Here is a 56,139-nt window from a genome sequence, read left to right as displayed (position 1 = left end):
TCGCTGCTTGGTTACCGGGAGAGTCTGTCGATTTCGTTCACGATTTCGTGACGGCACCGGAAGCCGATTTGATTGCTCCGATTGAAGGAGACGCATTACGGACGAAAGACAATTTTGAATTCTTCATGCGTAAGAAACAGACACGGAAAAAACTGGGTGAACTGTTGACGCTTTGGAAGTCGGCACGTACGACAGAGACGTTGAGTCAAATCGATGCGATCGGATTGAAAAAATGGCTCGCTCGTAATGAATTCCGTTCGGAAGACAAGCCGTGGGATTATTTGAACCGTCTGCATGTTCTCTTGTTCCTTGATTTGATGACGACGATCATCGATGATCATCGATTGACGAGTCTGCATGAGCAACTTGTCGGTACGACACCAGTCCCGACGAGCTTCGTACGTCGTCAAGGGGATGTCCGTCAAGTCATCGAAACATTCGCGGAAGAGACGAACTTCACACAAGTGGATGTCGTTAAGGCATCGCTTGTCCGTTATCTCTGATCAATAAGATACACGAACAAAAGCCGTCGAGCCCTGTGCCCGACGGCTTTTGTCGTATCTTCTTACTTCGCCTGATAGAACACAATCGTTTGTTGCTCTGAATCGTAAAGACACCATTCTCGTTCGAACATGACGGGACCTAGATTGACGGCATACCGTCCTCCTTTGATGGATAAAGTTTGACCTAGTGGGCTCGGTTTGGCGATACCATTTCGAAACAAACCTCTGATATGACTATGACCAAAAAAGAGTAACGGTTCGCGTTGTTGTGACAGGTCGGGTAGAAAATCCCGCGACCAACTGAGTTGATCTCCATGAATCAATAACGCCCCCTCGATCCGTTGTTTTCGAGGGCAATCGCGTAATGCATCGATGACAGGAGATAGATGTGGTGGAACGAGCGACAGGATGCGCTCTTCTTGATTACCAAGTAACGTCTTAAAATCAATCAGCTTTAAAAAATCATCATCGAGCGTCACGACGAGGGAGAGCGATTCGAAAGAATAGCGCTTCGCTCGCTTTTTACCGACATGGCATTCATGAACATCACCGAGACAAAACAAATGCGCATCGGGAGCGAGCCGCCGTATGTCAGCTAGGACAGCCGCTGTGTCGGCTAATGAGCTATGAAGATCCGCAAAAAGGGCATAACGCATGATCGACCACTCCTTTGTTAAGGAGATACCCGAAAATGCGTCATGCCCATCTTTTTTCAATTAAGTCGTACGGATCTTATTCTGTTTCGACTGTGACGCCACGTTCTGCAAAGACGACTTTTGCGACTTCAAGTGCGTTCAAGACACGTGGGAATCCAGTGTAAGGAACAAGATGCATGATAGCTTCGACGATTTCGTTTCCTGTTAAACCAGCTGTCAATCCAGTATTGATGTGGAGAGCAAGCTGTGGTTCTGTACCTTGTGTGACGAGAGAAGCAATCGTAACGATTGCGCGGTCACGGTTGACGAGACCATCGCGGCTGTAAACTTCACCGTATGCGAAATCCGTGATCCACTCACCGACTGCTGGAGCGATATCTTTCAGGGATTCAGAGATTTTGTCATGCGTCGATTGTGCAGCGTTTGCGTCTGTGAATTCGCTGAGTTTTTTAACGCCTGTTTCGTGACGTGATTCAAAATGAGTTGCCATGGTAAAGGACTTCCTTTCTTTTTTAACGATGTTCTTATCGTAAAGGAAGAAATACCATGCTACAAATACATGGTTTTTATGAAAGGTATGCTTATTTGGAATACATATCGCTAACGAATTGAATCCACTTCCGCGTCACATACGATTGGTAGCGACCGGTCGGAACGGCGATTCCTAAGTGCCACGGGACACGTGTTTCAAGCGGAATCGTTTTGACGCCACGAATCGAAAAGCGATCCGCGATCGAACGCGGAAGGACGGTCACGGCATTTCCTTCTGCGACAAGTAAACATAAGAAGTCCCACTGCGAGCTCACCCGAGACACGTTAGGCATAAATCCGGCATCTTGGCAGGCGTTCAAGACAACATCGTGTAGCGAGAACGTTTCGTTGAACAAGACGAACGGCATGTCGGAAACTTCTTCTAACGCAATCATCGACCGATCAGCGAGTGGATGATCACTCGGTAAGAATAAATGGAGTTCTTCTTCAATGAAGGGGTGTGTCGTTAAATGCTCATCCGAAGGCAGCACCGTTGCGATCAAATCGACTTCACCGGCGACGACCGCTTTTTCTAACGCATGTCCACCGGCTTCGATTAATTCGATTTGAATCATCGGATACATCTCTTCGAAGCGACGCAGTAGACCCGGGAAAAACAGCGAACCAATTAGTGGGGGTACGCCGAGACGAATCGTTCCCTTCGTCAGATGCATGACATCATAGAGATGAGAAGGCAGATCAGATAACTGTCGCAGAATCTTTTCACCTTCAATCAATAAGGTCTCGCCGGCATCCGTCAGGACGATTTGTCGTTTGCTCCGGTCGAACAAATCCACTTCAAGTTCTTCTTCTAAGTGACGGACCATTTTACTAAGCGTCGGTTGCGTGACGTGGAGATGTTCAGCGGCACGAGTGAAGCTTTTGAAGCGTGCCACTTCCGTAAAGTATTCCAGTTGGCGGAAATCCATCAGTATTCTCCTATTCTTTTGAGTTATAGATGTCATAACAAGTATTCATTTTTATTATTCTTTCAATCAGCGTACAGTAAAGAGACCGAACACGTAAAGATAAAGAAAGAAGGAATCCATCATGATGAAACAACTCGAAGGAAAAGTCGCGTTAATTACAGGAGCAGCAAGCGGAATCGGTCTTGAGATCGCTGAAGAATTCGCTCAAGAAGGTGCGAAGGTCGTCATCGTCGATCTTCAGGAAGAAGCTGCAAAACGCTCTGCTGAAACACTTCGTGAAAAAGGCTTCGATGCGTTTGCCGTCGCAGGTGACGTGACGAATGAAGAGGCAATCAAATCAAGTATCGAACAGACTGTCGCACACTACGGAACGATTGATATCGTCATCAACAACGCGGGAATGCAACACGTCTCACCAATCGAAGAGTTCTCGACTGAGAAATTCGACTTGCTTCAAAGCATCATGCTTCGTGCACCATTCCTTTATACGAAATATGTCTTCCCGATCATGAAAAAACAAGGCTCTGGACGAATCTTGAACATGTCATCGATCAACGGATTGATTGGTTTTGCAGGGAAAGCTGCTTATAACAGTGCGAAACACGGCGTCATCGGTTTAACGAAAGTCGCAGCATTAGAAGGAGCAACTTCAGGTATCACGGTCAACGCGATTTGCCCAGGATATGTCGATACACCACTCGTCCAAAACCAATTGTCTTCGCTCGCTGAAACACGGAATGTACCACTCGAACGTGTATTAGAAGAAGTCATCTACCCACTTGTCCCGCAACAACGGTTACTCCAAGTCAAAGAAATCGCGGATTACGCTATTTTCCTTGCAAGTGACAAAGCAGCAGGTGTCACGGGTCAAGCTGTCGTTCTCGATGGTGGTTACACAGCGCAATAAGCAACACTATAAATGAAGGGAGGTGCTTCTTGGATACGATCCAGAAAGCACCTCCCTTTTTTGTTTGATGGACTGAACAAGAACGTTCAGCCGATTTGACGCGAGTAGATTAACGGAAGTTAATGAATTGAACGTCGACCGATAACGGAAGCTCACGAACGATTTGCATGACTTGTTGCAAGTCGTCACGTGATTTACCTGTGACGCGGATTTGATCATCTTGGATCTGTGTCTTCACTTTTAATTTCGATTCCTTGACGGCATTGTTGATCTTTTTCGCATCGTCACGATCAATCCCGCTCTTAAGGATGACGCGTTGGCGAACCGTATTGCCAGCAGCCTGTTCGACTTTTTCGTACTGCAGGTTTTTGGTCGGGACTTCGCGCTTGATCAATTTTGCTGTTAAGACATCTTTGACTTGATCGAGTTTGAAATCGTCATCTGAAATTAGAATCAAATCCTCTTTTTCGAGCTTCATGTCGCTCTTTGAACCTTTGAAGTCGAAGCGGTTCGTGATTTCCTTCAGTGCGATCTGAACTGCATTCTTGACTTCCTCGATGTTGATTTGTGACACGATATCAAATGAATTATCTTTTGCTGCCATGTTAATCTCCCCTTTCATTCCACTCTCTATTTTAGAGAGGAATACCGGAAGCGTCCACTGCTTTGAAATTTTGTTATAATAAAAACCATGAAATGAAAGGGGTGCTTAGCTTTGAAACAAACAGCAGACATGTTGACGCTCACACCGCAAGAACTGGATGAGCGATTTGCCTATAGTGGAAATGATTTAGGAGCGACCTTCTCAGAGACAGCAATTCGCGTGCGCTTGTGGGCGCCGACGGCAGAACGTGTCGTGATTCGTCTCTACAAGACACTACGCGCACGAAAAGTCGAAGAGGTCGAGATGGTGGCAGGCGAACGGGGAACGTACGTCGTTGAACTCGATCGAGCGGCATATGAAGGTTATTTCTATACGTTTCAAGCGAGCATCAACGGACAAAAGGTCGAGGCGGTCGATCCGTATGCGAAAGCCGTCGGAACGAACGGGAAACGCGGTGCGTTGATTGACCCGACAAGTGTGACACCCGAACGATGGATCGAAGAACGCCCACTGTTCCATTCTTCGCAAGACGCAGTTGTGTATGAATTACATGTACGCGATGCAACGAGTCATCCGGCTAGTGGTGTCGTCGCACGTGGTACGTTCGCTGGGCTGACGGAAGCAGGGACACGGACACCAAATGGCGGATTAACAGGACTTGATTATTTAGCGAATCTCGGTGTGACACATGTCCAGTTGCTGCCGATCTATGATTTTGGCTCAGTCAATGAGACAGCGCCGAACGACCCGGATAACTATAACTGGGGGTATGACCCGGTGAACTACTTTGCGCCGGAAGGTTCATACTCGTCGAATCCAGATGATCCACGAACGCGGATCCTTGAGTTAAAGCAATTAGTACAAGCGTTACATGACCGCGGGATTCGTGTCATCATGGACGTCGTCTTCAATCATACGTATGATGCAGCAACGGTTCCGCTCGGTCAATTCGTTCCTGGCTACTTCTATCGTCAAGAGGCGGATGGTAGCTTGTCAAACGGTAGTTTCTGTGGGAATGATACCGCATCTGAACGTCTGATGATGCGGAAGTTCATTCTCGATTGTGTGACGTACTGGGCGAAAGAGTACCATCTGGATGGTTTCCGATTCGATTTGATGGGACTGCATGATGTCGAGACGATGAATCAGGTACGTCATGCACTTGATCGGATCGATCCATCGATTCTGATCATCGGTGAAGGCTGGGATCTCGATACGCCACTTGATCCGGAAGAAAAAGCGAACTATTTCAACGCACCGAAGATGCCAGGAATCGCTCATTTCAATAACGGTTTACGGGACGGGGTCAAAGGCGACGTCCAAACGCCGGAAGACCGCGGTTTCATCAGTGGCGCATTCGACCGGACGAGTGAAGTCAAACGGGGAATCGCCGGCAACGTCTCTTCGCAAGGATTTGCTGATGAGCCGAATCAGGTCGTCTCGTATGTCGAAGCTCACGATGATTTGACGATTTGGGATAAATTAACGGTGTCTCGCCCAGAGGATACGGAAGAGACTCGTCGGAAACGGCAAATGCTCGCGAATGCGATCATCTTGACGGGACAAGGGATTCCGTTCCTTCATGCCGGACAAGAGTTTTTCCGGACGAAGGACGGTATTCGTGACAGCTTCAATGCCGGAGAGGTCGTCAATCGTCTCGATTATGAACGGGCAGAAACAGAGCGTCCGGCCGTCGAGTACGTCAAAGGATTGATTGCCCTTCGTCGTCAGTATCCGATGTTCCGTCTCGCAAACGCAGCGATGATCAAAAAACATCTGCGTTTCCTTGAAGAAGGGGAAGGTGTCATTGCCTTTGAACTGAAGCGCACCTATGAAGGATACGTCGAACGGCAGCGTGTCTATCATAATGCGACGGAAGAGGATATCACGATTGAATTGCCAAACGGTGAATTCGAGGTGTTAGTGGAGTCGGGTGCCGTTAAGTTGCACGCACCACGACTGCACGAAGAGAAACAGTTAGTCGTTCCAGCATTGACGACGACGGTCATCGCCGAACGAAAAGCGGACTACAAGAAGTATGCGGTGGCAGGTGGTGCAGCATTGACGATTATCGGATTGTTGTACGCAGCGAACAAACGTCGTAAGAAAACCGATTAAATCAAGAAGGACGGAGCGCAAGATGGCTTCGTCCTTTTTTACGTGGATGACAGTCCGATGTCAGTCTGTCATGCAATTGACTTGCGAAAATCATCGAAACATTGTTTGAAGATACATCTTTCGGGAAAATTCATATGTAGTATTTAAGATGTTGTTTTGAAGTGAGAGGGTGTACGTTGTATGTTCGGTTTCGGTGATTTATGGAAATTCTTTTTATCGTTCTTTTTGCTGCTGCCTGTCGTGACATTGATTCATGAGATGGGGCATTACTTTTTCGCCCGATTATTCGGTGGAAACATGGAAATCAATATTGGTTCAGGCAAATCATTGCTTCGTGTTGGTCCGATTCGACTGAATCGTGTTTATTTTTGGGATGGATGGTGTCAGTATGAGGCACTACGTCACGAAACGAAGTTTGCTAATATCATGGTCTACGCTGGTGGATCGATCGCGAACTTAGTGAGTATCTTAGTCGTAAATAGTCTCATTTATGCCGGTGTGTTCGAGGCATCGATCTTTACGTATCAATTTGCGTATTTCTCGTTTTATTTCGTCTTTTTCTCACTCTTCCCGATCGATCATCCAAACGGTTATCCGAGTGATGGGAAAGCAATCATCAATGTCTTCCGTTACGGTAAATCAGACTATCATCCACAATCTTAAGCGAAGATTAAAGCCTCCTTCCATCATTGGAAAAGAGGCTTTTTACTCAAGATTCCGATTCGCTAGACGAATCAGATTCCGTTTTCGTTTGTTCCTGCTCGAGTTCGACGAGCTTTTGAATCAAGATATGGCGCGGCATATGCATCAGTTGTTCAAGTGGTACGTTCAGACGTTTTGCGAGTTCGACAGCCGTCTCTGCTGATAATTGTAAAGGTTTCATGGTGTTCGTCCTCCTTTTCCATGAAGTTAGTATAACAGGAGGTGCAAGTCGAGCGCATCAATAGTAGCGAGAAACTGAGAAGGTTGATACCGTATGAAGTAGGAAGTGATGCATATGTATAAACCTGCTGCAGAGCTGTTACTCCATGAATCCGTCTCACTGTTCGATCGAATCGGGGAGGATTTGCTTCTTTTTCGAGATCGCCACGGATTTATGAAATGTGATGCGGATTTAAGACCACTATGGGAAACAGCATGTGCGTATGTTCCATTCTCCTGGTACATTGAGCCAGGCGGTGGGCGATTGTTCATCGTATTTGAAGAGTCAGCTTATTTTGGTTTATTGGATTTAGAGCAAGGGCATTTAGAGTATATCAAGCGACCCGCTGCTTTTTCCGAAGCGTGGTTCAGTAATTTATTCTTGTGGCAAGACGATGAGATCTTCCTATATACGGCAGAAACGGATGTTGTCTGCGTGAACGTTCAAACAGGGGACTGGCGGTACTCAAACTATGAAGAGGCACCGTTGTTCGGACGCTTGATTGAGCGAGGATATGATACACGTTTGACGTTCGAACGTTTCATCGCACCTACGACGATCATCTCCTATGATGATCTAAAAGAACGGTATGTGATTTGGGACGCTGCGACGAATCAGGAATCGATCATTCCTTTTTCAGATTACGCGGAGTATTCGCTCGTTGATCACCGGCACCAATTGTTTTCGATCACCGATTCATCTCGTTTTTACTTGTATGAGAAGAGTCAGCTGAAATATAAGTTCGAGGGATGTCATTCCTCCGTTTTACTCAAAAGTGTGTTACTCGATGAAGAGGCGCGACGTCTTGCGATCGTATCGACATCGGCGACATTCGGCAACACATGGGTTCAAATTTTTCAAAAGACGTAATGAAACATCCTTTTCGCTTTTCGGCAAGAAGGATGTTTTTTGTACGTTTATACAGAAAGGGGACGCATCATGCAACGGCTTGGTCATCTGATGAGTACGTATTTTCGAGGAGTGTTGATTGTTTGGGCAATCCTGCTCGTCGTGCTTGGATATTTCGCTTATCAACTACCCGATCGGCTAGAAGGAAACGGATTTACGCGTGACGGTGATTTTCAACGCGTCGAGACAGTACTCGATCAAGACTTCGGTCAGGATCCGCATACGATCATCGTTCTATTTGAAAATCAAGAGAATCTACAACAAACGATGGTGGAACATGTCGAGCGCTTCCGTGATATCAAAGGTGTCGGGAACGTCACTGGTCCTGTTGAAAATCCGCGAGCGATTCGGGACGATAAGGGATACGTGACGGTCGGGGTACCGACACTTGATGCGAAATGGGCAGCTGCGGTCACACGTCAACTGGATGATACCGGAACGATTCGACTAACGGGTGAACCAGTCGTCGTCGATGATTTGAATACAGCGTCGAAAAATGATCTCATCCGGGCTGAGTTGATTGGAATTCCAGCAGCGTTGATCGTCTTGCTACTCGTTTTCGGTACTCCGGTTGCCGCCATCCTACCGTTGATCATGGGACTCGTCACTTTTGTCTTTGGTGCCGGTGTTCTTTATTTTGTCGCCGGACAACAAGAGTTATCGATCTTCGTCTTGAATGCGGTCGCGATGATTTCGCTGGCGCTCGGAATTGATTTTTCGCTGTTATACGTCAATCGATTTCGCGAAGAACGGCAGGACGGACAAGATATTCGGAAGGCGGCGATCCGTTCGGTCGAGACGGCAGGGCGTTCAATTTTATTTTCCGGAATCTGTGTATTCGTCGGACTTGCCGGGCTATTGCTGATTGATGTGGATGTCTTCCGCGCTGTTGCGATCGGGACGCTCGTTTCGGTCCTAGGGGCAGTCGTCAGTGCATTAACGTTACTACCGGCACTATTGATCGTTTTCGGGAAGGTGTTAGAGAAAGGACGACTCTTCCGGCAGCGAGCAGGTCGTAGTGAAGATCGTTGGCGTCGCCTCGCTCGTTTCGTCATGAAGCGCCCGGTCGCAGTCACGATTTTGTCCTTATTGCTGTTGTTACCTTGTTTATTGCCGTTACGTGATTTGACGTTGAACATTCCGCAAGCGACCGCTTTACCGGAATCGTATCCGTCGCGTCTCGCCTTTGAGTCGTGGGAAAAAACATTCGGAAACGATGGAACGGACGCCGTCCTCATTTTATCTGCTGATGCTTCCTCAGAGGTGGGACGAGAAAAAATCGAAGACGTGACGATTCGACTCGAGTCGGATCCCGATGTACGTTCCGTCGTATCCGCCGCAACGATTGCCGAACAGCAACAAGTGCCGCTCGAGCAGTTAGTCGCTGTTCCGGCCGGGCGCGAAGCTTTGACGGCATTTCTATCAGAGAACGACCAAGCACGAATTGATGTTAACTTAAAAGGAGATCCCGGCGATGCTGCTTCGCAAGACTGGGTGCGAAAGATGCAAGCGGACGGTTATCTTGTCGGGGGACCGGCAGCCTTCAATCAGGAAATTTATGATGCCATTGAATCGAAACTCCCACTGGCAGTCGGTGTCGTCGTCTTGGCAACATTCATCATTCTGCTGATTGCGTTCCGGTCCATCTTGATCCCAATCAAGGCGATTTTGATGAATTTGCTTAGTCTAGGAGCGACATTCGGATTACTCGTCATCTTGTTCGAGTCCGGCGCAGTTCTTCCGCAGGAGACGATCGGCATTCTGACACCGGTCTTCATCTTCTCACTCGTCTTTGGTTTATCGATGGATTATGAAGTGTTCCTCGTCTCGCGAATGGAAGAATATTATGACGAGACAGGCGATAACGATTACGCGACCGAGATGGGGCTTGCGAAGACGAGTAAAATCATTACGTCTGCTGCCTTGATCATGATCGTCGTCACTGGAGCGTTTGCCTTCACGGGCGTCAGTCCAATTAAACAACTTGGCGTCGGTATCGCGCTTGCGATATTTATTGATGCTACGATCGTCCGGATGTTACTCGTCCCCGCACTGATGAAACTATTTGGTCACTGGAACTGGTGGTGGCCGGGTGGTCGTCGTAAAGCGATCCGCAAGTGACACATCACGTAAGCACATCAGTAGCTATTCAGAGGAAGACGAGCGTATACTGTCGATATTCAATTCAAGAAATTAGAGGAGGCACTTCACTCATGGCAACTCAAGCAATGTTTGAACCATTTACATTACCAAACGGTGTGACGCTGAAAAACCGCGTCTTGATGGCACCGATGACGAACTATGCGGCACAAGAGAACGGCGAAGTATCGGATGCGGAACTCGCGTACTATGCAGAACGTTCAGGTGGCGTCAGTGCGGTCATTACAGCATGTGCGAACGTCACAGCAGACGGTCAAGGATTCCCGAATGAGTTCGGTGCGCATCGTGACGATCTCGTTCCAAGTCTGAAGCGACTCGCAAAAACGATTCAAGATAAAGGCGCAAAAGCGATCTTACAAATCTTCCACGCTGGTCGTATGGCACCACCAGAACTCGTCGGTGGGCAAACAGTCAGTGCAAGTGCTGTCGCACCCGTACGTGAAGGGGCAATGACACCTCGTGCGCTAGAGGCGGAAGAAGTTGAAGCAATCATTGAAGCATTCGGTCAGGCGACACGTCGTGCGATGGAAGCTGGATTTGACGGTGTTGAGATTCATGGTGCGAACACGTACTTGATCCAACAATTCTTCTCACCACACTCAAACCGTCGTGAAGATAAATGGGGCGGCAGTTTAGAAAAACGTCTCGCCTTCCCATTAGCAGTCGTAGATGCAGTCGAGGCCGTCGCGAAACAGGATCCTTCGTTCATCGTTGGATACCGTTTCTCTCCAGAAGAGATCGAAAATCCAGGAATCACACTCGATGATACGATGCGACTGGTCGATGAGCTGGCGAAAAAAGACCTCGATTACTTGCACGTTTCCGTGATGGACTTCTTCGCAGGTTCAATTCGTGACGAAAATGCAACGACATCACCAATCACGCTCGTCCAAGAACGTGTTGGCGAACAAGTACCTGTCATCGGTGTTGGATCGCTGCACACAGCGGACGAAGTCGAACAAGGTTTGGCTGTCGTTCCAATGATCGCCCTCGGTCGTGAACTGATCATGGAACCGAAATGGGTTGAGAAAGTCGAAGCGGGTGACCTTGCGTCAATCCGGACAGAACTTGATCCAGAAGCACAAGCAGAACTCGTCGTTCCAGATGCATTATGGGCAGGCATCACAAGTCGTCCAGGCTGGTTCCCGATCAAACAAACAAGCAAATAATAGAACAGCATCAAAAAGCACTCTAGATTTCGTGTCTAGAGTGCTTTGAGACTGAAGGTAAAGTGCAATTTTTCTCTAACGAGAAGGATTGCGCTTTTTTGTTCGTCTCGCATCGTTTTCCTGGAACAAGCATCGCGCCGCTTCGCTGCAGGGTCGCTCTTGCTTGTTTTTCCCTAGGAAGCGATGTCGAGTGAACAAAACGCTTCTCGGATCCTTCTTCTAGATAAAAAAGAATAACGCGTTACACGCCACTCCTACAGGAAAAAGCGCATTTATGCGCTGTCAGAGACAAACGAGACCCGTTTTCTGCTCGAATAGAGCGGGAAAACTGGCTTGTGTCTCGCCTGAGGAAAGGGCGTGAAAAGATGCGTCATTTTTTGGAGTCAGCCCTGTTGTCTACAATTTTTTTGTTTATTAATAGGCAACCTGTCCCATCCGAACGCCACAAAACGTATGCAAGGTGACCGGATCCTGTAGATTCGTTCGTTCCAACATATCGTTTAAGAGCAAGGCACAGACGTAGGCATCCTCTTTCGCGTCATGGTGCTGGAAAGAGACGCTGAGGAATTCAGCCATCGTATTCAATCGATGATTCGGCAACCACGGATACAGTTTTCGGGATAACTTGACCGTGCAGCCGTAGGTGAAAGCGGGCATCTGGTACATATCGTATTTTTGAATCGCTTTCTGGAGCGCCCCCATATCAAATGATGCATTGTGGGCAACGACCAGTTGAGCACCTGCGATTAAATCGTATAAGCCATGTGCTTCCATCGCTTCAGGTAACGTCGGTGCATCGAAGACATCACTCGGACGAATTCCATGGACCCGGATGTTTCCGGCATCGAAGTTCTCTTCTGGATTGATTAAGACCTGTTTACTCTCCGTGACGCGACCGTTGGAAAGAACGGACCAACCAAACGCACAAATGCTTCGGCTATTCCGATTTGCCGTTTCAAAGTCAATCGCTAATGTATACATGCAGCAGGCTCCTTTCTGTCATTCACTAGTAACAGAATACATGTTCGTATTATAGAAGTCCATTAAAAAAGACCATCTGCAAGGCAGACGATCTTAGATCCATTCCAGTCACTTCGCGGTGGCGACTTTTTGTTCCTCTGCGACGTACTCCTCCGGTTTAAATAATAGAACGCGATCTTTATAGGCGAAGACAAGGGCCGTCAAGACAGCCATCGCATCAGCGATCGGGAAAGCGAACCAGACACCATTGACACCGAAGAACAGGGGCAAAATCAGAACGAGTGGAATCGTGTATAACGTTTGGCGTGACAAGGACAAGAATAAAGCGACTTTTGCTTTGGCGAGCGATTGATACATCCCGTTGACAATCATTTGAATCCCGTAGACGAACGATAGAGCGAATAAGATGCGCATCGCACTCGAGCCTTCCTGCAGCAGTGCGGCTTCTTCCGTGAACAAGCCGACCCAAAAACGGGGGAACAGTTGAATCAGTAACCACAAGCTGATTGATAACGATAAGCCGTAACGGATTGCGAGCTTGATGGCAAGCGACATCCGGCTAAATTGCCGAGAACCGAAATTATACCCAACGATCGGTTGCATCCCTTGTACGATCCCCATGATTGGCATACCGACAAGCGCCATAAACTTATTGATGACCGCAAACGTCGCTAGTTCTGTCGTACCCCCGTACCGGACGAGCATGTGGTTGACGGTGATGAACAAAATCGATTGGGAGACTTGCATGATGAAAGACGATGATCCGATTTGCATCATCCGAAACGTTAAACGGAAATCGGGTTTGAAAGCATGTCGATCGAGTGTTAACCCCGTTTGCCGACGTTTCGTAAAGAAGAATCGGAAAACAAGTGCAGCACCGACGATTTGCGCAACGACTGTCCCGAGTGCAGCACCTTGGATGCCCCAATCAAGACCAAAGATGAACAGAGGTGTCAGGACGATGTTGATGGCAACCGTCGTCAGCATGACGCGCATCTGATAGTTCGCGCGTCCTTCTGCGCGTAACATGGCACTCGACGCCATCGTCAACATGAAGAAAGGAGATCCGATCAAGAGGACGCGTAAGAAATCGATGCTATACGGCATGATTTCATCTGTCGCTCCAAAGAGACGAAGTAACGGTTCGACGAAGATGAAAGCACTGATGATGGCGAGCATACTGATGAAGAAAACCGCTATCAAGACGTTCGCATAAGCACGACTGGCACCATCCGTCTGTTTTTGACCAAGCCGTTGTGACGCAATCGCAGCCCCCCCGATCCCAATCGAGTTGGCGATTGCCATCAACACGAGCTGGACGGGGAAAGCGATTCCGACAGCGGCAACGGCAGCCGTACCGATGCCTTGAGCGACGAAAATCGTATCGACGATATTATAGAGTGCCGTGACGAGCATCCCGACCATTGCCGGCAAGGAGAGACTAAGTAAGAGCTGGTTGACAGGTGCTTCACCCAAACGGGCAGTGTTTTTATTCATGGAAGGAGAGCCTCCTTTTTTAGACAAGTGGTAAGTAGGGTTTTACTCAGAGTAGTCGCTTCTATGAAGAGATGCAAGAAATCACTCTAGTCAATGTGTTCGTTCCATGAAAAAAGGATGCGCCATGAAGCGCATCCGATGGAACTCGTTTTAAGATGGTGTAGGCAAGTACCCTTTCGAGTACTCGAAAGCAATGAATAAAATGGCACCGAGCGCCAAGTAAGCGAGTAAGGTGATCGTTTGTTGTTTTTTCGGCATCTGGTGATACTGGACCGACTCTTCAGCGAGTCGGAGCGGTTCGATCCGCTGATCGATTCGTCGCAACAACGCATCGTAGTCGTTCGCAGCATCATATTGATACCGTAACAGATCGTCCGCTTCCTGACGTGCCTCTTCTGGACTCGCTTGTCGCAAATCTTGTAAATCGAGACGAAGCGACCAAGCAATCGGATCGTACGTACTTTCGACCGTTTGTTCTTCCTCCACTTCCGGTGCAAGAGCGACTTCAGCGTTTACGCGTTCCTGCTCCGCCTTTGCGCGTAAGACGCGTTCGCGTGCAGCACGGTATAACATCAAGGTCGATCGGTTCGCCTCATACTGTTTCGCGAATTTATACCGTTTCCAGACAGCACTGCCGCCGAAGAAAGCAATCAAGAGCAGAATCAGGCTGAAATTCGTGATGCCGTAAGCAATCAAGGCAGCAAGACCAGCGACCCAAACGATGATCGGAAGTCCCGCAAGAATCCGTCCACCGTCAAGCGGACTGACAGGGAGTAGATTGAAGAGATTCAACAAGGCTCCGAGATGGAAGATGACGAGCCAGAAGTCATTTCCGGTCACAGCATATCCAATTGCAAGCGGAATCAGGGACACGAGACCCGCGAGTGGTCCACCGTACGCAAGAATCGCTTCTTGTTTTGGAGTCCGGAACGTATCTTTGATCCCGATGACGGCTCCCATGAACGGTACGAAAATCGCGGGACCCGTTTTAAAACCGAGTCGTTTCGCAGCGAGTAGATGTCCCATCTCATGAATGAATAGGAGATAAAGTAATCCGACCCCGAACCAGACACCGAATACTTGAGCGTAAAAGAGAAGCGAAACTCCGAACGAAATCAGAGTGCCTCCAAACTTCGAAAATTTCAATAAGGCAAGGATGACCTTTCCTTTCGTTAAGAGAAAGGCGCCGGCAACAGCAAGTCCACCCCAACGTTTTTTAGCCATCGTGAAATTCCTTCTTTCATCATGTGACGTTCTTCCTTAAGTGTACGACACAAATGTAGAAAAAGTTTCATTTAGACTGCTCGGGAATCAGATAGAAACAACTGCCATCTGGTTGACGGGCTTCACTACCGACCTGAAAATGGTGTGTCGTCGCTAGAGCTGCAGCAATCGACAATCCGAGTCCACTTCCTGAACGATCGCGTGCTGCATCAAGTCGGTAAAACCGGTCAAATAACCGGGTACGTTCTTCGTTCGTTAGAGATGTTCCTCGATCAAGAACAGCGAGTCGCTCCTTGCGCAGATGCAATTCAGGAGAAGTGGCATATTTCAGGGCATTATCGATATAAATCGTCAAGATGCGTAGCACCGCTTCGCGATTCGCCAGAATCGTTCCAGAGGCATCAACAGGGATGATCGTCCCTGTCGCGTGATACATCCGATCAGCGAGTTCGCTCCCAAGCTCGGCTAAGTCAATCTCTTCGACAGACGTTTCTTCATAACCGAGACGAGACAGTTCGAGCATGGGCTCGATCAAGGTCGTCCGCATCGCATGCGTCTCCTGTAAGATATTTTCAATCGATTCATCGAGGACGTCCGGCTTCGTTTTGCCCCATCGCTTCAATAATTGCGCATACCCTTCGATGACGGTCAGCGGTGTCTTCATCTCATGCGAGACATCGGCGACGAACTGCCGTTGTTGTTCCATCGTCTGATCGACACGCCCAATCATCTGATTGAAGACGCGACCGAGGCGACCGATCTCATCATCACGTTCGGTCTGCACGGTCTCAAGCGTTCCAGAAGACGAGATCCGTTGCATCGTATCATTCAGTTGCCTGAGCGGGCGAAGCGTCTGATATGCAATCCAGAAGCTACTGATGAACGCGATGACGATTCCGACGACCAACACGATGGTGAAGGTCAAGATGAGTGTCGAGACCGTATCATCGACGCTTTCATCTTCGAATAAATAGGCTTGATCCTGATAGACGATACCGAACCAATCGCCAGACTTGAAAGGTTCGTTCGAGCGCGGGATACCGGGTAGGTCACTTGCTTGTACGTCTCCGTTAACGGTAGACGAGTCGTCATCTTCATCATTTGAAATGACCCATCGTCCATCTTCGTTCGATAAGACGACGGAATCTTCATGAAGCGTCAGTAATGCCCGGACCGATGAATCATCCTCCATCAATTCCTCTGCCTGTTCAAGCTGCGTATAACGGGATTCAATCAAATGATTGCGGACGACGAAGGTCACGACGATGAACGAAAGCAGTAATAAAAGTGTCGTAAAGGCGGTGACGGATAAAGCGAGTTTCGTTCGAAGCTTCATGGCGTCGCCTCCCGTAGCACATACCCCACCCCACGAACGGTCTGGATCAAAGCAGGAGGGTGGGCATCGACTTTTTTCCGAAGATAACGGATGTAGACGTCGACGATATTCGTCTCGCCGAAGTAATCGTACCCCCATACGCGATTTAGGATTTGTTCGCGTGTCAGGACATGTTCCTTGTTTTCCAGTAAATACGTCAGGAGTTCGAATTCACGTGGTGTCAAATCGAGTCGCAATTCATCGCGAAATGCTTCGTGTCGATCAAGGTCGAGTACAAGATCGGCGAACTGTAACATGCGCGATGCGTTATTCGTTGAAGCCGGAGTGCGGAGTAACGCCCGGATCCGGGCAAGGAGTTCCTCCATCTCGAACGGTTTCGTCACATAATCATTCGCACCAAGATCGAGCCCTGCGACTTTATCGTAAACTTCTCCACGTGCCGTTAGCATAATGACGGGGACATGAATGCCTTTTCCACGGAGCCTGCGCAACACCTCGAAGCCGCTCAGCTCCGGCATCATCACGTCGAGTAAGACGAGATCAACCGAATGCTCAGCGGCAGCGAGACCATCTTTTCCGTTAGAGGCGACACGTGTCGCGTACCCGGCATATTGGAGTTCGAGTTCAAGGAGGCGTGCGATTTTCGCATCGTCCTCAACGATTAAGATGGTGGTTGGCATAAACATCCTCCTTTAATGATCATTCATCGATTTCTGTCACTTCGTCTGACGCGTTTAACTCAAGTTTGACGGAACCGCCGACTCGGATGTCATCATCTTGTTCCATGTTTGATGCACGAGAGTACGATTTTTGCGTACCATTCTGTTCGATGATGATTTCTTGATTCGTTATTTTAGCGAGCGTGCCGCGGACTTCTTGTTCCCGTGCATCGTCACGGTCTTCGTCGCGTGTAGCATTACGATCCTCGTCGTCGTCTTCCCGATCAAGCTCACGGACTTGACCATCTGCATTCAATTCGATTTTCACGATATCCCCAGATTTCGCAGCGTCGCGTTCCGCACGATCCGCAATCGCGTAGACCGTCTCTTGTCCATCTTGTTCGAGTGTCAATTCACTTTGTGATAGGGCACGAAGGATGCCGTACCGTTCATTCGCATCATCCGATGAATCATCTGAGCGATTGCCATCGTCCTCTCGGTCATTCCGATCATCTTGATCTTCTCGCTCAAGTTCCGTGATTTGCTGATTTGCATTCAGATCGATTTTGACCCAATCGCCTTCTTGCACGGCTTCGCGTTCGACTGACGAAGCGAAATCAAACGTACGAGATTCACCGTTGACATCGATCGTCATTGAACGATCCGATAGTTTCTGTAATGTGCCTTCGAGTTCCTGATCGTCACGCATCGAAGCTGGAAGATTTTGTTCGACTTGGCGCGAAGCAGCTTCGACTTTTTGCTCTGCCTGCTGTGAAGTGGTGACCGTCGAGTTGACGAGCGAGTGTCCTGGACCTGTGAAGAGGAGAAACGCTCCGGCTCCTGTTAAGACTGTACCCGTTACGGCAAGTGTAGCGATTCCTTTTTTGAAACGTTTATTCCCTTTATCTGTTCGTTTTTCAGTCATGTTGATGTCCTCCTTTAGTAGTGGCTGTTGTTCTTATACATAGAATAACCAGACCATGTGAAAGGAAGCTGAGGAACAGATTAGAATTTGATGAGAATTAGATTGTTTTGATGACTCGGGCTGGATTTCCACCGACGACGCTGTTTGCCGGTACATCCTTGACGACGACACTACCTGAGGCGATGACAGCATTATCTCCGATTGTCACACCGGGATTGATGACCGCGCGTCCACCGATCCAGACGTTATTCCCGATGACGACCGGTTTCCCGAATTCATAACCGCTGTTGCGCTCGACAGGATCGAGTGGATGGGTCGCAGTATAGATATGTACTCCTGGAGCAAGCATGCAGTTGTCACCAATCGTGATCGGACAAATATCGAGCAAGACACAGTCGTAGTTGGCATAAAAGCGAGCCCCTAACGTAATGTTGTAGCCATAGTCACATTTAAAGGTCGGTTCAATGTAAAAGTCGGCTTGCTCCGTCTGGAATAATTGTTGAAGAAGTGCCTTCCGTTTAGTCCCATCATGAACACTCAATTGATTGAACTCATAACAGAGCGATTGTGCTCGGATACGGTCAGCTACGAGTTCCGGATCTTGTGCTAAGTAGAGTTCCCCTTGAATCATCTTTTCTTTTTCAGTCATCTGATTCACTCCTTCATCGTTAATACTTTCATTAGACTAAATGGTACCCGGTGATGCAACTGATATCCCGTTAAGATATACGTAAATGGGGCTGACTCAAAAAAGAGTGACTAGTCTTTTCACGCCCTTTCTTCAGGCGAGACACAACAGCTTTCCTGCTTTCTTCAGCAGGAAAGCGGGTCTTGTTTGTCTCTGACAGCGCAAAAATGCGCTTTTTCCTGTAGGAGTCGCGTGTAACGAGCACTTCTTTTTTTACGAGAAAAGGGTGGCAGATTATCATTCTGCCACCCTGGTCTTTGTAGAAACTGACTTTTGAGTCATTCCCGTCAAATGCAATTCTTATGCTAATTCGATTCCGCCTGTGACACCATAGATTTGCGCTGTAACATAGCTCGCAGCGTCTGAAGCGAGGAAGACATACACATCCGACAGTTCGACCGGTTGACCACTGCGTTTCAGTGGTGTTTCCTGTCCGAACTCTGGAATGTTCTCGCTTGGCTGACCGCCCGAGATTTGAAGCGGTGTCCAAATCGGACCAGGTGCGACGGAGTTGACACGGATTCCTTTTGGTGCGACTTGTTTAGCGAGTCCGCGCGTGAACCCGTTGATGGCAAACTTCGTCGATGCATAATCCAAGAGGTTCGCGCTTGGGTTGTATCCTTGAACGGATGTCGTCGTGATGATCGAAGCCCCTTCTTTTAAGAGTGGCAAGGCTGCTTTGACGACCCAGAAGAGGGAGAAGACATTGATTTCGTATGTCTTACGTAATTGCTCCGTTGACAGGTCGAGAATATCTTCGACGGCTTGTTGTTTACCTGCAACAAGCGCCAAAATGTCGAGTCCACCGAGCGATTCGTGTGCTTCTTTGACGAGTTGTCCACAGAACGCTTCATCACTTAAATCACCAGGTAAGAGATATGCTTTTTGTCCCGCTGCTTCAACGAGTGCTTTAACCTCTTCCGCATCCTGTTGTTCTTCCGGTAAGTAGTTGAGCACGATGTCAGCTCCTTCACGAGCGTAAGCAATGGCTGCTGCTCGGCCGATGCCGGAGTCGCCACCCGTAATCAGTGCTTTTTTGCCGATCAATTTGCCAGAGCCTTTATAACTCTCTTCTCCACAATCGGGAACAGGTTCCATTTTTGCTTGAACCGCTGGTGCGTCCTGATATTGTTTTGGGAAATCGTCATTGAAGTATTGGGTTAACGGATTTTTCGATGCAGCCATGTAAACATTCCTCCTGAAAGTTGGTTTTGGTATAGGGTGTATGTTCCCTCAACAGGTCGGATTAAACGTTTCTGATGGTAGTAAATTTGGAAATTGATGGTTTACACTAGAAAAAGAGGAGTGTGAAGAAGATGATTGCTGGATTGTATGAAGCTCATTTACCGGTCAAGGAACTCGAACGATCGATTGCCTTTTATGAAAAATTGGGTCTTGCATGTGCGTTCCAAAATGAACGCGTCGCTTCCTTTTGGATTGAGCAAGGTAAGAGTTGGTTGGGGCTATGGAAAGCTGGTCAAGCTGAGTTACCGTATCATCCGTCGATTCGACATGTTGCGTTTCGGATGGAGCAAGAAAATATCGATAAAGCACAGGACTGGTTAAAGGAGAGGGGCATTACCGTTCGATCTGCGTTTGGTGTAGCGGTAGCCGATCAACCGCTTGTTCTCGATAACCATCCACATGCGCACGCGGCGATCTACTTCGAGGATCCGGATGGCAATTCGCTCGAATTGATTGCACCGTTACGCTTTGACATGAAAACGGTGAATGGCACAATGCCGTATCAGGACTGGCAGCATCTATTTGAGACTGAATCGGAGAAAAAGACGACATAACTGGGGGTTTCATTCGAAATCGCTTCCTAGGAAAAAACAAGCAGGAGCGATCCTGCAGTGAAGCGAAGCGGCGCGATGCTTGTCCCAGGAAAACGATTCGAGACGAACAAAAAAGCGCAATCCTTCTCGTTAGAGAAAAATTGCGCTTTGTCTTCAGTCTAAAACAAGCAACGGTGATCCGTTGCTTGTTTGATTTATCGTGTAATGCGCTTAGACACGAGCGGATTGACGCTCATTCATTGCTTGCAGAGCTGCTTGGTTCAGCAAGTTCCATGGTTTGTTGTAGTGCGGTTGGAAGAAGAAGTCGACGAAAGCGAGCTCTTCAAGTGTCATATCGTTTTGAATGGCGACCGACAGTGTGTTCATCGCTTGTGTCAAATCCACTTTTGAGATGATTTGTGCACCGACGACACGATGGGTTGCTGTCTCGAAGACGAGCTTCAATTGGACGTCTTCTGCTGTTGGCATGAACTCTGGGCGATACGCATCTGTGACTGTCGTGCTACTCACTTCAAGTCCGAACAAGGGTGCCGCTTCTTCTGTCAAACCAGTCGACGCGATGTTCAAATCATATAGGCGAAGACCTGATGTGCCTTGTGTTCCTTGGTAACGAATCTTTGGTGCGCGTAAGTTTTTACCGATTAATGTTCCCATCCGGACAGCATTCGTTGCGAGTGGAATATAGGCATGTGTCCGAGCTGGATTGTAATAGACGGCACAGCTGTCACCAGCAGCAAAGATGTTCGGGTTGCTTGTGCGCATATAATCGTCAACGATGATGGCACCGTTCGGTAGCATGTCGACCTGTCCTTTTAAGAGTTCCGTACTTGGGCGGAAGCCGACACAGAGAATGACGAGATCCGTTTCAAACGTTCCTTTGTCTGTGACGACGTGTGTCACAGCACCGTTTTCCCCTTTGAAGCTTTGGACGGTTTGCCCGAGTTCGAGACGAATGCCACGGTCTGTCAATTCACGTTCGATGACGTCAGTGAATGAGCGGTCGAGGTATTTGTTGAGAATGCGATCCGCACTATCAATGAACGTGACGTCTTTTCCGTATGCTTCAAACGCTTCGACGAGTTCAGCACCGATATACCCTGCACCAACGACTGTGATCCGTTGTGCTTCTGTCGCTTTTTCAATGATTGTTTGAGCATGGTGATAGTTTTTACAGAGCTCGATTTGATTCAACTCGATGCCAGGAAGCATCGGAATGATTGGCCATGATCCTGTCGTCATGATGAGTTTATCGTACGTATCGTAAACGACTTCACCAGTCATGAGGTTTTTCGCAACGATCGTTTGGCGTTCACTATCGATTTCAAGCACATCATGTTTCAGACGCATCTCAGCGCCGAGTTCAGCGAGTTCACTTGGTGATGAGTAGAAAAGTGATTCCGCATGTTTGACGACACCACCGACGTGAAGCGCGATTCCACAAGAGAGAAACGATACATTGTCATTCCGCTCATAAACGGTAATCTCGACGTCTTGTTGCGAAGCGAGTTCTTTGACTGCTGCTGTTCCTGCGTGTGTACATCCGATGACTGCTACTTTCATGGGTAAAGTCTCCTTTGTGTTTTGTTTGTGATGAATATCACATTCATTTGATATACTTAGTGTAATCCTTCACAAGGTTTTTTTCAAGTAGTTTGTTCAACGTTGAGCATAATCTTGTCTAAATTGTGAATGAATGAGCAAGAGTGTTTGGATTATGTGAAGAATGCGTAAAACTGTTTTAGTTACTGAAATTCGGGTTATAATGAAAATAGATTTTTAATGAAGGGGTGGAAACCGATGGATACCGAGAGGACCAATCATCTATTCAGCTTACCTGATTTTTAGCAGTACCGGTCAAAACGAACAAGACGGTAATGGCTTATAAAAATCAGGGAGAGCGAAAATAGATGAATACCCAAACGGGACGTATAAAACCTCTCCCACGATGTAAACGGGAGAGGACAATAAAACATGAAACGAATCGCAACCATCTTAACCGGAACGCTGATCATGGCGTTCGGTTACTACACATTGAATGAACAGTTCGGATTAGCAGAAGGCGGCTTTATCGGATTATCGTTGCTCGGTCGATACTTTTTTGATATCAATCCTTCGATCTCAATGATCGTGCTCGATATTCCATTTTTCATCGGTGCCTTGTACTTCAAAGGGAAACGTTTCGTCAGCGAAGCGTTACTCTCAGCAGGTGCGTTATCAGTCTTTTATGAGATGTGGCACCGACTCGATTTGTTCCACTTTCCAGAACAGGCTTGGCCAGCGACGCTCATCGCAGCGATCGCTAGCGGAATCGTGACCGGATATGGTCTCGGACTTGTTTTGAAAAGTGGAGCGGCAACAGGTGGAGACGATTTGCTATCGATGGGACTCAGCAAACTGACAGGTCTATCGATCGGGACGATCTTGTTCGGACTCGATGCCATCGTGTTAGTCATCTCACTCGTCTATCTGCCGCTCAGCTTAACGTTATATACGTTACTGGCTGTAGCGATCGCTGGACGTGTCGTTGCTGTCATGACACGGGAGCCTGTCATCGTACCGGCACCTGTCGTACAAAAAGTCACGCAGTGAGACAGATGAATGTCTAACAAAATCATGTATCGGATTCGACATCGTCGAGTCCGATTTTTCAGGTTCATGGATTAGAAAAACGAAAGGAGAAGGATGAGATGATTCGACAAGCACATGCTTCTGAAGCGCAACAGATTGCCCCGTTGATTGAGCAGGCGATTCATGAGATTGCTGAGACACTGACGGGAACGACAAAGCGGGAGGAAGTTTTAGAGCGACTCGCGTACTTCGTCGCTGAAACAGGAAATCGACTGAGCCATGAGAACATCCTCGTGAAAATCATCGAGGATGAAGTAGCGGGAATCGTCATTGCGTATGCCGGGACGGATGCGAAACGACTCGACGAACCGATCAAAGCACAACTGAAGCGCTGGACGGGTCAAGACGTCCGGATCGACGTCGAGACGGAAGGACCGGTCTATTACTTGGATACTTTATCGGTTGACGCGCGTCATGGTGGAAAAGGAATTGGAACGGAATTATTGCAGGCAGCAGCGGAAGAAGGGGAAAAGCGAGGACTACAAGCGTTCACCTTAAACGCTGATCAAACGAATGCAGGAGCACAGCGACTGTATCGTCGTCTCGGCTTCGAACCAGTCCGGACGATTGAAATCAGCGGCGGTACCTTTGATTATATGGAACGTCGTTACGATACGCAGCAATGAAAAAACCATATCGATTTCCGCGGTGTTATTCGGGAATCGACATGGTTTTTCGTATGGGTGTAGTCGTGCCGTCAAGGCGTTAATTGATACAGCATCGCTTGCGCGTCTTCTGGTTCGTAGCGGGCATCACTCGTGAAGCGGATGACTTGTTTGACTTTTGGTCGTACGCCTTGAGCGTGAAGGCGCTCGAGCAATCGACCAGTCACGTAACTCTGGTCGGATTTTGGTTCTGCGTTCCATTTACTGATCGATCCGATCGGAACGATCGCGGCATCCGGTCGTTCGGACTGGAATTGGCGAGCTTCCTCGTCGGTAAAGACTGTCGCGCCGATTGGAAGAGTCGCTACGTAACGCGCCAGTTCAATCGTTGCCGGAGGACGCGTTGCTTGCTCGTTTAACGCGAGGCTACCGATCGTCAACTGAATGACTAAAAACGGCAGATACATCTGCAACGGAAGCTGACGGATCAACCAGATGAGTAGCAATAGGACAAGCGGTAAGACATGACGGGGTTTATCGATATTTTGTCCGAGCCAGACCCAAACGAAATAGAGTCCAGCCGTCGCTCCCCAAGCGACATCGACCGCCCAACGTTTTCGTAAAAACAGCATCAGTCCTGACACTAGTCCGATCCACGTGCCATAGCCGATCCCATGCCAGAAGAGTTGCTGAAGTGTTTGAACAAATCGTTGAACGATAGAAGCGTCATCGGTCTGAGCAGAACCACCCCAATCGGAAAAATGACCGCTGACGAAGCGGAGTGATAATTGAAGAAACGAGTAGGGTCCACCGACAGAAAAAGCGACCGGGAGCAACCAAGCAAACTGCGCCAGAACAAGAAGGGCGCACTCGGATAAGAGTTGCCAGTAATCCTTTCGTACCTGCCACAGCAGGACAAGCAACATGAAGCCAAACGGCGCGTAGGACAATCGAGTCGCCATCAGTAAACCGAACAGAAGATACGGAAGCCAGCGACGAATCTGATGCCGTGCGCGTTCGATGCTCCAGCCGTACCAGACGAGTAGTCCGAGGGCGAGCCCATCCGACATCCCTGTCGCAGCGAACGTCACGAGTGAGGCAGTGGAGAGAACGGTAAAGGCAGCGATCAGCCGAGCCGTATCATAGGCATGACGGCGAAAGAGCGAGTAAAGTGGCAAGAGCGCACTTGCTAGTCCTAGTGTAGAGACGAGTCCGAGCGCTTTGACAGGTATCACCAGCGGCAGAAACAGATTGGCAAATAAGATGAAAAAGGGATAACCCGGAAAGTGCGGACGTAAATCAGCCAGATCATAATCGGTCACAGCTAACGTGAAGTTCGCAATATCGTAGCTCGCGATGAAGGGACTGACGTAACTGATCCGTAAACCAATCCAGCCACCGATGAATAGCAACGTGATCCAAAAAAGCGATCGTCCACGCGGACGTGAACGATCGCTTTGGACGGTCAAGAAACCTCCTGTAAGGACTTTGATGACTTCGATGGTTTGTTTTGACGGAGCAACATCCAACCGGCAAAGGCGAAGTAGCCCCACCAAGCGACGACTTGTTCGAGCGAGGGGTTATGGCTGTATCCGAACATCGCACCCATGAACGTTCCGATCTGTCCACTGATCAATGTTGAATTTCCTGTATCACGCAAGTATTGCACCTGATCGATATAGTGCTCCGGCATGAAGCCGACGATATTGTATACAGCAGCTGGTGTGCCGTCAGCATTCATCAAAAGACTACCGAGCAAACCAAGATCTTGGAAGCGTCCAATCGTTTGGACGAGCATGCCGGCTGCGATGAATAGAATGAGTACACCCGTCACTTGGAAGAAGCGTTTGACGGGAATCTTCATAGAGCCGGAAACGAATAAGTATCCGAAAATCAAGGCGAGTAACAGACCGGAAACCGCACCGTAACTCGTCAGTACTTTTTCGATTTCCCCACCTGAGATGGCAGCGAAGAAAAAGACGGTCTCAATTCCTTCTCGAACGATGACGAGGAAGGAGTGGATGATCATCGTGATGGCACTACCCGTCGAGACGGCAGCGGCGACCTTCGCTTGCGAGGCTTTTTGATTTTCTTTCGCTTCCTTTCCCATCCAGAGGACCATGTGTGTCAAGAGCAAGACGGAGACCATCATGATGCCGAGACGGAGATACGTATCGCTTCCGAAGCTCGCAAAACTCGTAAAGACGACTTGGAACAGGAACGCGACACCAAGGCTAGCGAGAAGTGCCAACCCGACACCTGCGTAGACCCACTTTTTATATTGTGGAGCGTTCAATCGATCGAGATAACCTAAGATCAACCCAACGATGAGAACAGCCTCGAGACACTCCCGAAGCGTAATCAAAAACGCTTGAAAATCCATCTGTCTTCCTCCTTATGAGCGGCGTTTCTTCTTCCATTGACCAATGACGACGATGACGATGAGGACGATGACGAGTCCGAGCGCAATCAATTTCCAAATCGCGTCCGTTCCGAACGTCTGACCGAGGAAGGAGTCTTCTTCCGTGAAGACTCCTGTTTTTTCTTCACCCGGCAGGACGAAAAGGGGAGTCAACGTATCTTCGATCATCGTAATGTTTTCTTTGAAGGATTCTTCATCACTCGCTTTTTTCCCGACCCCAAACAGACCAGGGTTTCCGAGTGCCTTTAAGGATTCATCAAATGCAGTATACACGTCATCGGATGTTTGTGCATCCTTGCTTTCCTTGACGTAAGGTGCAAGCACATCGTATGTCCCGCGGGCTTTCGCGAGTAAGAGTTTCGCTTGACCGAAGTCCTCGAACTGCTCTTCAGCAAAGTGCAGGCGACGTTCGATATTTTGACGGAGAGCGACGCGGTACGCTTGTTTAGCAGCCTCGGCATCTTCTTGTTCAAGCGCCGTATCGATCTTCGCTTTCGCTTCAGGGAAATACAGTTTGAATTCTTTATCATAGGCGGCAAGCGTCTCTTTCGCAAGCGCGTAATCCTTGGCATTAAGTTGTTCTTCAAATTGTTTATACGCTTCCGCAAAAGCTTCCTTTCCTGGGTCTCCGTAACTATAAGCGGAAACCGTGGAAGTGCTCACGAACAGTGAGAGCAGGAGGAGCGGTAGCAAAAGAAGGCGTTTCATCCGAGGTGCTCCTTTCGTTCCATGCGTTCTTCAACGCTAAGCTGTGTGATCGGTCGTCGCCACTCCCGGTAAATCGCTGGGAGGACACGTTGGACATAATTCAGACGGATAAAGGACTTTCCTGCTTCCCGGACCCGATAACGAATCGGAACTTCGTGAAGGCGGAAGCCTTTTCGGACGAGATTGAGGGTCAATACTTGGGCATAGTTATAATCGTGAATGATCTCAGCATGGTGACACGCTGCGCGTGAAAAAGCACGCATCCCACTTTGACCATCATGGATTTTACGTTTCAATAAAAGGCATTGCAACCACGTGAAGACATGATTGCCGATATAGCGATAGAGCCGCATCCCGTCGACGGTACCGAGGAAGCGGGAACCGAATACGTAGTCGGCCTGATCGTGTAAGATCGGTCGGACGATATCCGGAATTTGATCGGCCGGATATTCGTTATCCGCATCAATCATGACAGCAACATCAGCGCCGAGTTCGTAGGATTGGCGGAGTCCTTCCCGGACTGCAGCGCCTAGTCCTTGGTTCTGCTCGAACTGATAGACATGTGCGCCGTGTTGACGCGCAATCGTACTCGTCGCATCCACTGAGCCGTCGTCGATGACGAGAGTCTCGACCGGAATGCCATCAATCATGTCCGGAATTCGTTTTAAGACGAGCGGGAGCGACACTTCCTCATTGTGGGCCGGTAAAAAGACGATGATCTTCATTTAGACTTCGCCTCCTTGAACGCTTCTGTCAACAGCACACCACGGCTATCGTGCGGGATGTCTGCCCCTAGGACTTTTGTGATCGTTGGTCCGAGTGACAAGATATGACGGTGCGTATCCACTTTCAGACCGGCATGAACGTTCTTACCATATATCCAGAACGGAACGAACCGTTCGCCTTCATCCAAGTGACCGTGTCCACCGATTCCGTCCGCTTGACCGTGATCTGCCATGACGATGAGTGTCGCATCCTCGAGTTTACCGAGACGATCGAGCTCCTCACAAAATTCAGCGAGTAATGCATCCGCTTCTTCGATTTTTTGAACATACTCGGAATAGAGGGTGCCCCGACTGTGTCCCGTTTGATCCGTTCCGATCAACTGAATCGCGAGCAGATCCGGATCCTCTTCATGGACGATTTGTTTGGCACGTTCTACGATATTTCGATCCGCGACATCGTTATGCATGACCGCCGTGACGGTCCGTACATCGGTTGAACCGAACGCATCGACAAGGTGCGCGATGCCAAGAATTTTTCCTGATTTATCGACGGCACGGAGACGATCGAAGACAGTATCCGTTTTAACGCCGGTCGTATTCCAGACCATGTTCGAATGAATGCCGTGATCTTCTGGGCGAGCACCCGTGAACATCGAACTGAAGCAGACGACGGTCCGGGCAGGGTAGACCGTCTCCATATTCGTATATTCCGTTCCTTCCTGACGCAATCGTTCGAGGAACGGCGTGTTTGCTGCCATGTAGCGATCTTTACGCATCCCGTCGACAATCAGAACATAGACTTTTTCTGAAGTCGGAAGATCGGCATCTGCCGTCATTGCCTCGGGCAACTTCGGTTTCCAGTCGAACAGGTAGTGATGCAGGATCCATGCAAAGACGAATAGACCAATTGGGAACCAGATGAACGTCATGTCGAGTGTCGATGCGTCACTTGCCGTCCACCAGTACATGAGCAACAGAGCAACCTTAGGCAGTTGCTCCTGCGCGTTACCACTTGTCGAATCACTATTCTTCAGAACGAGTTTCCAAAAACGCGTGAAGTTCGTCCAGCGCGTTCCGATCCGGAGATGATAATAGATCGTTCCCCAGAAAAAAATCGTAAAGAAGAAATAGAGACCTGCGCCATAGGCGAACAAAGGTAAATAATCTGCATTCGTACCCCGAAGGAACAGCCAAACGATGACCGGGATCCAAAGGTAATTTCGTAAAAATAACGGAAAGTCATAACGCCAAAGCAAGATAAATAAAGGAAGCGTCACGATGAAACCAAGACCAGCTTCTGCGAGTGGCATCTGCGTCCATAAGGCGTACGTCAAGAAGACGCCGATCGTAAAAATGGGTGTGAAGGGTTTTCCTTCATTGAGTAAGTTCCAGGCGCGTGCTGCGACTTTTTCAAAGCGAGAAGCGCTTTTCATCGTCTTCCTCCTTTCCAATCAGTGTATTTGAGCTGACGAACCAACAACCGAAGCGTAGCCGGATGCCGAATGAGAACGTACAGCGGAATGAGAAAAGCAAAGGCATATTTAAAGAAGTGCGTCATCAAGGCAACGTCGTACGCATGGGCAACACCGGCTTGCCGTAACACTGTACCCATCGCGAGTTCATACGTACCGAGGCCACCCGGCGTGAACTGAATCACACCGGACAGGACACCGGCACTCATCGCAATCAATGTCGTCGGGAAGGACACATCGATACCTGCTCCGTGCAAGAGGAGGAAGACGGCGAGTGCCTCGACTGCCCAAGCGAGCGTTCCGAACAGAACGAGCGATGGGAGATGCGGGACATGTCGGCGTAACACGAGCAATAACGCGGTCGCAAGGAGCGCGACGAGCAAGACGATTGGGTGAAACAACCAACCGATCAGAATGAAGGTACACAGAACGATCAAGTCAATACTTCGTTGTAAGACGAAGATCGCGCTCGTCTGTTTCCATGGACTTCCGACGGCTCTCGCCGTCACGAGTCGGATCATCTCTCCCAGTTTGACCGGTGAGAGATGATTGATCGTCAGTCCGAGATACAGGCTCGACAGGTATACAGCAGTCGGTGCACGTTTGGCATCGGCGCGGCGCCAGGCGACCGCGCGTAAATAAAAGGCGATCGCATACGTCAAGGTCGCAAGGATTGTCCAGGGACTCTTGAATAAAGCTTCAATGTACCGATACGAGACCGGTAACTCCAGGAAAAAACGGAGCAGTAAAAAGATGACAAGCCCGGTAAGCGTCAGATACAGAAACGTTCGAATCAGCGGTTTTGATGCCACGCGATCACCTGCTCCAGTCCAACATCGATCTCGATTGACGGTTGGTAACCGAATGCTTCTTTTGCAGCCGTCGTATCACTCCATGTCATCGTCACGTCCCCACGTCGTGCAGTTTGAGTTTGCACGGGCACATCAAACCGTTGACCGATCCGTTCAGCTAGAGTGCGGACGGAGACCGGCTGATTCGCGCCGAGGTTATACGTCCCTACTGCACGAGCCAGCAACGCCTGTTCCATTCCACGGGTGATGTCATCGATATACGTGAAGTCACGGATCGGATCACCGAAGACGGTGAGTGCCTCTCCGCGTAATGCCTGTTCGATGAATCGAAACAGCGCCATATCAGGACGACCCGAAGGACCATAGACCGTAAAGAAGCGAAACAGCGTCACGTTTACATCATATAAATGAGCATAAGCATGACAAAAGCTTTCGGCACTATACTTGGCTGCCGCATAAGGACTGGCGACGTGTCCCGTTGCCTGATCTTCTTTCAGCGGACCAGTCTGTTCCCCGTAAACGGAAGAAGAAGACGCGAAAAAGACATGCGGCATGCCATGTCTTTTTGCGGCTTCTAACAAGGTCACCGTCATATCGATGTCCTCACGAATATAGTGATGCGGTTCCTCGAGCGAACGCGGAACACCTGGAAGAGCTGCGAGATGAAAGACGGCGTCGAACGATGTCTCCATCCAGGCGTCGAGATCGTGATGAACGTCACCCGTCGTAACGGTAACACCGGCACGTCTTAATGCAGCTGCTCGTTCTTCTTTTAACTGAACATCATAGTAGTCCGTGAAAGCATCAAGTACATGGACGGTATGGTGCTGCTGGAGCCGGAGGGCGAGGGCGGCGCCAATGAAGCCGGCACCTCCTGTGATTCCGATATTCATCTTATCCCTCCGTTTCCATTTCCTTCTTAGTTAAGTGGTTCGAGTGCGTCTGTGATCCGTTCGCCTGTCGTTTCAGCCTTGACGTCGCCTTTTTCGACGAGTGCGAACCATTCGTTTGCGTCTTTTGCGACTTGCGCTGCTTTGTCCTTGCCGAGACGATTCTCAAGCGTCGGTTTCATCGCAACGACGAACATGTTCGCTTCCATTGCTTCTGCACGTGCTGTATCGACGTCTTTCTTCTCGATCGCTTCTTGTGCCTCTTCATGATAACCGTCGACTTTTTCCGTCAACGCTTTTGCGAACAATCCTTCGATTTCTTTGTAAGAGACATCAGCTGGTTTTGTTTTCGAGAAATCATAGCGCTCTTTCAGCGTTTTGACAGCTTCTTCGTCTCCACCTGCTAACGATTCTTCGATCGCGAGGAGGAAACCATATCCTTCTGCTTGCTCCATTTGTAATTCTTTTTCGTCCGTACCGGCTTTGACGCCATCCTCGATTTTTTGTGCATAACCGAGTGCAGCTAAATAGAAGGAACGATAAATCGATTTATCCGTCACTTGTTTCGCAACATTGAAATCACCGAGTTCTTTCGCGTCGATGGCTTCTTGCTGAGCTGCAAGACCTGATGTGATCGCTTGAGCGATGGCGTCTTCGTTTTTGAAGCCGTAGCTCGCGTCCCGTTTTTCAGCTGTCGGAATGAAGACGGTCTTCGCCATCGCTTCAACATCCTTGAGTGCTTCCGTTGCAGCTTCCGGTTTACCAGCTACGAGTGCTTCTTCAGCTTTTGCTTGCGTTGCTTTTTGTAATTTATAGAAATACGATTGTAGACCTTTATCCACGAGTTGACGAGCGATGTTCTCATCGAGATCCTTCGCTTCCACACCTGCTAAAGCAGACTGGATGACTTGTTCGATTTCTGGTGCTGTCGTCTCGACACCACCTTTTAGTTTCGATTCATAACTTGTCGTGACCATCTTCCAATCGATCGCTTGTCCTTCTTTTGCTTTGTCGAGTTCTGTTTTGATTGAGCTGAAGATCGTCAATTCATCTGTCAGTGTCGTTGCAGCGATCCCCGCATCTGCTGATTTTGTTTCGGTCGACTGTTCCGTTTTCTCTTTTTTCGGTGCAGTCGTATCCGTTTCATTCGAACCGCAGGCAGCCAAGATACCGGCTACCATGAAGATTGAAGCTACTTTTAAACGTTTTTTCATAATCGTGATTCCCCCAGAAGAATTAATAAGACGTTTTCCGTCATGTAGTCGTTTTCACAAATCTAACTATATCGAGAATAATTCTCATTGTCAATTGAACTTTAAAGAAAAAAACGGCTTCGGAGCAGGGCTCCAAAGCCGTTTTAAAATGAGAAATTAGAACTGTTCGTACAGTTTTGTCAAATACGTGTAGACTTCGTCTGATGCTTGGAACATCATGACAGAATGTCCGAAGATCGCAGCCGGATTGAAGCCGTGATCAAGATCGATCGTTGATGCGATCGTGACATCACGGTCGCTGTCGAGAACGACGCGGAAGTATTTGAATTCTTGGTTGAAGTCATTGATGGCGTTCAGAATCGGGAGATCCTCGACACCGTCTGGTACGTGTGTCACCGTACGAGCGAACAATTCGACATCTGTCGTCGTCTTACTGAAGACGATCATCATCATCGGTTCTGCTCCTGCAGGTGTTTTTTCTTGTGTCATGAAGAAGACGTGTGTCTCGTTCTCACGTGCTTCCATTGGAATGCCTTTTTCCACGAGGAAAGCTTGGAAAGCTTCCAAGTGTTGTTGCTGTTGTGGCGCGATTCCTTGTTCGTTTGTTTCGGGTTGACGATCTTGGTGAATCGGTGTCACTTTATTGTTCTCGTTTGATTCGTTCGAGTTACGTTCCTGGTCCATTGCAAAATCCCCCTTTATATACTATAAATTCAGTTTCAAGCATTTCAGAAGGAATTGCAACTAATGTCCGTTAAGATAGGAAGAAAATACAAAAGAGTAGAGATATGTCATGTTTGTGAATCTGCGAGCAACTGACTTGAAAATACATACCTAACAGGGTATATTAAGTGGCAGATAGAAAATCGAGGAGGAATCATCAGATGAAAACGATCATCGTAGGCGGCGTCGCTGGTGGCGCTACGGCAGCAGCACGACTGCGTCGGATTGACGAAACGGCAGAAATCATTTTGCTTGAACGGGGAAAAGAGATTTCGTTCGCGAATTGTGGACTGCCGTACTATATCGGAGATGTCATCAAAGATCGTAATAAATTACTCGTCCAAACGCCAGAAGGCATGCATGCACGGTTTAATTTAGATGTCCGCAATTTGTCGGAAGCGATTCGGATTAACCGTGAAGCGAAGACGGTCACGATCCGCAATGTTGAAACGGGTGAAGAATACGATGAATCGTACGATCATCTGATTCTTTCTCCAGGTGCAAAACCGATTCGTCCGAACATTCCAGGACTCGATGACGCAACAAACGTCTTTACGTTACGGAACATCCCAGATACGGACCGGATGCGGGAATACGTCGATACGACGCGTCCAGAGCGGGCAGTCGTCATCGGTGGAGGATTCATCGGTCTCGAAATGGCAGAAAACCTCGTCGAACGTGGGGCGCACGTCACCCTCGTCGAGATGGCGGATCAAGTCATGGCTCCGGTCGACCCGGAAATGGCCGCAATCGTTCATGAACATCTTCGTGCGAAAGGCATCGAGTTGATTCTAGAAGATGGCGTCGCTCGTTTTGAAGAGGCAGGTCGCCGCGTCGTCCTGACAAGCGGACGCGTGATCGAAACCGAGATGAATATCTTATCAATTGGTGTCGCACCGGAGAGCACGCTCGCAGCAGATGCTGGTTTAACACTTGGCATCAAACAGACGATTCAAGTCGACGATCAACTGCGGACATCCGATCCATCCATCTTCGCGATTGGTGACGCGATCGAAGTCAAAGACTATATCACGAAGGAAGCGACACATGTTCCACTCGCGTGGCCGGCAAACCGTCAAGGACGCCTCGTTGCTGACATCATCGCCGGACGTGACGTCCGGTACAGCGGTACGCTCGGAACAGCGGTCGCAAAAGTCTTCGACTTGACGGTCGCTTCGACCGGTAACAATGAAAAACGGTTACGTCAGCTCGGTCTTCGTTACGAAGCCGTGCATCTCCACCCGGGATCGCATGCGGGATACTACCCAGGGGCGAGTCCGATTTCGATGAAGCTACTGTTTGATCCAATCGAAGGAACGATCTACGGAGCACAGGCAATCGGTATGACGGGTGTCGAGAAACGAATCGATGTTCTCGCGACAGCGATTAAAGGTGGATTGACAGTGCTTGATCTACCAGATCTTGAACTGTCATATGCACCGCCATATAGTTCAGCAAAAGATCCGGTCAACATGGCAGGATATATTGCGTCGAACATCGTGCTTGGTGACAGTGCGAACGTTCATTGGCACGAAATCGATGCGATTGTCGCCAACGGTGGCTTATTACTCGATGTCCGTGAACCATCGGAAAACGAGTTAGGCGCGATTCCGGGATCGGTCAATATCTCGTTACCGACGTTACGTGAGAAGTTGACTGATCTGCCGAAGGATCAAACGATCTATGTGACATGCCAAGTCGGATTACGTGGATATGTTGCGAGTCAACTGTTGCAACAACACGGTTATGATGTGAAAAACTTAAGCGGCGGATACAAAACATGGTCGGTCGTGCATCGTGATCAAGAAGCACGAAGCCAAGCGAAGGAGGAGACTGCTGTGACGGTAACGAAACGTGAGCCAACAACGAAGACTGCACTAGAACAAGTGGCGCTGCTCGATACATGCGGCTTACAGTGCCCAGGTCCAATCTTAGAGCTGAAAACAAAAATCGATCAGATGACGGACGGCGAGCAAATTTTCGTCAAGGCGTCAGACCCAGGATTCTTGCCAGACGTTCAAGCATGGGCGAAAAAACTAGGTCACACGGTCCATTCAGCGGAAATGAATCAAGGGGTCGTCGAGGTCTTGCTTGAAAAAGGGCAAGGGGAGACACCAGCTGCAGCGCCGGTTCAAGTCAATCCGGCAGATGATGCGACGATGGTCGTCTTCAGTGGTGATCTTGATAAAGCACTCGCTTCTTTCGTCATCGCACAAGGTGCACAAGCGATGGGAAAACAAGTGACGATGTTCTTTACGTTCTGGGGCTTGAATATCATTCGAAAACCAGACGCACCGGCAGTCGAGAAAGCAGGAATCGAACGGATGATGGGCATGATGATGCCGAAACATGCCGGGGAGCTGCCGCTCTCGAACATGAACATGGCAGGCGCCGGTCAAAAAATGATGAAAAAAGTCATGAAGGACAAACAAGTCGATGCACTCGAGACGATGATGGCAAAAGCACAAGCTGCTGGTGTCCGAATGATCGCCTGCATGATGTCGATGGATATCATGGGCATCAAGAAAGAGGAATTACTGGATGATATCGATTATGGTGGCGTCGCCAGTTACCTTGGTGCAACGGATGGTGCCAATCTGAATCTGTTCATCTAATCTAAAAACCTGTTTAAATGAACGTGTCAAACCTGACATCTGATGTGAGGTTTGACACGTTTTTTGTTGTCTGAGGTATAGATGAGTTTGATTTTTCAAAAAAAATTGCGTATGATAATTCACATGTGAAAAAAGTTTACATCTAAAAAGAGAAACTATGTGGTGGAAGTGGAGGGAATCGGATGGAGAAGCAGGTAATGGATGTAGTCAGTAGAATCAGTGATATGTTATGGACAAACGTACTGATCATCTTACTCATCGGATTAGGCATTTATTTTACATTCCGGATGCGGTTCGTTCAATTCCGGATGATACCGGAGATGTTACGCTTACTGTTCCAAGGAACGGATAAAGGGAAAGACGGCGTGTCGCCATTCCAAGCATTCGCGATTAGTACGGCAGCACGTGTCGGTACTGGTAATATCGCGGGTGTCGCGACAGCGATCGCACTCGGTGGACCAGGAGCGGTCTTCTGGATGTGGTTGATCGCCTTGATCGGTTCGGCATCGGCATTCGTCGAGAGTACACTCGCGCAGATCTACAAGGTACGGGACGATAAGGCATGGCGTGGGGGTCCTGCCTATTATATGGAGAAAGCACTCGGTCAACGTTGGTTAGGGATTTTATTTAGTATCTTGATTACGATCTCATTCGGATTTGTCTTCAATTCCGTTCAATCGAATACGATCTCGCTTTCACTTCAAAATCAATACGGCTTTGATAAGACATGGATTACGGTCGGACTAGTCGTGCTGACGGCACTCGTCATCTTTGGTGGCGTCCGTAGTATCGCAACCGTCGCGTCGTTCCTCGTACCAATCATGGCCGGTGGTTATATTCTGATCGCACTCTACATCATGGCGACGAATCTTGAAGTACTGCCAAGTATTTTTAAATTGATCTTCCAAGAAGGTCTATTCGAATTCAAGACACTCGCAGGTGGTGCAGTAGGTGCAGCACTTTTGAACGGGATTCGTCGTGGTTTGTTCTCGAACGAAGCCGGTATGGGTTCAGCGCCGAACGCGGCGGCAACAGCGGAAGTCTCTCACCCGGTCAAACAAGGGTTGATTCAATCGTTTGCGGTCTTCGTTGATACGTTGATGGTCTGTTCGGCGACAGCGATGATCGTTCTCGTCAGTGGAGTGGCAACAAAGGATGCTAGTGGTCAACCGGTAGCTGGGATCGACTTAGCGCAAGGTGCGCTCGCATCACAAGTGGGATCACTCGCGACAGGATTCATGGTCGTCGCGATTTTCCTCTTTGCTTTTAGTTCTGTCGTCGGAAACTACTACTACGGTGAATCGAATATCAACTTCATCCGTGAAAATAAACAAGTCTTGATGGCGTATCGTGTACTCGTTCTCGTCATGATCGTCTTCGGTTCACTCGTTGAATCGGCGAACCTCGTGTGGGCGTTGGCAGATATCTTCATGGGACTGATGGCGATCGTTAACTTGTATGCGATCTTCCGTCTCTCGAAAATCGCGAAACTAGCGCTCGAAGATTATGTCGTGCAACGAAAAGCTGGAAAAGAGCCACGATTCTATGCGGACTCGATTCCGAACTTGCCAGGGAAAGATACGCTTGAAGCATGGCAAGAATCAGAAAAAGACGAAAAAGCGATTTAAGGAAGAGGGAGTCAGAGAAATCTGGCTCTTTTTTTGTATAGAACGAATTTAAAAAGGGAATACAGAGTACAGAAGGGAGGGGGAGAATGGAAAACGTACATTTCGTCCGCGTCACGGATGCGGTCTGGGAGTCGTTCGGAAACGATCCCCACATCATCATGGACTGGATTTTATTCATCCATGAGACACAACCCGATCATGAACAATTGTTCGCTCTCGAACAGACGAACGCCATCTATCATTTGATGAATCAAATCGATATCTATATTGATCAAGACACACATTACAACCTGGGACGAGCAATCGTTGGTGAAGAGTTGATTGTCAACGAAGATAAAGCGGCGATTGTCGGTATTCTTCCCTTGCCACTCCTCATCATCTCGGCTGAGGTGATGCGGAATTTTGATCAACGGGCACTCGCTTCGATTCATGATGAAGCCGGAACACCAGGCGAATTCGAGGATATCTGGGAACAATTCGCCGATTTACGCGCCTATTTTCAAAAGGCAGAAGAAGCGGAAGATACGATTTTAATTTATTATGTCTGATCAGCTTCAATCATAAAAAAAGAGACCCGCTTCCAAGTCGTAGACTGGAAACGGGTCTCTCGTCGTTCAGATGAATCAAGAGGCTGACTCAAAAAAGAATGACGCGTCTTTTCACGCCCTTTCCTCAGGCGAGACACAAGCCAGTTTTCCTGCTTTATTCAAGCAGGAAAGCGGGTCTTGTTTGTCTCTGACAGCGCAAAGAGGCACTTTTCCTGTAAGAGTTGCGTGAAACGCGTCATTCTTTTTGTTACGAGATAGGGTGGCAGATCATCGTTCTGCCACCCTTCTCTTTGTGGAAACGGACTTTTGAGTCAGCCTCATCTTTTATGTGAATCGCCAGATTAAAAATCGATTTCGTCCGGATCCGGTCCGAGGCGGACATCCGTTGCGATACGATCAATTTTCTCAAGATCATCAGCATCGAGTTGGAAATCAAAGACGTCGAAGTTTTCCGCAATGCGTGCTGGTGTAACGGATTTTGGAAGAGCGACGATGCCGTTGTCGAGATGCCAACGTAAGACGACTTGTGAAGGTGTCTTGCCGTGTTTCTCTGCGATTTCCTTGAAATCGTTGATTTCGAGGAATTTCCCTTGCATGAGTGGGCTCCATGCTTCGACTTGAATGTTGTGATCTTGCAAGTATTCGTGCAGTTCGTGTTGCGGTAATTGTGGATGCAACTCGACTTGGTTGATCATTGGTGCCATCAAGCCCTCTTCTGCCAATGTATCGAGGTGATGTTCTTTGAAGTTCGAGACACCGATCGCTTTGATCTTGCCTGCTTCATACAGTTCAACCATTGCTTTCCACGCTTCGATATAGCCTTCGACCGGCCAGTGGATAAGATAGAGGTCAAGATAATCTGTTTCGAGACGTTCGAGCGATTCTGCGAATGCTTCCTTCGTCCGACCGGCACGAATATCATCGTTCCAGACTTTTGACGTTAAGAAGAGATCCTCACGTTTCACGCCGCTTTCCTTGATTCCTTTTGCGACACCGCGCTCGTTTTTGTAGACAGCAGCCGTATCGATATGACGATAGCCGACACGTAATGCTTCAGCGACAGCAGCAGGTGCTTCTGTCTCTTCATCTACTTGCCAGACACCGAATCCGATTTGGGGAATCGTAATACCGTTTGAAAGTTTTGCGTATTGCATGTGTTACTCCTCCTCATAAAACGTAGTTTAGATTTGCTCGTTTAGTTTAGCATGAACGAACGAAGACGTCCGTTTCCATGCTCATGTAGGAATGAAATAAGGTAAAATAGAAAAGAATCGTGAGATTTAATCGTGTGTTAAAAGAGGGGGAGAAAAGATGGCTCAAAAGAATAAAAAGCTATCCAAATGTACTTGGCTTAGCATTGGCGCCTTGTTAGTAACGCAGGCAGTGGGTCTGTTTCTTAGTGCGCGAAAGTCAGGACGTAATCCATGGGTGTGGGGAGGCGCTGGACTCGTTCAGTTCCCGCTTCCGGCAATCGCTTACTTAATCTTAGAACGACAAGCGAAGCAGAATAAATAATAAAACAGGTCCAATCGTCGACGCGATTGGACCTGTTTTATGGTTACGAAGAAATTTTTTCTTGCTTCGTCGCTGTCTTCTTCATGCGTGGTAAGCCGAAGAAGATGGCAATTGATCCACAGACGAAGAGGAGGAACGGATAGAACAGATACGGAATCAGTTCCGGTGAAGCCGTTTTCGTCAATTCTGCTGCGATCAATAGTTGTGCTCCATACGGAATGATGCCTTGAATACCACAAGAGAAGATATCAAGGATACTCGCCGATTTTTTTCGATCGACTTCATACGTATCGGCAATTTCAGCTGCCAGTGGTCCAGCGACGAGAATCGAGATCGTATTGTTTGCAGTCGCGAGATTCGTTGCGCTAACGAGTGCTGCCATACTGAACTCGGCACTACGACGCTGTGAAATCTTGCGTGTCAGCGTCTCTTTTAAGAAGGCGATTCCACCGTTGAACGTAATCAAGCTGACGAGACCACCCATGAGGAGCGTCAAGATGGAGATCTCCGCCATGCCCAACATGCCTTCAGACATCGAGAGGACGAATCCACTTAAGCCGAAGCTACCATCAATCATACCGATGATGCCGGTGAGTAGCGTACCACCAATTAAGACAAGGATGACATTGACGCCGAAGATCGCAAGAACGATGACAGCGAGATATGGAATCAACTTGTAGAATTCAAAGGCTTTTGCTTCGACGACGTCACCAGAACCGGAAACGAATGCGAGCAGGATGACCGTCAAAATAGCAGCCGGTAGGACGATCATGAAGTTCGTCCGGAATTTATCGCGCATGTTCGTTTTTTGGGTTCGGACGGCAGCAATCGTCGTATCCGAGATGAACGACAGGTTATCGCCGAACATCGATCCACCAACGACTGACGCTGCTGCGATCGCAACGTTGATGCCTGTCGCTTCATGAATACCGAAGGCGATCGGCGCGAGTGCAGCAATCGTTCCAGTCGATGTTCCCATTGCCATCGAGATGAAGGCAGCGATGATGAACAGACCACTCATCAGTAATGACGGAGGTAGGAACGTCAAAGCAGCATTGACGGTTGCATCGATGGCACCGATTGCTTCTGCCGTTCCAGAAAACGTACCGGCTAATAAGAAGATGAAGACCATGATCATGATATCGGGATTTCCGGCACCCGTTGCGATTCGTTCGACCGTTTGATTGATGGATCCTTTCGTTGTGATTGCAGCAAAAATCAAAGCGATCAGTGCGGCGATAAGGATCGGAAATTTGTAAAAGTCGTCATAGAAGATCCCGGCTCCGATGAAGAGAACCAGGAATACGACGAGAGGAAGCAGTGCCCATTTGTTAGGCGTGATCGTTTCATTCATTGTTGACACCTCGTTTCTCAAAGATACAAAAAAAGACCCCTTCGCAAGAAAGAAGGAGGTCTTTATGAAATAAAGACGCTCTTCTTATCTCTCAAGCTTTCGCTTGCTGGATTTGGCACAGTACGAATCAAATCGTCCGCTGCCGAAACATCATTGGGCCAGTCCCTCCGTTTCTCGCGATAAAAAGAAGTCATTCAATTGTTGTAAAACACGTTTCTTACCGTACCGCATTGAGTAACGCGTGTCAACTGTACTTTACTGAAGTGCCTTTTTCAATGTTTGGACGTTTTCTTCCATCAACTTGAAATAAGAACTGTTTTGTTGCGCTTTCGTGACCGACTCTAGATTATGAATCGTCACGGATTCAGCTCCGATTTCTTTTTGGATGACACGTGCAACCTTAGGTGAGACTGTCTCTTCGAACGCGACGTATTTCAAATCATGCATCCGTGCTTCTTTCACTAAAGCGGCCAGTTGCTTTTGTGACGGTTCATCAGAAGGAGAAATTCCCGCGATCGGCAGTTGTGTGAAACCATATCGTTCTGCGAGGTAACCATAAGCGGCATGCGTAACGAGAAGCTCTTTTTTCGAACCATCAGCGACCGCTTGTTTGAACTCTTCATCGAGTGCGTCAGCTTGTTGATCGAACGCCTTTAAGTTTTTCTCGAATGTTGCTTTGTCTTTTGGTACTTCTTTTGATAGAGCAGTTGTAATCGAGCGTGCCATTGCTTTTGCGTTGACAGGGTCGAGCCAGACGTGTGGATCGTATTTTCCGTGGTCATGCCCCTCTTCTTCATGCGCATGTTCATCTGTTGCATGATCATCATGCCCTTCTTCTTCGTGGGCATGTTCGTCTTCTGTATGCCCTTCTTCTTCATGTGCATGAAGTGTAGCATCCGATTCTAGCAAGTTGACATCCTTACTCGTCTCGACGAAGCGGACATCCGTGCCTTTTAGACTCTCCTGGATTTTTTTCGAATACGGCTCGAGCGTCGTACCGGTTAAGAGGAATAAGTCGCCCTTGGCAATCTCAGTGAGTTGTTTTGACGTTGGCTCGTAAGAGTGGGGGTCTGCTCCAGGTGGGACGATCATCTTGACGTCGACTTGATCCCCACCGATTTCACGGGCAATAGCAGCCGTCGCGAACGTTGATGCATAGACTTCTGTCTGGGTTTTATCTGAAGTCGATGAATCGGTATTTGAACCGCAAGCAGCGAGGACACTTGCACTCGCGAAGGCGACCGTTAAAGCAGGAATGATTTTTTTCATTATATGATACCTCCATTATTAAAACGTAACTATTCCGATTTGGACTTTCTCACTATAGCGGAACGCTGATGAAGCGTCAAGTAGGAATACCGAGACGTTCGACATCTTTTAAAACGGGGTAAAAGGATAATAAAGTGAAGAAACTGGTACGTCTTTTGGAGGTGATCAAGTGAAACGTGAAACTGCATGGCTAATGGGGGGAGCTGCGTTATTGACGACGGCAGCAGCGGGAGCGAGTATCTGGAACAATTATGGTGCATTGCTTCGATGGACCGAACCCGCCTTGCCACTCACAGAAAAACAACTGGCACCGCGGACGCTTACCTACAAACAGGTGGGAGACCGCATCTTACAGCTCGATCTCTATTATCCACCGGGTGAGGGACCGTTTCCAGTTGCCATCTACGCACACGGTGGTGCATTTGTTCGTGGAGAGCGCGATGACATATTCTGCTTTAGTCCAATCGTCGACCGTCTGCTTGAACTCGGAGTTGCCGTCTGTAGTATTGATTATCGTTTGTTCGAAGAGGGCAGTTATTTTCCGGATAACCTCGAAGATGTACGGGATGCGTTATGTTTTTTGAACAAGGAAGCGGAGGATCTTCGCATTTTAAGAGGTCGGATGATGGTGTGGGGAGACTCAGCCGGAGCTGCACTCATGCTGACGACGGCACTTGCCCCATCTGCTTTCGTTGGTGAGCGTGATGAGCGCCACATGCCATTGATCAGTGGTGTGATCGCTTTATATCCACCGACGAACTTTTTGTTGTTTAATTTCATTCAGACTTGGATTGCCCACATTAAGTTCTACAAGGGGGGACGAGAAGAATGGCGCAAGCTGATGACGCACGTCTCACCCGTCACACATTTATCGTCGGATGCCCCGCCCATCATGCTCTTGCACGGTAAAAAAGATCCAATCGTCCCGTTTTCTCAAGCTTTGCATTTTGTTGAGAAGGGAGCGGATGTCGGAGCCGATGTTCGTTTGTTCTCCTTTCCGAATGGCACCCACTCACTTGCCAGTTTCGCTCAGACGGAAAATCCGTTAAAGATTGAGCGATTGCTTGAACGAATTGAACGTTTCACCTGTCAGGTGCTACTGTTGGCACCGCGACAACTTCCGAATGGAAAACATGATACAATCAGTCATATTTCTTAAATGAGGGAGACAGAGACATGACTGAAATTTGTTTAGTGCGGCATGGTCAGACGGATTGGAACTTAAACGAACGGATTCAAGGAAGAGAAGATATTCCGTTAAATGCAACAGGAAGAAGACAAGCGGAACTCAGCGCCGCTTATCTATCGAATGAAGAGTGGGATGTCTTGTTAGCAAGTCCCTTGTCGCGTGCCGTTGAGACAGCGGAAATCATCGGTCGTGCTGTTGGTTTAACGATCACAGCGACAGACGAGCGACTTGTCGAACGCGAATTCGGAGCCGCTTCCGGTGAACCGGTCGCAGCGATTTACGAAGCCGTTCAAGCGAACGATACGACACTTGTACCAGGTCTTGAAACGGAACAAGCCATCCAGGACCGCGTGTTCGAGGCGCTACAGGAAGTGACACGCATGTATGAGGGGAAACGAATTCTAATCGTCTGTCACTCGCATACGATCAAGGCAGCCTTATCATCGATTGATGAGACGTTCAGTTACCGGACACCTTTGAAAAACGCGTGTGCGAATTATATCCAGCATACGGATCACTATACGATTGACCGAATCAACGTAGCGGATCACATCACGGATGAGGTCGAAAAACCTTAAGAAACGGGTGCGTTCGGATGCTCTGTCAAATATTGCTTGAATGTTTCTTTAGCGATGCTTGTGATATGGGCGCCACGTTTCGAACGACGATCCTTATACTCTTGAACGAGTTCTTCGCCAGCGAATCCATCTTCGACGACTTCGCGTAAAATCGATTCAGATAAATCATTTTTCATCATGACCATCTTACCCGTGAAGACATACGAGACGTTTTCGCTTAAGACAGTCCGTTCGAGAGGCGTGACGATCATCGCGGCAGGGTCATTATCAGGTCGTGAGATCGTGATTTCAATCAAAGCACGTAAATGTTTTGTGAACAATTCATCGACGATCGGCTGATCCGTTGGAGGAACGACGATTTCTGCAACCCACTGTGCCGTCTGTTCGGTACTGACCGTTAATCCGTCCTGAATGGCGACGGGAATCGTCGTATCACGTCCTGACTCATCCATTAAAATGCGTAATGTGCATAACTTAAAGGTTTTCATGAAAAAATGCCCTCCCTTGATCGCTTACGATTTTCCTACAGTATACCGTGAGGAATGTAAGACGGGAAACTTTTCCTGACGAAATTCGTATGAACTATGTTTAAATAAGACTAGATACTACTAAACAGGAGGATCGTTCATTATGCCGCAAGTACTCATTGGAATATTAGGAATCCTGGGTATCGTTCTACTTGCCCACCATATCATCATGTATTGGCATGCTGAACCGACAGACCGCCCGACGCTTGCATATCGCATTGCGCTCCTGATTGCCTGTTTGCTACTCATTAGTGGAAGTGATCATTTAATCAGTATTTTCTACGCGGATTCCTTAGCTGAATTCGGTCAACGCATCACGTATATCGTCTTCATCGGAGGTGCACTTGGCTTCGCATGGTACTTTCGTAAGAAGATGGAACAAGCGCCAACAGAAATGACACCTGTCGGAAACGAAGCAGGATTAACATGAGAAAAAGCGCCGTTCATCCCGATGGAGGAAGAACGGCGCTTTTTGGCGTCTTATTTTAACCCACTTGCCAGTCGAGTATCCCGAATCATGTCGAGTTTGAGCTTCCAGAGACGATCGCTGAATGTGACAGCATAAATCTCTGGTAAACGTAGCCGTTTGTACTCTTCCCAAAGACGACCGATCTGTGTTTCGTGGAAGTGGCGACTTTCTTCGATCGTTGGGACCGTATAGACCAGTTCTCCATCTTTGAAGATTGGTTCAAGTAACCGCTCGACCTTGAACTGTTCGATGCGATTTCGGAACGATGGGTCCCGGACGTCGATGAGATCGACAGCTTCAAGTGTCGACGGATCTTCGTCCATCAACGTCACGTAATCGCCTTTGAACTTATCCGTCACCGGATCAATGATGCGATAGACTTCTTTGATGTGAGGTGTCGTCGTCTTGGCTTTTGACGAGGATACTTTGATGACGGGTGCGAGCTCGCCATCTACTTCACGCGCGACCAGTTTATAAACCATCCCAAGAGCCGGTTGTTCGTAAGCTGTAATACCACGTGTTCCGACGAGGAATGTATTGGCTTGGGCACCTTGGATGCGTAAGTCCTGAATGACGTACTCATCGAGGTCCCCTGACAAGACGATGTCGACTTCCGGGAAGCCAGCTTCGTCAAGCATGTTACGGGCACGTTTTGACAAGTAAGATAAGTCGCCAGAATCGATCCGGATGCCACGCAGTTTATGCCCTTTGGCTTGGAGCTCCTTCGCAACCGTGATCGCATTCGGAAGACCACTCTTGAGCGTATCGTACGTATCGACGAGTAATGTCGCCTGATCCGGATAATGAGAAGCGAATGTCCGGAATGCCGTCAATTCGTCATCGTGGAATTGAATGTCAGCATGTTCCATCGTTCCACCACACGGAATGCCGAAGTCGCGTCCTGCTGAAGCAAGGCTTGTGACGTCAAAACCAGCCAGGTACGAAGCACGCGTTCCGAAGTAAGCGGCATCGATGCCTTGCGCGCGACGGGCACCAGCTTCGAGGAACTTCGCACGGGGAGCCGATTGACGAATACGTGCGTACTTCGTCGCGATGAGCGATTCGTGGTTCGCGATGTTCAGAATCGCGGTCTGTAAGAGCTTCGCTTCAAAGATGCGTGCCTCGATCCGAATCAGTGGTTCGTTCGGGAAGACGATTTCGCCTTCTTTGACACTTGAGATCGAGCCATTGAACTTGAACTGACGCAGTTCATCCTTGAACTCATCCGGGAAGCCAATCATCTCTTGCAAGTACGTGATATCTTCTTCCGTGAAACGGAGTGTTTGAATATACTCGATGATATTTTCGAGACCCGCAAAGACGACATAGCCTCCTGCGAACGGATTCGAACGGTAGTAAACATCAAAGACGGCACGTTCATTATGACGTCCTTCTTTCCAATAGATATACATCCACCGTGGTAAGTACAGATCGGTATGGAGTGCAAGATTACGTTGTAACATGACGGACAGATCCCTTCTTATTCGCCGACGACTTCTGCGCCGATCGATTGTTTAAAATGTGTAAGCGCCCACTCGTGACCAGTCGCGTTAAAGCTTGCGACCGCATCGGCATGGACGACGATACGATACCCGAGATTGTAGGCATCGACAGCTGTATGAAGGACACAAATGTCCGTACAGACACCGACGAGGTGGACTTCGCGGATACCGCGTTCACGCAAGCGTAAATCAAGGTCCGTCCCGGCGAACGCACTATAACGCGTCTTGTCGATAACGTGATCGGCGACCCGTGCCATGGCTGCGACTTTCCCGAATAGATCACGTCCATGTGTTCCGCGGATATTATGTGGCGGGAAGAGGACGGTTTCCGGGTGGAATGTATCGCCTTCTTCGTGAATATCGTTGGCGATGACGACGTAGTCTTCCGTTGAAAACTCCTCCATCAACGTAGCAATTCGATCTTCAATCGCTTGTCCTGGTTTTCCACAAGTCAGCTTTCCTTCGTCAGCAACGAAATCGATCGTGTAATCAATGACAATCAGAGCGCGCATATGCGTAAGCCCCTTTCCGATTTTGAATTAGTGTTCTCTTTCACATTGTACTCTATCTCACACAGAAGGCAAAAGGAAGAAATCGGATACAAACAGGTATAGAGAAGTAAAAGAATGGGGTATAAGGTATAGGACGAAAATGATAGTAGAGGAGGAGAAAGGGATGGCTAGGTTGAATGAGTATGAAGTGGAAGAGCGTCTTGAGCGGTTGCAGGATTGGAGTGTCGTGGATGATGAAATCGTCCGGACTTATACACTTGCATCGTTTCCTGCGGCACTGGATTTCGTACAGGAAGTCGGAAGTATCGCTGAAAACTTGAATCATCATCCACGAATCGTGATCGACTATAAAAACGTCACACTTGCAGCGACGACTCATGATGAAAACGGATTGACGGAAAAAGACTTTCAACTTGCGGAGGCCTGTGATGCCATCTAAACTTTCGATTACATTCGGTAGCGGTTCGTTCGTTGAACAAATTCGTTCCCGTGATGCTCATATTCGTGTCGCTAGCGGAAGCGGCGATGCCATCCTCTGGATGGAGACGGACTCGAAATCACCTTTTCAAAGTGGCAATACCTATACGTTGCTCGAATCACGTGGCAATTTTTCGGACGAAGGCAGTCTCTTCTACTGGTCGATTCCGGCAGATCAAAATAGCGGGGATCTATTCGTACATCAAGTGATGTCGAATCCGAAAGTCATCGGAGCAGAATATGGTGGCTTCCAGGCATTTCGGATTGGACGTGTCGAGAAGGGAACGGATCTTGCCTTATTGATTCAGTTCCAAGAGACAGGGGACGGAGCTCGTTATGCAAAATCAGTTGAACGTCTTACGGTAGACCAGTATGCTGAAGAGGCAGGGAAGTCGTTCGCGCCTTCTCCCGTCATGAAACGGTATCAAATCGTACCACCAACAAATGAGTGAGATGCAGGGGGACTAACAGATGAAGAAGAACTATTTTGTCGTAGCAACACTCGGTGGCGCACTCGTCGGCGCTACTTTATCACTACTGCATAAAGATACGCGCCAAGCGCAGTTCGCAGCAGTGAAACGGACATTCGGCGGTGCAGGAACACAATTGTCTGCTGTCAAACAAGATCCAAAAGGGCGCTTTGAAGAACTAAAAGCACTCTATACGGATAATCAGGAGACAATCCATAATCTGATTGACGACGTGAAGGACTTAGCAGAAGTACTTCGCAAATAAGCAAAAAAAGGACTCACGCGTGTAGCGGAGTCCTTTTTGTATGCTGGTTTACAAGTAACGGAAGAATAATCCGAGTACGGCAAACGCGATGATGATATAGAAGAAAATCCGACCAAGTTGACCAGAACCGCTTACGAAGACAGGTCCACCGCTCGAACGACGACCGGTTTGGAACGGACGTGTGAATGGGACGGCACGATTACCAAAGACGAATCCAAAGAGGAATCCGAGGACGAAACCGTACAAGTGACCAAAGACAGCAACGTTCGATCCGAGCAACGTAAAGACTGCCGTGACCGCAGTAAAGATATACACAAGACGTGTATCATCTGCCATGATGACCGTCCGCTTGAATCGACTCAAGTAGACATAAAAACCAAGCAAACCAAGAATGGCACCCGATGCTCCAGCTTGACCATAAAACGGTTCGTTGATTTTCGTGAAGTACGTCAAGATGTTCGCGAGCGTACCAACGAGCAAGTAAAAGGCTGCAAATCGACCATGACCGATCATCCGCTCAAGCGGTGGAGCGAAGATGACGAGAGCAAACGTATTGAACGCAATGTGCCAAAAATCGTAGTGCAAGAACGTTGCTGTGACGACACGCCACCATTCACCTTGTTCAATTAAGAGATTGATGGATGCCCCTGCATTTAGAGGAGAGAATGTCAGATTAAGGAGTGGGCCCAACTGTTCGATGACAAACAGGGCAACTTGGATTAAAATGAACAACGAAACGACCGGATAAGAACGTGTGAACGTTTGTAGGTTTTCCGTTCGACTAAACATGACAACACCTCGCTTCATCTTCATTCTATATGAAGATGGCGAAGAATAGAACTGTGGAGGCGTCTCAGATGATTTATGGAATTGGAATCGATTTGGTCGAACTGAATCGAATCGAGCAAACGCTCGAGCGACAGCCACGTTTTGCTGGGAGAATCTTAACCCAGGCAGAGCAGGAACGATTTCAATCGCTCTCGGGACATCGTCGCATCGAGTATCTCGCTGGACGTTTCGCCGCAAAGGAAGCGTTCGTCAAAGCATTCGGAACTGGCGTCGGAAAAGAAGTCTCTTGGCAAGACGTTGAAGTCTTAAACGATGAGACAGGGCGACCGATCATGAGTGGACCATTCGATGGCGTCATCCACGTCTCGATCACACATTCTGAACATTATGCATCTGCGCAAGTCTTATTAGAGAAGAGGGAATGGGATGTACCGACCAACTTGGATTGAAATCGATCGGGAAGCGATCGCACATAATATACGCGAAATCAAAACACGGATGGGCGAGCAACAGGTGATGGCGGTCGTCAAAGCGGACGGCTATGGTCACGGGGCAGTGACAGTCGCTGAGATCGCTCTTGAGAACGGAGCCGACTTACTCGCTGTCGCACTCCTTGAAGAAGCGATTGAGTTACGCGAAGCGGGCATCCAAGCACCGATTCTGATGCTTGAAGCCTTACTACCAGAACATGCACCAGTCGCTTCGAATTACGATGTCGCCGTTCCTGTCTTTTCAGCTGATTGGCTTCAGGAAGCGAAATGTCATTTGACGGAAATCGATCATCTCCGCTTGCATATTAAGATCGATACGGGAATGGGACGACTCGGACTACAACATGTTGATGAGTTGAAGCGAATTCTTGCTGAGTGCGATGATGATCTCGTCGAACTCGAAGGCATCTATACGCATTTCGCGACTGCTGATGAGCTGAACAGTCGGTTGTTCGAACGCCAGCTCGAGACGTTTTTATCGTATGTCGCACTAGTACCGGATATCCGTTACGTCCACTGTGCCAATTCGGCGGCAGCGATTCGCTTAGCAGGTCAAGCACCGTTTAACGTCGTTCGAGTCGGTATTGCATTATATGGAGCGATGCCGTCGGATGAGATGGCAGGTCACTATGAATTTCTAAAACCAGCGTTTTCACTGAAAAGTCGTCTGATGCAGGTCAAACAAGTCGAGCCGGGTCAAACGATTAGTTACGGAGCGACCTATACCGCGCCGACGGATGAATGGATCGGTACCGTTCCGATCGGTTACGCGGATGGCTGGTCACGCAAGTTCCAAGGCTATTCGTTGATCGTAGACGGTCTACCGTGCGAAATCGTCGGTCGTGTCTGCATGGATCGGCTCATGATTCGTTTACCGCGGGAATATCCAATTGGAACAGAAGTCATCTTGATTGGAGAAGGGGCACCGATCGAGGAAGCGGCCCATTGGCTCGGGACGATCAACTATGAAGTTCTCTGTCAATTCTCGAAGCGTGTTCCGCGTCAATGATTCGTACAAGACATCAATAAGATGGCAAAAATATGTTATTTGTTTGAATTTTGATTGTATTTTCTGAATTCGACTGATATATTGAAGTAGAAAGTGAGTCGTTCGTTAAGGTTTCAGTGAATCTGGAGGTGCCATTATCTTGGTCCAACAACGGGAAATGCAGTTTGTTGAGCGAAATGTAGCGAAGGAGACGATTGGGATGAAGTCGAACCATACGACCGAAGAACGCAAGCGTCAGCTACGTGAGGAATTGAAGCGTGGTTACGAAGAAATGGCAGCAATCAATTTATCGATCGTTGGCGAAATGTTCCAGATTGAAACGGAGGCGGAGTTCTCACTCCTACGTCAAGTAAGCGGGGTGTAAGCTTTGATAGTCAAACGTGGCGACGTGTTTTATGCAAATTTGTCACCTGTGGTCGGATCGGAACAAGGGGGAGTTCGTCCCGTGCTTGTTCTACAAAATGATATTGGTAACCGATTCAGCCCGACAGTCATCGTGGCTGCGATCACGGCACAGATCGACAAAGCCAAACTACCGACCCATGTGGAAGTATATCGAGAGCGACACGGATTAGAACGTGATTCGGTCATCTTACTTGAGCAAATCCGGACAATTGATAAACGCCGTCTAACGGATAAAGTCACACATCTAGATCCAGACACGATGATGAAGGTAAATAGTGCCGTCGCAATCAGCTTAGGCTTGGTTGATTTTTAGGCACTTACATAGAAGCGCAACACAAGAAGAGTCGATACTAGCGTATGCGACTTTTTTTGACCTCTTTTTTTATAAAATAGGTTTTAAAGTTTTCTTTATGGGGAAACATACCCAAGTGACCTTTTTATAAAGGGATGAGGTAGGATGAATAGCAAGACCACATAGACAGATTTTCCTTGAGGAGGAACTTGAAGATGGATTTAACAATTAAAACAGAGCAGCTTGACGGTCAGACGCATCTTTATATCGCAGGTGAGATTGATACGTATACAGCACCAAAGCTTCGCCAAGAACTAGTTCCGGCAGTTGAGACAAACGATGTCGTCGTCCATTTGGATGAAGTCCACTACATGGATTCGACAGGTCTCGGCGTGTTCGTCGGAGCACTCAAAGCAGCGAAAAAGAACGGTACATCGTTCACGCTCGTCGGTGTTTCTGAACGCATCCGTCGTCTATTCGAAATCACAGGTCTTTCAAGCATCATTACAATCGATAGTGGTGTAAGAGGTGGAACGCAATGAAGAACGAACAACTAAACATGACATTACCGGCAAAACCGGAATATGTAGCCATTGCCCGTTTGACGGTTTCAGGCGTCGCGAACCGGATGGGATACACGTATGATGACATCGAAGATATCAAGATCGCTGTCTCAGAAGCTTGTGCGAACGCTGTTCAACATGCGTACGAAGGAAAAGAAGATGGTAGCATCGCCTTGACATGTAACGTCTATCCGGATGATCGTCTTGAGATTGTCGTCAAGGATAACGGCATTACGTTCGATAAAGATGAGGTCAAACGCCAAAGTGAACCGATTACGGATGCACACGATCTCGATTCCTTGCATGAAGGAGGACTCGGTATCTTGATGATCGAAGCATTGATGGATCAAGTAACGATCGAGAAAGCGAACGGCGTCACTGTCCATATGACAAAATATATGAATAGAGATGAGGTGGGTCAAAGTGCCAGCAAAGTCTCAACAACGCCATCACAGTGATGATGAAGTACTTCGACTGATTGATTTGTATCAGCAGGACGACCAAGATGAGGAAGTGCATGCGGCATTACTCGAGCGTTATTCAGACTTGGTAGAAGCTTTGGCCCGAAAGTTCTCGCGTGGTCGACCGATTCATGACGATCTTGTTCAGGTCGGCATGATTGGGTTGCTTGCAGCGCTTCGTCGCTTCGATAAGGAATTCGGTCGCAGTTTTGAGTCGTTTGCTGTTCCGACAATCATCGGTGAAATCAAACGTTTCATCCGCGATAAGACATGGAGCGTCCATGTTCCACGTCGCATCAAGGAACTCGGACCGAAAATCAAGAAAGCAGTGGAAGAATTGACGACGGAGTTGCAACGCTCTCCGCGTATCGATGAGATTGCTGCGCGTCTTGAAGTATCGGAAGAGGAAGTTCTCGAAACACTTGAAATGGGTAAAAGCTATCAAGCATTATCCGTCGATAGTTCGATTGAGGCAGATCAGGAAGGTAGTACCGTTACGTTACTCGACCTCGTCGGGAATCAAGAAAACGGATACGACTCCGTCGATCAACGTCTGATTCTTGAAAAGGCATTTGCTGTCTTAACGGACCGCGAGCGTTCGATTCTCGAATGTGCCTACTACCGCAATATGAGTCAAAAAGAAACGGGCGAACTACTCGGCATTTCACAAATGCACGTTTCCCGTCTTCAACGACGCGCTTTGCAGAAGTTGCGTGAAGCGATCAAAGTTGAACCAAATGAAGTATTCTCAAAAGACTGACCTCGTGTCAGTCTTTTTTCTTTTCCATGCGTTCTTCGGTATAATGAATGAGAGGTGAAGCAGATGGAAAAGAGAATCGCAAGTGAATTGAATGTACGTCCTGCGCAAGTGAAGGCAGTCTTACAATTGACGGAAGAAGGCGGTACAATTCCGTTCATCGCCCGCTACCGAAAAGAACAGACAGGTGAACTCGATGAGGTCGCGATCAAAGCGATTCTCGATCGACATAAACAATTAACGCAACTTGAAAGCAGGCGGAGCGACGTCCTTGAAAAGATTGAGGAACAAGGTGCATTGACGCCGGAACTTCGTCGAACACTTGAAGAAGCGACGACGTTACAGCAAGTCGAAGATATCTACTTACCATTTCGACCAAAACGTCGGACGAAAGCGGAAATCGCACGGGAAGCAGGGCTTGCACCACTTGCCGACTGGTTCCGCGACAAGTCTGCTTATGATGAAGCGACATTCCATCGCTTGAGCAATGGGCTGGATCCGGAAGAAGCGCTGACCGGGGCACAATCGATCATTGCCGAGGAGTGGGGCGAACAAGCGACGGTGCGTGAGTTCATTCGTAAGCAAATGCGCCGTTCAGCAGAAATCGTTACGAAACAGAAAAAGGATGCAGTCGATGAAAAAGGCGTCTTTGCACAGTATTATGCCTACAGTGAACGGATTCAACAGATCGTTCCGCACCGGATTCTTGCGATTAACCGTGCGGAAGCATTGAAAATCGTCTCTGTGAAAGTCGTGTTAGAGGAACAGCAGGTTTTACCAACATTGCTTCGTTCATACGCACAACTGGCGCCAAAGAAACGCGATATCGTCGAAGCGGCGATCACGACGGGCTATAAAAAATCCGTCTTCCCTGCCATCGAACGAGAAATTCGCAATGAACTGACGGAAAAGGCAGAGCTCCAAGCAATCGACGTCTTTGGTAAGAACCTCCGCCAACTCTACATGCAGCCACCGATGAAAGGGAAAGTCATGTTGGGACTGGATCCGGCTTACCGGACAGGATGTAAGTGGGCAGTCATCGATCCGACAGGTGAAATGAAAGAAGTCGGCGTCATCTACGTGACGATGTCAGAACAAAAAGCGAAAGAAGCACGTCAAACTCTTTCGCAACTCGTCGATACATATGGAATCGAGTTGATTGCGATTGGCAATGGTACAGCTTCACGGGAAACAGAAGCATTCGTTGCGGACTGGATGCAGGGGCAAAAAGATATCGCCTTTACGATCGTCGACGAGGCAGGGGCAAGTATTTATTCTGCTTCAGAGATTGCCCGGACGGAGTTTCCAGAGCTTCAAGTCGAACAACGATCCGCGATTTCGATTGCGCGTCGCCTGCAGGACCCACTGGCTGAACTCGTCAAAGTCGACCCGCAGTCTGTCGGAGTCGGTCAATATCAACATGATGTCTCGCAAACGAAACTGAAGGAGACACTTGATTTCGTCGTCGAGACGGTCGTCAACCAAGTCGGAGTTGATGTTAATACAGCTTCAGAACCGCTTTTGAGTTATGTCGCAGGAATCACGAAGGCGACAGCGAAAAAAATCGTCGAACGTCGCTCGGGACTTGGGACGTTCAAGACGCGTCAGGAATTATTAAAAGTTCCTCGTCTTGGTGCAAAGGCATATGAGCAGGCTGCAGGATTCTTGCGAATTCTAGAAGGTACGCATCCGCTCGACCGGACGCCGATTCATCCAGAGCAGTACAAAACAGTCGAGAAGTTGTTCAAGACATTAGGCTTAACACTTGATCAAGTTGGAACGGATGCGGTGCGGGAACAATTGTCTACATTGTCATTACCGGAGATGGCACAGACGCTCGAGATCGGAGAACCGACACTACGTGATATCATCGAAGCGTTACAACGTCCGGGTCGTGATCCACGGGAAGCGCTCGATAAACCGTTGCTTCGCCAAGATGTTCTATCGATGGATATGATCCAAGTCGGGATGGAGTTCCAAGGGACGGTCCGGAATGTTCTTGATTTTGGTGCGTTCGTTGATATCGGAGTGAAAGAGAATGGCTTGATTCATATCTCGAAGCTTAGTCGTAAGCGTGTCAAACATCCACTTGATGTCGTCGCTGTCGGGGATATCGTGACGGTATGGGTGACAAATGTTGAACCAGAGCGGGGACGCATTGGTTTGACACTGGTTCCGCCGAAATGACGAATGAACAATTACAACGATACGTCGAGCAACTTTCGCTCGACGTATTTTCCTTACCGTTTCGACATGAAGCTTATTTTAATCCACGACTGAAGACGACAGGTGGTCGCTACTTCTTAGGCGATCATCATTTAGACTTCAATAAACGATATATCGATGACATGAAAGTCTTCCGCGGAATCGTGATTCATGAACTGTGTCACTATCATTTACATCTAGCAGGAATGGGACACCGTCATCAAGATCAAGACTTCAAGGAATGGTTAGAGCGCTATGGTGGGCTTCGATACAGTCCCAGAAGACAAGAAGACGAAAAAAAATCCTATCTTTATGAATGTGAGAAATGCAGCACATTATATAGAAGGAAAAGACGCATGAATACGGAAAGATATCGATGTGGTCGATGTCGTGGAAAGATTTTTTACAAAAGTAGTTGACGTTCATTTCGGAGCATGATAAATTATAGAAGTCGTCAAAACGACAGCAACTAAACAACTTATCGTCGCTAAAAACTTTTTTAAAAAAGCATTGACGGAAAGAAAAAAAGTTGCTACTATATAAAAGTGTTCCGAACAGAACGTAACGTTCCGCAATAGCTCAGCGGTAGAGCAACCGGCTGTTAACCGGTAGGTCGTAGGTTCAAATCCTACTTGCGGAGCCATTCTTTTGGAGATGTACCCAAGTGGCTATAAGGGGCGCCCCTGCTAAGGGTGTAGGCCGGGAAACTGGTGCGAGGGTTCGAATCCCTCCATCTCCGCCAGACCTCTTATGTGAAAATGTTTCTTGAGAATAATTATTAATTACGATATGGCCCGTTGGTCAAGCGGTTAAGACACCGCCCTTTCACGGCGGTAACACGGGTTCGAATCCCGTACGGGTCACCATATGGAGGATTAGCTCAGCTGGGAGAGCACCTGCCTTACAAGCAGGGGGTCGGCGGTTCGATCCCGTCATCCTCCACCATTTCTTTTTAAAGAGTTGTTTACAACTTCAAATTGCGGTCCTGTGGTGTAGCGGTTAACATGCCTGCCTGTCACGCAGGAGATCGCGGGTTCGAATCCCGTCAGGACCGCCATTTTTGGGCTGTAGCCAAGTGGTAAGGCACTGGATTTTGATTCCAGCACGCGAAGGTTCGATCCCTTCCAGCCCAGTTTTTATGTGTCATTAGCTCAGTTGGTAGAGCATCTGACTTTTAATCAGAGGGTCGCAGGTTCGAATCCTGCATGACACACCATTTTTAATTTCATATTTGCGGTCGTGGCGGAATCGGTAGACGCGCTAGGTTGAGGGCCTAGTGGTGGCAACATCGTGGAGGTTCAAGTCCTCTCGACCGCACCATATCGCACCCTTAGCTCAGCTGGATAGAGTACTTGACTACGAATCAAGGGGTCGGGAGTTCGAATCTCTCAGGGTGCACCATATTTTGTTTGCTTTGACGGGCCTATAGCTCAGCTGGTTAGAGCGCACGCCTGATAAGCGTGAGGTCGGTGGTTCGAGTCCACTTAGGCCCACCATTTTCAAAACAAACAATGACGAACTTTGAAAACTGAA

General features: G+C 48.3%; 59 protein-coding genes, 10 tRNA genes and 1 riboswitch (1 of these 70 only partly in view). Of the genes, 39 read left to right on the top strand and 30 right to left on the bottom strand.

The genetic code is table 11. The features are described from left to right. Positions 1-503 carry the 3' portion of a hypothetical protein gene (locus B3G15_RS07185; RefSeq protein ID WP_050678446.1) on the top strand. 103 nt of this gene lie to the left of the window's left edge, so only the last 503 of its 606 coding nucleotides appear in the window; its start codon lies off the left edge, out of view; it ends in the stop codon at positions 501-503. 62 nt (positions 504-565) lie between these two features. Here the strand turns inward: B3G15_RS07185 and B3G15_RS07180 are convergent, their stop codons facing one another. From B3G15_RS07180 to B3G15_RS07170, 3 genes are all read right to left on the bottom strand, one after another. Beyond that, complete coding sequence (locus B3G15_RS07180; protein WP_290719432.1) at positions 566-1,159, bottom strand: metallophosphoesterase family protein; 594 nt, start codon at positions 1,157-1,159, stop codon at positions 566-568. A gap of 76 nt (positions 1,160-1,235) precedes the next feature. Continuing rightward, positions 1,236-1,649 (bottom strand): carboxymuconolactone decarboxylase family protein, encoded by a 414-nt coding sequence (locus tag B3G15_RS07175; RefSeq protein ID WP_023469674.1) that lies wholly within the window; start codon positions 1,647-1,649, stop codon positions 1,236-1,238. A gap of 91 nt (positions 1,650-1,740) precedes the next feature. Then, the gene (locus B3G15_RS07170; RefSeq protein ID WP_290719430.1) at positions 1,741-2,619 is read right to left on the bottom strand and encodes a LysR family transcriptional regulator; all 879 of its coding nucleotides are present in this window, start codon (positions 2,617-2,619) and stop codon (positions 1,741-1,743) included. A gap of 121 nt (positions 2,620-2,740) precedes the next feature. On the opposite strand from B3G15_RS07170, the gene B3G15_RS07165 reads away from it, so the two are divergent. After that, on the top strand, positions 2,741-3,526 hold the full coding sequence (locus tag B3G15_RS07165) for a 3-hydroxybutyrate dehydrogenase (protein ID WP_029342884.1): 786 nt from the start codon (positions 2,741-2,743) through the stop codon (positions 3,524-3,526). 109 nt (positions 3,527-3,635) lie between these two features. On the opposite strand, the gene B3G15_RS07160 is transcribed toward B3G15_RS07165, so the two are convergent. Next, entirely contained in the window at positions 3,636-4,130 is a 495-nt protein-coding gene (locus B3G15_RS07160; RefSeq protein ID WP_023469671.1) for a YajQ family cyclic di-GMP-binding protein, read from the bottom strand. A gap of 111 nt (positions 4,131-4,241) precedes the next feature. Here B3G15_RS07160 and pulA point away from each other — a divergent pair, with 111 nt between their 5' ends. Both pulA and B3G15_RS07150 read left to right on the top strand, forming a co-directional pair. After that, positions 4,242-6,248, top strand: a complete 2,007-nt coding sequence (gene pulA, locus B3G15_RS07155) for a type I pullulanase (protein WP_290719427.1) — start codon at positions 4,242-4,244, stop codon at positions 6,246-6,248. Between the two features lie 180 nt (positions 6,249-6,428). Further along, a complete protein-coding gene (locus B3G15_RS07150) occupies positions 6,429-6,911 on the top strand; it encodes a site-2 protease family protein (RefSeq protein ID WP_290719425.1) in 483 nt (160 codons plus the stop codon). 46 nt (positions 6,912-6,957) lie between these two features. On the opposite strand, the gene B3G15_RS07145 is transcribed toward B3G15_RS07150, so the two are convergent. Next, positions 6,958-7,131: a YycC family protein gene (locus B3G15_RS07145; RefSeq protein WP_214806186.1), complete on the bottom strand. Its 174-nt coding sequence runs from the start codon at positions 7,129-7,131 to the stop codon at positions 6,958-6,960. A gap of 114 nt (positions 7,132-7,245) precedes the next feature. On the opposite strand from B3G15_RS07145, the gene B3G15_RS07140 reads away from it, so the two are divergent. From B3G15_RS07140 to B3G15_RS07130, 3 genes are all read left to right on the top strand, one after another. Next, entirely contained in the window at positions 7,246-8,040 is a 795-nt protein-coding gene (locus tag B3G15_RS07140) for a hypothetical protein (RefSeq protein ID WP_290719422.1), read from the top strand. A gap of 69 nt (positions 8,041-8,109) precedes the next feature. After that, the gene (locus B3G15_RS07135) at positions 8,110-10,200 is read left to right on the top strand and encodes an MMPL family transporter (RefSeq protein ID WP_058265685.1); all 2,091 of its coding nucleotides are present in this window, start codon (positions 8,110-8,112) and stop codon (positions 10,198-10,200) included. Positions 10,201-10,292: 92 nt separating this feature from the next. Next, on the top strand, positions 10,293-11,408 hold the full coding sequence (locus B3G15_RS07130; protein ID WP_023469665.1) for an NADH-dependent flavin oxidoreductase: 1,116 nt from the start codon (positions 10,293-10,295) through the stop codon (positions 11,406-11,408). A gap of 414 nt (positions 11,409-11,822) precedes the next feature. Here B3G15_RS07130 and B3G15_RS07125 read toward each other — a convergent pair whose 3' ends face one another. From B3G15_RS07125 to B3G15_RS07090, 8 genes are all read right to left on the bottom strand, one after another. After that, positions 11,823-12,389, bottom strand: coding sequence for a 3'-5' exonuclease (locus B3G15_RS07125; protein WP_050678452.1), 567 nt, complete (start codon positions 12,387-12,389; stop codon positions 11,823-11,825). 108 nt (positions 12,390-12,497) lie between these two features. Then, positions 12,498-13,886, bottom strand: coding sequence for an MATE family efflux transporter (locus tag B3G15_RS07120; protein ID WP_290719419.1), 1,389 nt, complete (start codon positions 13,884-13,886; stop codon positions 12,498-12,500). 150 nt (positions 13,887-14,036) lie between these two features. Beyond that, entirely contained in the window at positions 14,037-15,110 is a 1,074-nt protein-coding gene (locus B3G15_RS07115) for a site-2 protease family protein (RefSeq protein WP_133208400.1), read from the bottom strand. 67 nt (positions 15,111-15,177) lie between these two features. Continuing rightward, positions 15,178-16,446, bottom strand: coding sequence for a sensor histidine kinase (locus B3G15_RS07110; protein WP_290719416.1), 1,269 nt, complete (start codon positions 16,444-16,446; stop codon positions 15,178-15,180). Beyond that, positions 16,443-17,126, bottom strand: coding sequence for a response regulator transcription factor (locus tag B3G15_RS07105; RefSeq protein ID WP_290719414.1), 684 nt, complete (start codon positions 17,124-17,126; stop codon positions 16,443-16,445). The genes B3G15_RS07110 and B3G15_RS07105 overlap by 4 nt, the downstream gene beginning before the upstream one ends. A 19-nt stretch (positions 17,127-17,145) precedes the next feature. Further along, entirely contained in the window at positions 17,146-18,030 is an 885-nt protein-coding gene (locus tag B3G15_RS07100; RefSeq protein ID WP_290719412.1) for a hypothetical protein, read from the bottom strand. 97 nt (positions 18,031-18,127) lie between these two features. After that, entirely contained in the window at positions 18,128-18,679 is a 552-nt protein-coding gene (locus B3G15_RS07095) for a maltose acetyltransferase domain-containing protein (protein WP_035395634.1), read from the bottom strand. 339 nt (positions 18,680-19,018) lie between these two features. After that, on the bottom strand, positions 19,019-19,903 hold the full coding sequence (locus B3G15_RS07090) for an SDR family oxidoreductase (protein WP_029342871.1): 885 nt from the start codon (positions 19,901-19,903) through the stop codon (positions 19,019-19,021). 131 nt (positions 19,904-20,034) lie between these two features. Between B3G15_RS07090 and B3G15_RS07085 the strand changes: the two genes are divergently transcribed. After that, positions 20,035-20,517: a VOC family protein gene (locus B3G15_RS07085; protein WP_290719408.1), complete on the top strand. Its 483-nt coding sequence runs from the start codon at positions 20,035-20,037 to the stop codon at positions 20,515-20,517. 210 nt (positions 20,518-20,727) lie between these two features. Here B3G15_RS07085 and B3G15_RS07080 read toward each other — a convergent pair whose 3' ends face one another. Continuing rightward, on the bottom strand, positions 20,728-22,077 hold the full coding sequence (locus tag B3G15_RS07080; RefSeq protein WP_035395637.1) for an FAD-dependent oxidoreductase: 1,350 nt from the start codon (positions 22,075-22,077) through the stop codon (positions 20,728-20,730). Between the two features lie 411 nt (positions 22,078-22,488). On the opposite strand from B3G15_RS07080, the gene B3G15_RS07075 reads away from it, so the two are divergent. Both B3G15_RS07075 and B3G15_RS07070 read left to right on the top strand, forming a co-directional pair. Continuing rightward, positions 22,489-23,106: a YitT family protein gene (locus tag B3G15_RS07075; RefSeq protein WP_064300662.1), complete on the top strand. Its 618-nt coding sequence runs from the start codon at positions 22,489-22,491 to the stop codon at positions 23,104-23,106. A 98-nt stretch (positions 23,107-23,204) separates the two neighbouring features. After that, positions 23,205-23,771 (top strand): GNAT family N-acetyltransferase, encoded by a 567-nt coding sequence (locus tag B3G15_RS07070; protein ID WP_290719404.1) that lies wholly within the window; start codon positions 23,205-23,207, stop codon positions 23,769-23,771. Between the two features lie 71 nt (positions 23,772-23,842). On the opposite strand, the gene B3G15_RS07065 is transcribed toward B3G15_RS07070, so the two are convergent. The 9 genes from B3G15_RS07065 to B3G15_RS07025 form a co-directional block, all read right to left on the bottom strand. Beyond that, a complete protein-coding gene (locus tag B3G15_RS07065; RefSeq protein ID WP_290719402.1) occupies positions 23,843-25,219 on the bottom strand; it encodes a hypothetical protein in 1,377 nt (458 codons plus the stop codon). Then, positions 25,216-26,133, bottom strand: coding sequence for an FTR1 family iron permease (locus tag B3G15_RS07060; RefSeq protein ID WP_029342865.1), 918 nt, complete (start codon positions 26,131-26,133; stop codon positions 25,216-25,218). Before B3G15_RS07060 ends, B3G15_RS07065 begins: the two co-directional genes overlap by 4 nt. A gap of 12 nt (positions 26,134-26,145) precedes the next feature. Continuing rightward, positions 26,146-26,880 (bottom strand): hypothetical protein, encoded by a 735-nt coding sequence (locus tag B3G15_RS07055; RefSeq protein ID WP_231884717.1) that lies wholly within the window; start codon positions 26,878-26,880, stop codon positions 26,146-26,148. Further along, entirely contained in the window at positions 26,877-27,605 is a 729-nt protein-coding gene (locus tag B3G15_RS07050; RefSeq protein WP_290719397.1) for a glycosyltransferase family 2 protein, read from the bottom strand. The genes B3G15_RS07055 and B3G15_RS07050 overlap by 4 nt, the downstream gene beginning before the upstream one ends. Beyond that, positions 27,602-29,038, bottom strand: coding sequence for an alkaline phosphatase family protein (locus B3G15_RS07045; RefSeq protein WP_290719395.1), 1,437 nt, complete (start codon positions 29,036-29,038; stop codon positions 27,602-27,604). Before B3G15_RS07045 ends, B3G15_RS07050 begins: the two co-directional genes overlap by 4 nt. Then, a complete protein-coding gene (locus B3G15_RS07040; protein WP_133208393.1) occupies positions 29,035-29,889 on the bottom strand; it encodes a lysylphosphatidylglycerol synthase transmembrane domain-containing protein in 855 nt (284 codons plus the stop codon). The genes B3G15_RS07045 and B3G15_RS07040 overlap by 4 nt, the downstream gene beginning before the upstream one ends. Further along, a complete protein-coding gene (locus B3G15_RS07035) occupies positions 29,871-30,782 on the bottom strand; it encodes an NAD-dependent epimerase/dehydratase family protein (protein ID WP_050678468.1) in 912 nt (303 codons plus the stop codon). Before B3G15_RS07035 ends, B3G15_RS07040 begins: the two co-directional genes overlap by 19 nt. Before the next feature lie 26 nt (positions 30,783-30,808). Next, entirely contained in the window at positions 30,809-31,993 is a 1,185-nt protein-coding gene (locus B3G15_RS07030) for a hypothetical protein (protein WP_290719391.1), read from the bottom strand. 156 nt (positions 31,994-32,149) lie between these two features. Beyond that, positions 32,150-32,677, bottom strand: a complete 528-nt coding sequence (locus B3G15_RS07025) for a YbjN domain-containing protein (RefSeq protein WP_023469644.1) — start codon at positions 32,675-32,677, stop codon at positions 32,150-32,152. Between the two features lie 200 nt (positions 32,678-32,877). Here B3G15_RS07025 and B3G15_RS07020 point away from each other — a divergent pair, with 200 nt between their 5' ends. The 3 genes from B3G15_RS07020 (at position 32,878) to B3G15_RS07010 (ending at position 37,507) form a co-directional block, all read left to right on the top strand. Beyond that, positions 32,878-35,331 carry a CoA-disulfide reductase gene (locus B3G15_RS07020; RefSeq protein WP_290719389.1) on the top strand — a complete coding sequence of 818 codons (2,454 nt, stop codon included), beginning with the start codon at positions 32,878-32,880 and terminating at the stop codon, positions 35,329-35,331. A 182-nt stretch (positions 35,332-35,513) separates the two neighbouring features. Then, the gene (locus tag B3G15_RS07015) at positions 35,514-36,959 is read left to right on the top strand and encodes an alanine/glycine:cation symporter family protein (protein WP_290719387.1); all 1,446 of its coding nucleotides are present in this window, start codon (positions 35,514-35,516) and stop codon (positions 36,957-36,959) included. 86 nt (positions 36,960-37,045) lie between these two features. Then, complete coding sequence (locus B3G15_RS07010) at positions 37,046-37,507, top strand: hypothetical protein (protein WP_290719385.1); 462 nt, start codon at positions 37,046-37,048, stop codon at positions 37,505-37,507. A 341-nt stretch (positions 37,508-37,848) separates the two neighbouring features. On the opposite strand, the gene B3G15_RS07005 is transcribed toward B3G15_RS07010, so the two are convergent. Further along, the gene (locus B3G15_RS07005) at positions 37,849-38,661 is read right to left on the bottom strand and encodes an aldo/keto reductase (protein ID WP_029342855.1); all 813 of its coding nucleotides are present in this window, start codon (positions 38,659-38,661) and stop codon (positions 37,849-37,851) included. Between the two features lie 157 nt (positions 38,662-38,818). Between B3G15_RS07005 and B3G15_RS07000 the strand changes: the two genes are divergently transcribed. Beyond that, a complete protein-coding gene (locus B3G15_RS07000) occupies positions 38,819-39,022 on the top strand; it encodes a hypothetical protein (RefSeq protein ID WP_149427980.1) in 204 nt (67 codons plus the stop codon). A gap of 43 nt (positions 39,023-39,065) precedes the next feature. Here the strand turns inward: B3G15_RS07000 and B3G15_RS06995 are convergent, their stop codons facing one another. Beyond that, positions 39,066-40,376 (bottom strand): Na+/H+ antiporter NhaC family protein, encoded by a 1,311-nt coding sequence (locus B3G15_RS06995; protein ID WP_290719382.1) that lies wholly within the window; start codon positions 40,374-40,376, stop codon positions 39,066-39,068. 81 nt (positions 40,377-40,457) lie between these two features. Further along, positions 40,458-40,562, bottom strand: a riboswitch (SAM riboswitch). Positions 40,563-40,631: 69 nt separating this feature from the next. Next, on the bottom strand, positions 40,632-41,645 hold the full coding sequence (locus tag B3G15_RS06990) for a metal ABC transporter solute-binding protein, Zn/Mn family (RefSeq protein ID WP_290719380.1): 1,014 nt from the start codon (positions 41,643-41,645) through the stop codon (positions 40,632-40,634). A 169-nt stretch (positions 41,646-41,814) separates the two neighbouring features. Between B3G15_RS06990 and B3G15_RS06985 the strand changes: the two genes are divergently transcribed. Together B3G15_RS06985 and B3G15_RS06980 are read left to right on the top strand one after the other, a co-directional pair. Further along, positions 41,815-42,804 carry an alpha/beta hydrolase gene (locus B3G15_RS06985; protein WP_290719378.1) on the top strand — a complete coding sequence of 330 codons (990 nt, stop codon included), beginning with the start codon at positions 41,815-41,817 and terminating at the stop codon, positions 42,802-42,804. A gap of 17 nt (positions 42,805-42,821) precedes the next feature. Then, positions 42,822-43,412: a histidine phosphatase family protein gene (locus B3G15_RS06980; RefSeq protein ID WP_064300648.1), complete on the top strand. Its 591-nt coding sequence runs from the start codon at positions 42,822-42,824 to the stop codon at positions 43,410-43,412. Here the strand turns inward: B3G15_RS06980 and B3G15_RS06975 are convergent. Further along, a complete protein-coding gene (locus B3G15_RS06975; protein WP_050678476.1) occupies positions 43,409-43,900 on the bottom strand; it encodes a YwpF family protein in 492 nt (163 codons plus the stop codon). The genes B3G15_RS06980 and B3G15_RS06975 overlap by 4 nt on opposite strands. Before the next feature lie 142 nt (positions 43,901-44,042). Here B3G15_RS06975 and B3G15_RS06970 point away from each other — a divergent pair, with 142 nt between their 5' ends. Then, positions 44,043-44,369, top strand: a complete 327-nt coding sequence (locus tag B3G15_RS06970) for a hypothetical protein (protein WP_029342848.1) — start codon at positions 44,043-44,045, stop codon at positions 44,367-44,369. A gap of 50 nt (positions 44,370-44,419) precedes the next feature. Here the strand turns inward: B3G15_RS06970 and B3G15_RS06965 are convergent, their stop codons facing one another. Continuing rightward, positions 44,420-45,871, bottom strand: coding sequence for a nicotinate phosphoribosyltransferase (locus B3G15_RS06965; RefSeq protein ID WP_029342847.1), 1,452 nt, complete (start codon positions 45,869-45,871; stop codon positions 44,420-44,422). Between the two features lie 17 nt (positions 45,872-45,888). Further along, entirely contained in the window at positions 45,889-46,422 is a 534-nt protein-coding gene (locus B3G15_RS06960) for a cysteine hydrolase family protein (RefSeq protein ID WP_064300647.1), read from the bottom strand. A gap of 163 nt (positions 46,423-46,585) precedes the next feature. On the opposite strand from B3G15_RS06960, the gene B3G15_RS06955 reads away from it, so the two are divergent. From B3G15_RS06955 to B3G15_RS06945, 3 genes are read left to right on the top strand one after another with little or no spacing between them, the layout of a single operon-like run. Next, the gene (locus B3G15_RS06955) at positions 46,586-46,861 is read left to right on the top strand and encodes a 4a-hydroxytetrahydrobiopterin dehydratase (protein WP_023469630.1); all 276 of its coding nucleotides are present in this window, start codon (positions 46,586-46,588) and stop codon (positions 46,859-46,861) included. Further along, positions 46,851-47,351 carry a hypothetical protein gene (locus tag B3G15_RS06950; RefSeq protein ID WP_023469629.1) on the top strand — a complete coding sequence of 167 codons (501 nt, stop codon included), beginning with the start codon at positions 46,851-46,853 and terminating at the stop codon, positions 47,349-47,351. Before B3G15_RS06955 ends, B3G15_RS06950 begins: the two co-directional genes overlap by 11 nt. A gap of 19 nt (positions 47,352-47,370) precedes the next feature. Next, complete coding sequence (locus tag B3G15_RS06945; protein ID WP_290719371.1) at positions 47,371-47,634, top strand: hypothetical protein; 264 nt, start codon at positions 47,371-47,373, stop codon at positions 47,632-47,634. 48 nt (positions 47,635-47,682) lie between these two features. Here the strand turns inward: B3G15_RS06945 and B3G15_RS06940 are convergent, their stop codons facing one another. Beyond that, a complete protein-coding gene (locus tag B3G15_RS06940) occupies positions 47,683-48,423 on the bottom strand; it encodes a rhomboid family intramembrane serine protease (protein WP_149427976.1) in 741 nt (246 codons plus the stop codon). 68 nt (positions 48,424-48,491) lie between these two features. On the opposite strand from B3G15_RS06940, the gene acpS reads away from it, so the two are divergent. The 19 genes from acpS (at position 48,492) to B3G15_RS06845 (ending at position 56,102) form a co-directional block, all read left to right on the top strand. After that, positions 48,492-48,872 carry a holo-ACP synthase gene (acpS, locus tag B3G15_RS06935; protein ID WP_050679019.1) on the top strand — a complete coding sequence of 127 codons (381 nt, stop codon included), beginning with the start codon at positions 48,492-48,494 and terminating at the stop codon, positions 48,870-48,872. Next, positions 48,850-49,923 (top strand): alanine racemase, encoded by a 1,074-nt coding sequence (alr, locus tag B3G15_RS06930; RefSeq protein WP_290719367.1) that lies wholly within the window; start codon positions 48,850-48,852, stop codon positions 49,921-49,923. The genes acpS and alr overlap by 23 nt, the downstream gene beginning before the upstream one ends. Before the next feature lie 139 nt (positions 49,924-50,062). Beyond that, positions 50,063-50,287 carry a hypothetical protein gene (locus tag B3G15_RS06925; protein ID WP_023469624.1) on the top strand — a complete coding sequence of 75 codons (225 nt, stop codon included), beginning with the start codon at positions 50,063-50,065 and terminating at the stop codon, positions 50,285-50,287. A 3-nt stretch (positions 50,288-50,290) separates the two neighbouring features. Continuing rightward, a complete protein-coding gene (locus tag B3G15_RS06920) occupies positions 50,291-50,641 on the top strand; it encodes a type II toxin-antitoxin system PemK/MazF family toxin (protein ID WP_023469623.1) in 351 nt (116 codons plus the stop codon). A 194-nt stretch (positions 50,642-50,835) separates the two neighbouring features. Next, positions 50,836-51,162, top strand: coding sequence for an STAS domain-containing protein (locus tag B3G15_RS06915; protein ID WP_023469622.1), 327 nt, complete (start codon positions 50,836-50,838; stop codon positions 51,160-51,162). Next, positions 51,159-51,641: an anti-sigma B factor RsbW gene (rsbW, locus tag B3G15_RS06910; protein ID WP_023469621.1), complete on the top strand. Its 483-nt coding sequence runs from the start codon at positions 51,159-51,161 to the stop codon at positions 51,639-51,641. Before B3G15_RS06915 ends, rsbW begins: the two co-directional genes overlap by 4 nt. Next, positions 51,607-52,404 carry an RNA polymerase sigma factor SigB gene (gene sigB, locus B3G15_RS06905; RefSeq protein ID WP_023469620.1) on the top strand — a complete coding sequence of 266 codons (798 nt, stop codon included), beginning with the start codon at positions 51,607-51,609 and terminating at the stop codon, positions 52,402-52,404. The genes rsbW and sigB overlap by 35 nt, the downstream gene beginning before the upstream one ends. 63 nt (positions 52,405-52,467) lie before the next feature. Then, the gene (locus B3G15_RS06900; protein ID WP_290719357.1) at positions 52,468-54,588 is read left to right on the top strand and encodes a Tex family protein; all 2,121 of its coding nucleotides are present in this window, start codon (positions 52,468-52,470) and stop codon (positions 54,586-54,588) included. Further along, on the top strand, positions 54,585-55,025 hold the full coding sequence (locus tag B3G15_RS06895) for a SprT family protein (protein ID WP_195865960.1): 441 nt from the start codon (positions 54,585-54,587) through the stop codon (positions 55,023-55,025). The genes B3G15_RS06900 and B3G15_RS06895 overlap by 4 nt, the downstream gene beginning before the upstream one ends. 149 nt (positions 55,026-55,174) lie before the next feature. Then, positions 55,175-55,249, top strand: a tRNA-Asn gene (locus B3G15_RS06890). Positions 55,250-55,256: 7 nt separating this feature from the next. Continuing rightward, a tRNA-Ser gene (locus B3G15_RS06885) sits at positions 55,257-55,348 on the top strand. Between the two features lie 49 nt (positions 55,349-55,397). Continuing rightward, a tRNA-Glu gene (locus B3G15_RS06880) sits at positions 55,398-55,472 on the top strand. Between the two features lie 3 nt (positions 55,473-55,475). Next, positions 55,476-55,551 (top strand) — tRNA-Val (locus B3G15_RS06875). Between the two features lie 36 nt (positions 55,552-55,587). Then, positions 55,588-55,663, top strand: a tRNA-Asp gene (locus B3G15_RS06870). A 4-nt stretch (positions 55,664-55,667) separates the two neighbouring features. Next, a tRNA-Gln gene (locus B3G15_RS06865) sits at positions 55,668-55,739 on the top strand. A 7-nt stretch (positions 55,740-55,746) separates the two neighbouring features. After that, positions 55,747-55,822 (top strand) — tRNA-Lys (locus tag B3G15_RS06860). A gap of 17 nt (positions 55,823-55,839) precedes the next feature. Continuing rightward, positions 55,840-55,926 (top strand) — tRNA-Leu (locus B3G15_RS06855). A 4-nt stretch (positions 55,927-55,930) separates the two neighbouring features. Then, positions 55,931-56,007, top strand: a tRNA-Arg gene (locus B3G15_RS06850). Positions 56,008-56,025: 18 nt separating this feature from the next. Continuing rightward, positions 56,026-56,102 (top strand) — tRNA-Ile (locus B3G15_RS06845). Positions 56,103-56,139 lie beyond the last annotated feature (37 nt).

Source organism: Exiguobacterium sp. UBA1053, assembly GCF_002316465.1.
Taxonomy (GTDB): domain Bacteria; phylum Bacillota; class Bacilli; order Exiguobacteriales; family Exiguobacteriaceae; genus Exiguobacterium_A; species Exiguobacterium_A abrahamii.
Note: the sequence above shows the minus strand (reverse complement) of the source record. Positions and strands in the feature narration are given on the sequence as shown.

Coding starts and splice junctions, on each gene's coding strand:
- B3G15_RS07180 (WP_290719432.1), bottom strand. CDS start 1,159: ATGCGTTATGCCCTTTTTGCGGATCTTCATAGCTCATTAGCCGACACA.
- B3G15_RS07175 (WP_023469674.1), bottom strand. CDS start 1,649: ATGGCAACTCATTTTGAATCACGTCACGAAACAGGCGTTAAAAAACTC.
- B3G15_RS07170 (WP_290719430.1), bottom strand. CDS start 2,619: ATGGATTTCCGCCAACTGGAATACTTTACGGAAGTGGCACGCTTCAAA.
- B3G15_RS07165 (WP_029342884.1), top strand. CDS start 2,741: ATGATGAAACAACTCGAAGGAAAAGTCGCGTTAATTACAGGAGCAGCA.
- B3G15_RS07160 (WP_023469671.1), bottom strand. CDS start 4,130: ATGGCAGCAAAAGATAATTCATTTGATATCGTGTCACAAATCAACATC.
- B3G15_RS07150 (WP_290719425.1), top strand. CDS start 6,429: ATGTTCGGTTTCGGTGATTTATGGAAATTCTTTTTATCGTTCTTTTTG.
- B3G15_RS07145 (WP_214806186.1), bottom strand. CDS start 7,131: ATGAAACCTTTACAATTATCAGCAGAGACGGCTGTCGAACTCGCAAAA.
- B3G15_RS07140 (WP_290719422.1), top strand. CDS start 7,246: ATGTATAAACCTGCTGCAGAGCTGTTACTCCATGAATCCGTCTCACTG.
- B3G15_RS07135 (WP_058265685.1), top strand. CDS start 8,110: ATGCAACGGCTTGGTCATCTGATGAGTACGTATTTTCGAGGAGTGTTG.
- B3G15_RS07130 (WP_023469665.1), top strand. CDS start 10,293: ATGGCAACTCAAGCAATGTTTGAACCATTTACATTACCAAACGGTGTG.
- B3G15_RS07125 (WP_050678452.1), bottom strand. CDS start 12,389: ATGTATACATTAGCGATTGACTTTGAAACGGCAAATCGGAATAGCCGA.
- B3G15_RS07120 (WP_290719419.1), bottom strand. CDS start 13,886: ATGAATAAAAACACTGCCCGTTTGGGTGAAGCACCTGTCAACCAGCTC.
- B3G15_RS07115 (WP_133208400.1), bottom strand. CDS start 15,110: ATGGCTAAAAAACGTTGGGGTGGACTTGCTGTTGCCGGCGCCTTTCTC.
- B3G15_RS07110 (WP_290719416.1), bottom strand. CDS start 16,446: ATGAAGCTTCGAACGAAACTCGCTTTATCCGTCACCGCCTTTACGACA.
- B3G15_RS07105 (WP_290719414.1), bottom strand. CDS start 17,126: ATGCCAACCACCATCTTAATCGTTGAGGACGATGCGAAAATCGCACGC.
- B3G15_RS07100 (WP_290719412.1), bottom strand. CDS start 18,030: ATGACTGAAAAACGAACAGATAAAGGGAATAAACGTTTCAAAAAAGGA.
- B3G15_RS07095 (WP_035395634.1), bottom strand. CDS start 18,679: ATGACTGAAAAAGAAAAGATGATTCAAGGGGAACTCTACTTAGCACAA.
- B3G15_RS07090 (WP_029342871.1), bottom strand. CDS start 19,903: ATGGCTGCATCGAAAAATCCGTTAACCCAATACTTCAATGACGATTTC.
- B3G15_RS07085 (WP_290719408.1), top strand. CDS start 20,035: ATGATTGCTGGATTGTATGAAGCTCATTTACCGGTCAAGGAACTCGAA.
- B3G15_RS07080 (WP_035395637.1), bottom strand. CDS start 22,077: ATGAAAGTAGCAGTCATCGGATGTACACACGCAGGAACAGCAGCAGTC.
- B3G15_RS07075 (WP_064300662.1), top strand. CDS start 22,489: ATGAAACGAATCGCAACCATCTTAACCGGAACGCTGATCATGGCGTTC.
- B3G15_RS07070 (WP_290719404.1), top strand. CDS start 23,205: ATGATTCGACAAGCACATGCTTCTGAAGCGCAACAGATTGCCCCGTTG.
- B3G15_RS07060 (WP_029342865.1), bottom strand. CDS start 26,133: ATGGATTTTCAAGCGTTTTTGATTACGCTTCGGGAGTGTCTCGAGGCT.
- B3G15_RS07055 (WP_231884717.1), bottom strand. CDS start 26,880: ATGAAACGCCTTCTTTTGCTACCGCTCCTCCTGCTCTCACTGTTCGTG.
- B3G15_RS07050 (WP_290719397.1), bottom strand. CDS start 27,605: ATGAAGATCATCGTCTTTTTACCGGCCCACAATGAGGAAGTGTCGCTC.
- B3G15_RS07045 (WP_290719395.1), bottom strand. CDS start 29,038: ATGAAAAGCGCTTCTCGCTTTGAAAAAGTCGCAGCACGCGCCTGGAAC.
- B3G15_RS07035 (WP_050678468.1), bottom strand. CDS start 30,782: ATGAATATCGGAATCACAGGAGGTGCCGGCTTCATTGGCGCCGCCCTC.
- B3G15_RS07030 (WP_290719391.1), bottom strand. CDS start 31,993: ATGAAAAAACGTTTAAAAGTAGCTTCAATCTTCATGGTAGCCGGTATC.
- B3G15_RS07025 (WP_023469644.1), bottom strand. CDS start 32,677: ATGGACCAGGAACGTAACTCGAACGAATCAAACGAGAACAATAAAGTG.
- B3G15_RS07020 (WP_290719389.1), top strand. CDS start 32,878: ATGAAAACGATCATCGTAGGCGGCGTCGCTGGTGGCGCTACGGCAGCA.
- B3G15_RS07015 (WP_290719387.1), top strand. CDS start 35,514: ATGGAGAAGCAGGTAATGGATGTAGTCAGTAGAATCAGTGATATGTTA.
- B3G15_RS07010 (WP_290719385.1), top strand. CDS start 37,046: ATGGAAAACGTACATTTCGTCCGCGTCACGGATGCGGTCTGGGAGTCG.
- B3G15_RS07005 (WP_029342855.1), bottom strand. CDS start 38,661: ATGCAATACGCAAAACTTTCAAACGGTATTACGATTCCCCAAATCGGA.
- B3G15_RS07000 (WP_149427980.1), top strand. CDS start 38,819: ATGGCTCAAAAGAATAAAAAGCTATCCAAATGTACTTGGCTTAGCATT.
- B3G15_RS06995 (WP_290719382.1), bottom strand. CDS start 40,376: ATGAATGAAACGATCACGCCTAACAAATGGGCACTGCTTCCTCTCGTC.
- B3G15_RS06990 (WP_290719380.1), bottom strand. CDS start 41,645: ATGAAAAAAATCATTCCTGCTTTAACGGTCGCCTTCGCGAGTGCAAGT.
- B3G15_RS06980 (WP_064300648.1), top strand. CDS start 42,822: ATGACTGAAATTTGTTTAGTGCGGCATGGTCAGACGGATTGGAACTTA.
- B3G15_RS06975 (WP_050678476.1), bottom strand. CDS start 43,900: ATGAAAACCTTTAAGTTATGCACATTACGCATTTTAATGGATGAGTCA.
- B3G15_RS06970 (WP_029342848.1), top strand. CDS start 44,043: ATGCCGCAAGTACTCATTGGAATATTAGGAATCCTGGGTATCGTTCTA.
- B3G15_RS06965 (WP_029342847.1), bottom strand. CDS start 45,871: ATGTTACAACGTAATCTTGCACTCCATACCGATCTGTACTTACCACGG.
- B3G15_RS06960 (WP_064300647.1), bottom strand. CDS start 46,422: ATGCGCGCTCTGATTGTCATTGATTACACGATCGATTTCGTTGCTGAC.
- B3G15_RS06955 (WP_023469630.1), top strand. CDS start 46,586: ATGGCTAGGTTGAATGAGTATGAAGTGGAAGAGCGTCTTGAGCGGTTG.
- B3G15_RS06950 (WP_023469629.1), top strand. CDS start 46,851: ATGCCATCTAAACTTTCGATTACATTCGGTAGCGGTTCGTTCGTTGAA.
- B3G15_RS06945 (WP_290719371.1), top strand. CDS start 47,371: ATGAAGAAGAACTATTTTGTCGTAGCAACACTCGGTGGCGCACTCGTC.
- B3G15_RS06940 (WP_149427976.1), bottom strand. CDS start 48,423: ATGTTTAGTCGAACGGAAAACCTACAAACGTTCACACGTTCTTATCCG.
- acpS (WP_050679019.1), top strand. CDS start 48,492: ATGATTTATGGAATTGGAATCGATTTGGTCGAACTGAATCGAATCGAG.
- alr (WP_290719367.1), top strand. CDS start 48,850: ATGTACCGACCAACTTGGATTGAAATCGATCGGGAAGCGATCGCACAT.
- B3G15_RS06915 (WP_023469622.1), top strand. CDS start 50,836: ATGGATTTAACAATTAAAACAGAGCAGCTTGACGGTCAGACGCATCTT.
- rsbW (WP_023469621.1), top strand. CDS start 51,159: ATGAAGAACGAACAACTAAACATGACATTACCGGCAAAACCGGAATAT.
- B3G15_RS06900 (WP_290719357.1), top strand. CDS start 52,468: ATGGAAAAGAGAATCGCAAGTGAATTGAATGTACGTCCTGCGCAAGTG.
- B3G15_RS06895 (WP_195865960.1), top strand. CDS start 54,585: ATGACGAATGAACAATTACAACGATACGTCGAGCAACTTTCGCTCGAC.